Raw genomic sequence first — 56,175 nt, 5'->3', positions numbered from 1 at the left:
GTTGAGCGTGATCCACTGCTCCACCCGGTCCCCGAGCCGCTCCGCCACCCGGGCCGCGTGATCCGCGAACCGGTACGCGGTGTCCCGCTCCAGCCAGTCCAGCGAGGCGGGCAGATCCCAGTGGAACAGCGTCGGCACCGGCCGCACGCCCGCCGCGCACAGCGCGTCCACCAGTCGGTCGTAGAAGTCCAGTCCGCCCGGGGACTCGACGCGCGGCCAGGAGACGGAGAACCGGTACGCGTCCACGCCGAGGTCCGCGAGCAGCGCCACGTCCTCCGGCCAGCGGTGATAGTGGTCGCAGGCCACCGCCGCCGTCGACCCGTCCTTCACCCGCCCCGGCTCGGCCGTGAACACGTCCCACACCGACGGCTCCCGCAGCCCGGCCGCCCCCTCGATCTGATGCGCCGAGGTGGACACCCCCCACAGAAACCCGTCGGGAAACCCGGGCACAGGACCGCGCGCGTCAGTCGCCATGCGGGGATCATCCGTACCGCCCACCCGTCAAGTCAACGCCCGCGCACGGGAGTTCACCGCGCCAGCGCCGCCGCGAGACGATCGCGTGCCTCGGTCTGGGCTGCGATGCGCGCCTCCAGGACGGCGAGCCGCTCCCGGGCGACCCGCAGGCCCTTCTCGGAGGGCCGTGCCGTGGGCAGGTCGCCGTCCAGGCACGGCAGGAAGACCCGTACGTCGTCCAGGGTGAGCCCGGCGGCCAGCAGATGGCGGATGTTGCGGACGCGGGTCACCGCCCGGGAGTCGTAGACGCGGTAACCGTTGGGCGCGCGCTCGGAGGAGATGAGCCCGGCCTGCTCGTAGTGGCGCAGCGCGCGGGCGGTCGTCCCGGTCTTCCCCGCCAGTTCACCGATCCGCACCCGCGTCACCTCCGGGCCCACTCCTACCATGCGACGCCCCGCGTGGCGACTCACGCCACGACCGCTCCGCCGTCCACGGGGAGGACCACCCCGGTGACGAACGAGGCGTCGGGGGAGGCGAGTCGGGCGATCACCCAGGCCACCTCCTCCGGACGTCCGACACGGCCCAGCGGGGTGTGGGCGAGCTGCCACTCCCGTACGGCGGCCATCCGCTCCGGAGTGAGTCCCTGGTGCACCCCGATGGGGGTGTCGATCGCGCCCGGGGCGACCGCGACCACCCGCACCCCGTGCGGCGCCAGCTCCACCGCCCAGCTTCGGGTGAGGGTCTCCAGGGCGGTCTTGGTCGCGGCGTACACCGAGTTCCCGGGCCACGCCCGCTGACCGACCGACGTGCTGACGTTGACGACCACCCCGCGCGCCTCCTCCAGCGCGGGCAGCGCGGCCTGGGTGAGACGGACGGGGGCGGTGAGGTTGGTGGCGAGCTGGGCGGCGACCGCGTCCGGCGTGAGCGTGCCGAGGGCGCCGCCGCGCACGACGGCCGCGTTGTTCACCAGCACATCCAGTCGCCCATGTGCTTCGAGGACGGCCCGGACGATCCGCTCGGGTCCGCCCTCGGAGGTGATGTCGACGGGCAGCGGGGTGATCCGGGCGTCCCCGGCGGCGGTCTCGCCGAGCGGCCCGGGCCGCCGCCCCACGGCGATCACCCGGGCGTCCTCGGCGGCGAAGGCGCGGGCCGTGGCGCGCCCGATCCCGGTACCGGCCCCGGTGACGACGACGATCCTGTGACGTGTGGTGTCCCTCATGCCGCACATCGTCCGACCCTGCCGCCAACGACAAGGTCAAGCGACGCCGATCCGCCTTCTCACGCGCCCTCCTTCAGCACCCGCGACACCAACTCCCGCTGCGCCTGGGACAGTCGGGGATCGGCGGCGTGGATCGTGCGGCCGTCCACCGTGATCTCGTAGTGGAAGCCGTCCGGTACACCGGGCGGCGGGGTGGAGGGCGCGGAGGCGAGGGCCCGTTCGGCCAGGGTGTGCAGTTCCGCCGCGTCGGGGCGGCCCGAGGTGTCGACCTCGGCCCGCCGCTCGATGCCCGCGAAGCCGCCCGTGCGCCGTACTTGGATACGCATGAGGACCTGTCTAGTACGGAACTAGAGCGTGTGCACCCCGACCTCCTCCCACGCCTTCTCCACGGCCTGGAGTTCCGCCCCCGCGCCGAACCGCTCGCGGGCCGCCTTCACGGTGAGGGTGGCGAAGTCGCCGAACTGGGCGTCCTGTTCGAGGGCGCCGCCGGTCAGCACGTCGTACCAGATCTGTCCGGCCTTCTCCCAGGCGTAGCCGCCGATGGCGGAGGCGACCAGGTAGAACGCGCGGTTGGGGATGCCGGAGTTGATGTGCACGCCGCCGTTGTCCCGGCCGGTGTGGACGTAGTGCTCCATGTCGGCGGGCTGGGGGTCCTTGCCGAGGACGTCGTCGTCGTAGGCGGTGCCCGGTTCCTTCATGGAGCGCAGCGCCTTGCCGGTGACGCGCGGAGCGAGCAGGCCCGCGCCGATCAGCCAGTCGGCGTCGGCGGCGGTCTGGCCGAGCGTGTACTGCTTGATCAGCGAGCCGAAGACATCGGAGAGCGACTCGTTGAGCGCGCCGGACTGGCCGAAGTAGGCGAGGTTCGCGGTGTACTGCGTGACGCCGTGGGTGAGTTCGTGGCCGATGACGTCCACCGGGATGGTGAAGTCGAGGAAGATCTCGCCGTCCCCGTCGCCGAACACCATCTGCTCGCCGTTCCAGAAGGCGTTGTCGTAGTCCTTGTCGAAGTGCACGGTCGCCTTCAGCGGCAGCCCGCCGTCGTCGATGGAGTGGCGGCCGTACGCCTTCAGATACAGCTCGAAGGTGGCGCCGAGCCCCGCGTACGCGCGGTTGACGGTGGCGTCGGAGCCCGGCTCGGAGCCCTCCGCGCGGACCCGGTGCCCGGGCAGGTTCTGGGTGTGCCGGGCGTCGTAGATCGTGCGGTGCGGCTTGTCGGCGGCGGCGCCGTGCGGTTCGACGGCGGTCGCGCCGACGACGGTGGTCAGCCGGCGGCGGGTGCGCTCGAACGCGTCGTGCTCCAGGGAGCGGCGGGCCGGGCCCGACACGCTCGGGTCGGAGTCCTGGGCGAGCTTGTCGAGAAGGTGCGGCGGGATGATCGTGCAGAAGACGGGCTCGAAGTCCCCGTGGGTGCTCATACCTGGAAATGCTTGCACTGCGTGACATCAAAGTCACTAGTTGCCACCGTGATGGATGAAATGCGGTGATGTAAGTCGTCACTCCGCGTCACGAAGTGGTATGGACGTCGATATGGCCGCCTCGATGGCCGCTCCCCGCTCCGGTTCCGCATGCTGATACGCCCCGGCACGTCCGGAACGGCTCGGCTAGGCTGCCCAGCATCATGCGATTCGGGCTGCTTCTCCTTAGCTGCCGCGGCGAGGGCCTGTAGACAAGGCCGACCCCCTCCCCGCGGTGCTCTGGCGTTGCGTCGTCGGCCGTCCGTCCGGACTTTTCCGAGGAGCCCACGCGATCATGGCGAACCGCCAGCAGCCCAGCCCCATGCCGACCCACAAGTACGGCCGGTACGACCAGGTCGACCTCCCCGACCGCACCTGGCCGCAGAAGCGGATCACCACCGCCCCCCGCTGGCTCTCCACCGACCTGCGCGACGGCAACCAGGCGCTGATCGACCCGATGTCCCCCGAGCGCAAGCGCCGCATGTTCGACCAGCTGGTCAGGATGGGGTACAAGGAGATCGAGGTCGGCTTCCCGGCCTCCGGCCAGACCGACTTCGACTTCGTGCGCTCCATCATCGAGGAAGAGGGCGCGATCCCCGAGGACGTGACGATCTCCGTCCTGACCCAGGCCCGCGAGGACCTGATCGAGCGGACCGTGGAGTCCCTGAAGGGCGCCCGCCGCGCGACCGTCCACCTGTACAACGCGACGGCCCCCGTCTTCCGCCGGGTCGTCTTCCGCGGCTCCAAGGACGACATCAAGCAGATCGCCGTGGACGGCACCCGCCTGGTGATGGAGTACGCGGAGAAGCTGCTGGGCCCCGAGACCGAGTTCGGCTACCAGTACAGCCCGGAGATCTTCACCGACACCGAGCTGGACTTCGCGCTGGAGGTCTGCGAGGCGGTGATGGACGTCTACCAGCCGGGTCCGGGCCGCGAGATCATCCTCAACCTGCCCGCCACGGTGGAGCGTTCGACCCCGTCCACGCACGCCGACCGCTTCGAGTGGATGGGCCGCGAGCTCTCCCGCCGCGAGCACGTCGTCCTGTCCGTGCACCCGCACAACGACCGGGGCACCGCGGTCGCGGCGGCCGAACTGGCGCTGATGGCCGGCGCCGACCGCGTCGAGGGCTGTCTGTTCGGGCAGGGCGAGCGCACCGGCAACGTCGACCTGGTCACCCTGGGCATGAACCTGTTCTCGCAGGGCGTCGACCCGCAGATCGACTTCTCCGACATCGACGAGATCCGTCGTACGTGGGAGTACTGCAACCAGATGGAGGTCCACCCGCGCCACCCGTACGTGGGCGACCTGGTCTACACGTCCTTCTCCGGCTCCCACCAGGACGCCATCAAGAAGGGCTTCGACGCCATGGAGGCCGACGCCAAGGCCAAGGGCGTCACGGTCGACGACATCGAGTGGGCGGTGCCGTACCTGCCCATCGACCCCAAGGACGTGGGCCGCTCCTACGAGGCCGTGATCCGGGTCAACTCGCAGTCCGGCAAGGGCGGTGTGTCGTACGTCCTGAAGAACGACCACAAGCTGGAACTGCCGCGCCGGATGCAGATCGAGTTCTCGAAGATCATCCAGGCGAAGACGGACGCCGAGGGCGGGGAGATCACGCCGCGCGACATCTGGGCGGTCTTCCAGGACGAGTACCTGCCGAACCCGGAGAACCCGTGGGGCCGCGTCCAGGTGCGCACGGGCCAGTCGACCACGGACACCGACGGCGTGGACACGCTGACCGTCGAGGCGACCGTGGACGGCGCGGACACGGTCCTGACCGGCTCGGGCAACGGTCCGATCTCGGCCTTCTTCGACGCGCTGCAGTCCGTCGGCGTGGACGTACGCCTGCTGGACTACCAGGAGCACACCATGAGCGAGGGCGCCTCCGCGCAGGCGGCCTCCTACATCGAGTGCGCGATCGGCGACAAGGTTCTGTGGGGAATCGGCATCGACGCGAACACGACACGTGCGTCGCTGAAGGCGGTCGTCTCCGCGGTGAACCGCGCGACCCGCTGACCCACCGCTGACCGGGCCTTTCGGCGCCCGGGCCGTCGTATACGACCTGTGTACGACGGCCAGGGCGCCCTCGTTTATCAGCCGTACCTCACGCGGCGTAATGGGCCGGTCTCGTTCGAGGTACTGACTCGGGCTCCGCAGTGTGGCTAACATCACGCCAGCGCGGCGATGTTGCCGCGTCGTTACGCGCGGAGGTGCGACGTGCTGCCAGTACGGGGACGAGACGGCCGTGCCGCCAGGGCTGCGCGCATCCTGGGCACCCGCACCACCTGGACTCCGGCCGGGGATGGCGAGTTCTTCTGCCCCGGCTGCGGGGGCGACCGCAACTACCAGCGGATGACGGGCCGGGTCCGGCTGACCCTCCTCGGCGTCCCCGTCCTCTCGCGCGGCGAGACCGGCCCGGTGGTGGAGTGCGCGGCCTGCCAGCACCACTACGGCCTCGACGCCCTCGACCATCCCACCTCGCGCCGGCTGTCCGTGATGCTGCGGGACGCGGTCCACACGGTCGCCCTCGCGGTCCTGGTCGCCGGCGGCACGGCCTCCCGCGCTCCCGTCGCCAAGGCGGTCGCCACCGTCCGCGCGGGCGGCGTCGAGGACTGCGCGGAGGAGGAACTGGCCGCCCTGGCCGACGCGGCCGGCCCCTACGGCGCGGGCCTCGCCCTCGAACTCCACACCACCCTCGACCCCCTGGCCCCCCACCTCGCCGCCCCCGGCCGCGAGGCCCTCCTCCTGGACGCGGCCCGCATCGCCCTCGCGGACGGCCCCTACACCCCGGCGGAACGCGGCGCCCTGACCGCGATCGGCGCGGCCCTGCTGCTGGACGCGGGGGAGACGGGGCGGCTGCTGGAGGAGGCGCGGCAGCGGTTCTGAGGTGGCGGGGCGCCGCGTGGTCACCGCCGCCGGGGCCGGGCCCGCTTCGGCAGTTGGGTGAAGCATCCGCCGCCGGTTCTCCGTGTCGGGGCATCCGGCGTGCCGTCTCCGACGGGCCCAGCGGGGAAGGGAGCGGGGCCGTGCGGCTCACCGTGACAGCTCGCCCGGCGACGCCTCCAGCGGAGCGCGCGGCGCGACGGCGGCGGAGAGGAGTGACGCGGCGGTGAGGCTGCCCCGGAGGGCGGCGGGCAGCGCGGTGATGACGGCCGACGAGGACAGCGAGGTCGTCGCCGACGTGGTGCTGCTGTGGTGGCGCGAGAGTGACGGTGACGTCGCGGACGCCCTCTCCGACGCGCTGAGCCGGCTCGCGGACGGCGGCGCCATCGGGCTCCTCACCCCGAAGACGGGCCGCGACGGTCATCTGGAGCCGGGCGACATCACCGAGGGCGCGGTGACCGCGGGAGCCGTCCAGCGCGCGGCCGTCCCGGCGGCCGGCGACTGGAACGGCACCCGCCTGGAGGTACCGGGCGCCCGCCGCTGACGCGCGGCGTACGTGGGGACTTTGGCCGTCACCGGGGCTCCGGGAGCGGGTCGCCCCGGAGAAACGCCTGGTAGGCGGCCGCTGCGTCGGGCTCCACGGTCGGTGCGTCCGGCCCGTACCGGGTGTCGGTGCGGTCGCGCTTCGGGCCCGAGAGCCAGAAGGTGTCGTCCGTGTCGACGTCGTAGAAGTTCGCGTCGGCCAGACCGAGACCGGTGCCCCGCCGCAGGGTCCGCCCTTGGAAGTACGCCGTCCTCCAGGTCTTCGAGAACTCCACCCAGCCGATCCACGACGGCCCGCGGTCGGTGTCGTAACCCGTCTTGAGCTGCACGAACATGAGTCTGCGAGGCATGGCACCAGCTTGGCGGGGCGGGAGTGTGCCGTAAAGCGGATTAGGGCGGCCCGGTGGCTGCGGGTGGGGTGATCACTGGATCGGGACAAGATCACGGAAGGGCCCGGTCCACGACCACCACCGCGCAGGACGTCATCACCGTCAAGCCGGAGCGCTCGTTCGACGCCCTCGACGCCGACCGCGACGGCTGCCTGGAGTGGGCGGACTACCAGACGTGGACGCGGACCGGCTGACGAAGGACCAGTTCATCGCGGCCAACCGGCTCGCGGCCATCGACACCAGCCGGCTCGACGTGACGGACGGCGGCGGCCATGTCGTCTTCGACGTCACCGACAGGGACGGCGTGATCTCCCGTCAGGAGTTCATCCGCACGATCCGCGAGCACCTCCTCTCGAACGACCCGGACGCGCCGGGCAGCCTGTTCTTCGGCCGCGTCTGAGCCGATGGGGGCCGGGGTGCGGGTGCCGTTTCGCGCCCCCGTTGACCAGGGAGGACGGCGTGGGGTGCCGGGTAAGATCGCGGTAAGAGGCGGAGCCGTGAGGGCACTGGCGGCCTCCATGTTCCGAGTCCCCGGAGAGCCCTGATGCGCCGTCCCCTGCTGCTCGCCGCCGCCACCGCGTTGCTGTGCGCGGGCTGTGCCGCTTCCGGGGACGGGGGCAAGTCGGGTGCCGGGAAGGCCACTTCACAGCCCGGCGCCCCCGTGCGCGCCGCCACCGCCGCCCTCGGCAAGGACACCGCCCGGGTCGACCAGGAGATAGAGATATCCGGCGGCGGCGAGGCCTACGTCATCTCCGTCTCCGGCGGCTTCGACTTCGCCGGGGACAAGGGCCGGCTCGCCGTAGACTTCCCCGAAGGCGGCGTCGCCCACGCCGACGAGGTCTTCGCGGACGGCAGGATCTACTTCAACGGCGCCCCCGACCTCCGGGAAGACTCCTGGGCGGCCATCCCGCGCGACAAGGCCGAGGCCCACTATCTGCTGCGCGCCCCGCTCAACGACCCCGAGCACGTGCTGCGCCAGATCGCCGCGATGCGCCAGGTCTCCCGCGAGGGCGAGGAGAAGATCCACGGCGTCCGCACCGTCCACTACCGGGGCACACTGGACAACGCCACGCTCATGCTGCGCGCGGCCAAGGACATCCGCGAGCAGGTGAACCAGGCCCGCGACATCCTCGGCGAGGACCTCCCCGTCTTCGCGGACGCGTGGATCGACGGCCACGGCCGCCTCGTCCGCACCCGCCTGACCGTCGTCCTGGCGGGCGCCAAGATGACCGCCACCATGAACCTCTCCGGCTTCGGCGAGCCGGTCCATGTCACCGCCCCCAAGCCGGCGGACACCGTGCCGGTCGGCGGGACCAGCGGCGTGCTGACCGGCTGAGCCGCCCGGCCGCTCCGGTGGTGTCGGCACCCGCTCCACGCCTCCGCCGAAATAATCACGGGCATGAGTGACGACCCGTCGACACCTCCCTGGAACGAGGACGCGCCCGGCGTGCTCCGGCTGCCCTCCGGACGCCTGGTACGCGGCCGGGGCCTGCGCAGACCGCTGGACCCCGCCGCACCCCCGCCCACCTACGGCGTCTACCTCCTCGGCAAGCGACCACCCCCGGTCTCCTGGGAGTTCCAGTGGCTGCGCTGGCCCGACTTCCGCCTCCCCGCCGACCACGTGGCCGCCCGCGCGGTCCTCACCGACGCGTGGGAGCGGACGGCCGCCGACCGCGTGGAGTTCGCCTGCGGAGGCGGCCGCGGCCGCACCGGCACGGCGCTGGCCTGCGTGGCCGTCCTGGACGGCGTACCGCCGGAAGAGGCCGTGGAGTTCGTACGGCGCCACTACGACCGGCACGCGGTGGAGACGCCGTGGCAGCGGCGGTACGTACGCCGCTTCGCGCGGGGCTGAGCCGCGGGGACGACGCGTCGGCGGCTGAGCCCGGCAGCAGTCAGCTCGCAGTGGAAGAGCGTCCGTGCGGCGGTGTCCGTCGTGCGGGCGTCGAGCAGGACACCGGTGGCCGGGTCGATCGTGAGATGGCAGAGGAGGTCTTCCTCGGGAGCCCAGGCGCTCAGCGGGAAGGCCCGCATCGGGCGCACGGTGGACCGGAGGGACGTCGGGCGGGTCGTGACGGCACGCGTGAGTGGGAGACGATGCGGGACGGTGAGAGGAGTTCGGCGAGCCGGGCCGCGGCGGGGGAGGCGCGGTCGCTCCGGTAGTCGCCGCTGATGCCGGCGGTCACGGTGCCACCGGGGCTGTGGACGGTGACGGTCCACCGGCGCCGCGACGGCAGCGGTGCCGCGTTCAGAGGCTCGCCGACACCTGGTTCGGCATCGATCTCGGCCCGCAGGCGCACCGGTTCGAGCAGGCTGGTCGCCATCCGCGCGAGCACGGCACCGGCTTCCGTCGTCGACCAGGGACAAGTCCACCTCACCGCGTTTCGCGGCCTCCGCGTTCAGGCCTTCCAGCAAGGTCTCGAAGACCCAGGGCCAAGATCCGCACCGATCGCCTGCCCCGCACCAGGGCCTCCCCGCGAAACCTCGCCGTCGGCGTCCACCGCCAGAACGGCCGGGCCAACATGGCCGGCCGCCCTCCGCCGAGCCGCCCGCGACTACCGCCACCCCTTGATCGCCCTCGGCCTCACCTGACGAACTCGGACAAGATCACTTCACGCGATGACCCTGGCGTCACGCCACTGCCGGAAGCGGTTGTGGACGGTCGACCAGGCATCGAATCCTGTCGGCATCTCCCGCCAGCGCCCGCCCGTTTTGAACCGCCGCCAGATCACGTCCTCGAACTGCTGCTGCCGCAGTCGTTCGGGGTGGGGTCCGTACTCGCCGATCGGCGGGTACGGTTCGATGAAATCCCAGACGGTCAACCAGGTCGAGCCATAGCCTGGCCTCCGGACTGTCGGATCAATCCCGCTGACGCGTGTGTAAGTGGCGGGCTCGTGAAGAACGGTCCCGCCACATATGCCATATGCGCCTGTGCCCGGGCTCGAACAACGAACCGCCCTGCTTATCGTCCGGGCCGGGATTATGGCCAGGGCTGGAACTTGGACGGTCGCTACCCCGGAAGCGGTTAGTCGTGGTCGAGTGCGTCAGGAGATGCAGGTCTGATCGCGCCAGTCACGGCGTCCACCGTGATCACCGAGATGGTTGGCGCGGTGGTGGCCGCCGCAGGAATGCCGTCCTGTACGACGCCGTCCTGGGAAGAGCCGGAGGTGGCGCCGGGAGGGCCGAAGCTCAGCATCCAGTAGGGGCGCCAGCGGTTGTTGTCATCAGTGCGTGCCAACAGTTCAGCGGAGATGACGACATTTCCGGGGTATTTGTGTTCCACGAGAGCCTGAGCCTGCCGATGATCAATGTGAACCGACGGCAGCGTGGGGTCGGGAACATGGCGCGCGGTGAAGGAGATGACTTTACGGTCGGGCCCGACGAGGACGTCCATCCGCATGGGCATCAACACGCCGTTCTTGCGGGAACGCCAAGAGACCAGCCGGGAGGCGTCATGGGGGCCGGCCGCGCTTACAGTCGTGTGGCCGGCGAGTGCCCATGGAAAGTGGTCGCGTGCGAAGGCGGAGGCGATTTCTGTGGCGTCGCTGTCGCTGAGGCGCGGGGTGTCGGGTCCAACGAGTGGGCTGGTGGGCTGGAGCAGGCCAGACGACACTTCCAGGGAAGGCCAGCTGAGGTCGAGAACACCGTGGTCGGTGTTGGCTGAAATCGACCCGGAACCTTTGACCTGACCAGGGAAGAACTGTACTTGGGTGAGGTGAACTTGCTTACCGAGGAACTCCGAGACGGCTGCCTTGGCGGCCTTCTGCTGTTCAGGCGAAGCGGCGTTCGCCCACGCCACCTCTGTCATCACGAAGGTAACGGTGAAAGCTGCGGTCAGACCGATCGCGGTCATCCCCGCGGAGAATCCGATGAGTGAGCGGCGGATTTGACGTTCGCTGATGAGGAAAGTGGCAGCACTTCTGCGACGGGACGCATTCCAGCGCAGCGCAGCGGTGCCTGCGAGAGTGCCGATCAGTGTGCCGACACTGTTGGTCCACAGGTCGGTGCTGTCACAGGATCGACCCATACCAGGAGTGAGCGCCTGAGCGACCTCGGTGGCGGCCGATAGGGCGACGCAAGCCAGGGCGGCCGGCACGGGGCGGCGAGTCAGCCAGGTAGCCGAAGCGGCCAGGGGTACGAAAAGGAGAACGTTTAGCAGCCCTTGGGTGGTGAATGTTCCCGTAATGATATTGCGTTCGATGAAACAGGTGGCCGAAGCGGGCGCATTGGGGGAAATCGGGTACAGCGTGGCGGTCATTTCGACCGCAAGGGATATGCCCGCCAGTGCGTACGACATCCCGGGCTTCCTGAGCCTGCGCCCCAAGAAAAAGAACAGCAGGGCTGCAATCAGGGAAGAGCTGATAAGGGTAGTTATCAACCCCTGGTTGCCATTAAGGATGGCGTAAATCATGAGGTCGCTTCCTGGGCTTGGGCGAGAAGGTGGTGCGGGTGCGGGGCCCGCTCGCGCGGGCCCCGCACCCAAGACTTCAGCAGTTGGTGACCGGCGCGTTGTTGAAGGTCTGCTGGCCGGAGACCTCCATCCAGCCGATGACGGAGTTGCAGTTGGTGATGCTGTAGTTGGACCACTTTGCGCTCTTGGTGGTGCCGCCCGCCTGGGTGAACCACGACCCGGTGTGCTTGGTGCCATTCCAGGTCCAGCCGAAACGAGCGGTGATGGTGCCGGTGCCGGAGTCCTTGACGTACGAGTCCGTGACGTTCGTGGTGTTGGAGGGGGATCCCATGGTCAGCTGGGTGTAGAGGTAGCCGTTGGAGAGCTTCGTGCGAGACGTGCCGTAGTCGAAGTTACCGCCGGCCATGGCGGCCGGGGTGGCTATGCCCACACCGATGAGAGTGGCAGTTGCGACCGCGGCAATACGTCGAACTCGCGTCATTTTCTAATCCTTTTCCTTCAAGCGGGAATCATGAAGATGATCTTCACTGGATGTGGAGAAGGTAAGGGATCCATGGAGAGGTGGCAATATCATTTGAGGGTGATTTGAGGTTCCTTCTGGTGTAGTTCCGTGTGCTCCGGATTTGTCAATGGGGTGATGAGGGTGGAATATGATGATTTAGCAGCTCCGGGATGCGGAGCAGGTCTGGCCGCTGGTGGCCATGTGAGCGTCGAGTCCGTACGGGCGTCGGGTGAGGCCACCCCCGCATGCCGTCACGCCTGCGACGACTTGGGAGATCCCTCCCGCTCCGTCTCGTCTGCATCGTCGCTGACCTGCGGAGGTGTCTCGTCGAAGGACCGGACTCCCGCGCCGGTGGCGGTATCCGTCACCCTCGGGCCGCGCTGCTTGTCGCCGCGGCCGTCGCTGTTCCGGCCGGCGCCGGCGCCTGCTCCGTCACGGTGATCGGTGAGTGGGTTGCCGACGCCCCGCAGTACGCCGTGGCCCTGCTCGGCTTTATCTCGGCCCGCTGACCGGCTTGTTCGGCCCATCCCACGCCCATGCCCCTCCGCGTTGCCCTCGAAAGGCGCGCCCAGTCTCTTCAGAGGCCGGCTGCTCCGACCGCGTTGATGGTCCAGGCGGGGGTGCCGACGACTACGGCGCCGTCCTGGACCTTGCTGTCCCGTAAGGGGATGACGCCGGGGGCTCCGTCGGCCACCTCGACGCGGCTGCCGCCCTCACTGTTGCTGTAGGTGCTCTTGTACCGGCGGGCGTGGGTCAGGTCGTACTCGCGCATCGCCTGAAGTCCGTCGCCGCAGACGTGATCAGGGTCAGGGACGCCTCCGGCGACAGCGCGACGACCCTGAGCAGATCGTAGGCGCGCTGGGCTCGCTTCACCACGGTCGGCACGTCCGCCGGCGTCCCGGAGAACGAGGTCTCTGTATGGGCGAGCGGGGGTGCGTCATCGAACTCCATGAGCTGGAGCATTCCGCCCATCGCAGCGAGTGCTCCCGCTGAGAAAGGAAGCACCGTCACTATGTCCGTGCGGTCCCGCATCAGGCAGGCGACGTACTCCAGTTGGGTCGCCATGACCTCGGGGCCACGCACGGCGACGCGCAGTACCCCTTCGTGCGGAGCCACCCAATACTCGGGCCCTGTAGCCCCGGCATCACCGTCGGGGTGAACTCGCAGATCCGCGTGGCCAGGCGCTCCAGGCCCACCACTCCGGTGAAGTGATCCGCGTACCCCGGATCATCGATCAGCTGCTTGCACAGTCGCTCGAAGATGCCGTCCGTCTCCAGGGCTTCGTCGATCCGCTTCGCCACGTCCAGTCGAGGCTTCCGGATCGCCTGCTCGAACTGGCCGATGTAGCCGCCGGAGACGAACACGCGCACACTCGGCTCCGATTGAGGCAGTCCCGCGTTCTCCCTCCGCCTCTTCAGCTCTGTACCGAAGAAATCGAAGGGATGCGAACAGTGGGATCACAGCACGCGGCGGACTGTGTCGAGGGAGCGGAGCGGACCCTCGCCGAATTGCGCGACGCACTCACGAAGGCCGGGATCAAACTCCCCTCGCTCGGGATCGACCCGAACTCGGTGGCGCGCGAGGCCCCGTGCCCGCTGGTCGAGTCGGGGCGGTGCTCGGTGGAGACGGCGGCCCGGCTCGGCGCGGCGCTGCGGTGAGCGCGAGCCGGCCACCGCTGGGCTCGTATGCGATGGACACGGGGACGGGGAGGGCCGGCGTCGTGATGGCTCGCGAAGGCCCGTAGGTACAGCTGCGCCCCCTCGGCGGCGGCCGCGAGTGGGACTGCCCGCCGTACCGCCTCCGTGCGGCCACCGCCGCGGAGCGCCCCCGCGCGGCGACGGCGCGGGCCAACGCCCGCAGCGAGGTTCTGTGACCCCGCGCGGGTGCGGCTTCGTCAGAACACGAGCCGCATCCGCTGCCTCGGCTCGCCCGGGCCGAAGTACTCCGGGTGCGGCGCGCCGGACGGCGTGAAGCCGAGGTGGCGATACAAGGTCACGGCGGAGTCGTTCGCGGGGTCGACCGTGAGCAGGACCTCGCCCGCCCCCTCCTCGCGCAGCCGCCCCAGCATCGCGGTCATCAGCTCGCGCCCCAGGCCGTTGCCGCGCAGCGCCGGGCTGACGACGAGGCTGAGGATCCAGCTGGAGGCGTGGAGCGGCGGGGTCGCCAGGATGTAGCCGTGGAGCGTGGTGCCGTCGTCCACGACCAGCAGATGGTCGCCGAGGGCGTCGTGGAACTGGCGGAGCGCGAAGTAGGGATAGGGGTCGTCCGGGAAGGTCTCGCGGTCGAGCCGCAGCACGTCGGGGAGATCCGCTTCCGTGATTTTTCGCAGGAAGCGGTCTCCATGAAGAGGAATCATTCCGTCCCCTTTCCGGTCCCGCGAAATTCGTGCGATATCCGCATTGATGCGACAGTATGCAGCCGCGCCCGGGGTGTGATCGGCGCGGCTTCTCCCATGGTTACCCGCTGTTTTTCGGTCATCCAAGTAGAGATCCGGACCAAATGTGGTTGACTGTGTCACGCGAACGAAATCGCGCGCAGTTCCGATATTGATCTTACCTCGCCCGTTGATGAATCTTGCGTGGCGTGGGTTTCGTTGTGCTCTCATGCTGCTACGCTGAGTTAATGACCTCGGGATCGCCTGCTGGCGTGAAGAAGCTGAACGGTGATGTCGCGTGGGAAGATTTCGACCCCCAGGCGTACATCGAGCACAATTACCGCGTCCTGCATCCGGACGACGAGGCGATCATCACCGTCGTCCGAGATCATTTCAGCGGTCATTTCGGCGGCTCGGGATCGGTGGCCTCCGGAATCGACGCCGGTGCGGGCCCCAACATCTATCCGGCGCTCAGCATGCTCCCCTGGTGCGACAAGATCACGCTCCTGGAGCGCTCGCCGGCGAACGTGCAGTATCTGAACTCCCAGGTCGAGTCGTACGGCCCCCAGTGGGACCAGTTCTGGGACGTGCTGTGCCGCGACCGGGCGTACCCCGAGCGGGTCGAGGACCCCCGCGCGCGGTTCGCGCAGACCGTCCAGCCCCGCCAGGGCAACCTCTTCGACCTCGCCCGGGGCGACGAGCGCTGGGCGATGGGCACGATGTTCTTCGTCGCCGAGTCGATGACCACCTCCGCCGAGGAGTTCCGGCAGGCCGTCGGCTGTTTCATGACCGCTCTGGAACCGGGCGCCCCGTTCGCCGCCGCGTTCATGGAGCACTCCCGGGGATACCGGGTGGGAGAGAGTGATTTCCCCGCGTTCGACGTCGACGAACAGGGAGTCCGCGAGACACTCGACATTCACGCGTCGAATGTCCAGACGCACCGGCTGGGAAAGCCGGGGGGCTTGCTGCGCGAGGGATACACGGGAATGATCGTCGCCACGGGTCATCGGAGCGACCGGTAAATGCGGAGATCCATTCGCCGTCTTCACCGTCGGGATGACATACCTGTGTGAGGGGCATGGGGATGCAGATCCAACCCAGACAGAATTTGCTGTCGATCTGGCAGGCCGTAGCACGTCAGTGTTTCCCCGGTGGAGCCTGGGATTGGGGAGAAGGGGGCGGACAGAGCAGCGTCGCCGACGCCGAGCGGCTGCTCTGCCTGCTGTATCCCGCGACCGAGGCGCCCGCATTCCGGCTCGACGCGCCCGACACCACCCAGCCCGACGTGGAGAAATCCCTGCGTCTGGTCGGTGACGCCACGGAGATCCCGGAAACGATCGTCCGGATTCTCACCGAATTCATGGAGCGCCACCGCGCCGGTGACACCCCCACCTTCTCGGGCGGGAGCTACTTCTCCGCCCTCGACGCCGAGGAGGAGCTGTCCAAGGAGCAGCGGGCCCTCGGCGTGGTCGACGCCTACAGCCTCTCCGTCACCCTGTGCCTGGCCACCCTGGGCTTTCTGAAGGTCTACCAGACCAAGACCGAGCGGCCGGGCACCCTCCAGCTGATCGAGTCCCTGCGCGAGGCGACCAGCGACCGGCTCACCGCCGCCATGGTCAACCTGCTGCGCGCCTTCACCGTCGACGTGTACACGGTCGACTCCCCGCAGGGCCAGGCGCTGTGCCGGCTCCTCGGCCAGGGCCGCATCCCGGACCGTCTGGTTCTCCAGCGGTTCCAGGAACGCTTCCGCGCCCTGCGCGCCGTCATCCGCGAGAGCGTCGTCCTCGGCGTCGACGTCGAGGAACAGCTCGGCAACGAGAACCGCCTCTTCGAATGCGGCTGGGCCTGGAGCGTCGTACGGGGCGCACCCCTGGTGGAGACCTCCGAGTCCATCGGCGAACAGCCCACCGGCATCGCCCGCGCCGTGCCGTACCTCTACTTCACCGTCGTCGCCCTCGACGGCATCCAGGACCTGTTCTCCGACCGCACCCTCGTCCTCGGACTGCTCAACCAGGAACAGCAGAAACTCGCCGACGCGCTCCGCCTGCGCTGGACCATCACCCAGCAGTACTGGTCCGGCATCGCCCGCTTCGACGACGACCGCTGGCCCCTGGAGGACATCCCCTGGCGCACCACCGGACAGCGCATGGAGTCCGAGTACTTCTCCCTGTGCGTCGCCTCCATCCTCGTCCACGACCTGGTCCGCCGCCGCGCCACCGAGGACGACCTCAACCGCACCGTCGGCATCATGGAGCGCCTCGCCGAGCGCGGACGCGTCACCGCGAGCACCACCCGCGAGGACAACGCCGTCCTGCTGCACAACCCGGGACTCGCCCTGCCGCTGGCCTCCGACCATCCCCTCGGGCCACCCATGCGGTGGACCATGACCGACTTCTCGGCCCAACTCCTCAAACGCACCATCCAGTTGTGCGCCCTCTCGCGCAACGTCGCCTCCCACACCCGGCTGCTCCAGCTCGCCGAGCGCACCATGGACCACCTGTGGCTGCGGCGCATCACCGACAACGACGGCGTCGGCCTGTGGGACAACGTGCACGCCGCGTTCCCCGACTCCGCCGACCGGCAGAACCAGCCGTCCTGGACCATCACCGAACGCGTCACCGAGTGCATGGTCGCCGCCCAGCAGCTCTACAACCAGTCGCCCATCCGCAGCGCCGAACCCACCGCGCTCGCCCACGCCCTCCTCAGCGAGGCCACCCACCTCCTCGGCACCGAGCAGCTGGAACAGCCCGCGCCCATCGCCAAGAGCCAGGAAGGGGCGGAACTCAAGGGCATCGAAGCCGACCTGCGCCGCGCCCGCTCCCTGCTCGACACCCAGCCCGGCACGTCCTGCGCGCTCGCCCTGAACGTGCTCAGCCGGCTCGACGACCTCGCCCGCGCCCGCGCGGCCGGATCCCAGGGGGTATGAGCCGTGCTCGTCTTCGCCGCCTCCGACAAGGGAGGCACCGGACGCTCCGTCACCAGTGCCAACCTCGCCTACCGACGCGCCCTCGACGGCGACGACGTCTGCTACCTCGACTTCGACTTCGGCTCGCCCACCGCCACCGCCGTCTTCGACACCCCGAACGTCATGGAGGAGGCCGAGGGCCGCGGCCTGCACGCCTACCTCAAGGGCAAGACCGGCGAACCGCTGCGCATCGACGTGTGGAGCCGCACCGAACACCCCGTCCTCAGCGACCGCCCCAGCGGCTCCGGACGCCTCGTCCTCTTCCCCGGCGACCGGGGCGGCGGCGAGTTCGTCACCGACGAGGACAACCTGCACCGCTGCGTCGACCTCTTCCTGCGCCTGCACCGCGAGTTCGACCTCGTCGTGGTCGACCTCAGCGCCGGACGCAGCTACGCCATGGACCTCGCCCTGACCGCCACCGCCCGCGAGGAACTGCGGAACATCCGCTTCCGCTGGCTCCTCTACCACCGCTGGACCCGGCAGCACGTCATGGCCGCCGCCGAACTCCTCTCCGGCCGCCAGGGCCTCCTCGGCTCCGGCATCGCCATGGGCCACGACCGCACCGCGCTCCTCGGCTCCGTCCGCGTCGTGCGCGCCGCCGTACCCGATCTGGAGTCCCCGCAGTGGGCCCAGATGCCCGCCGCGCAGTACGCCTGGATGCGCCAGTGCGACAAGCGCCTCGAAGAACTCGCCGCCTCCCTCGGCATCGGCAAGACCCGCGCCCTCGCCTCGATCCCGCTGGAACCCGTGCTCCAGATGCGCGAACAGCTCATCACCGACGAGGACGTGCTCGACAGCAAGATCGCCAACTTCAGCACCCGGCAGGCCCTGGTGGAACTGGCCGAGCGGCTCACCGACGACAAGTTCTGGGGGCAACTGTGACGGAGGCCGCCGCCGTCTTCCGGGAGACCAGCGCCGACCCGGTCACCGAATCCGTGCCGTACTCCCATCTCTCCCTGGAACTCGGCCACTTGTACATGGAGGACTTCGCCGAGGGCGCCGACCGGCTGGTGCGCCACTTCACCGCCGTACGCCCCTGGGCCGACACCGCCCGCGCCTGGGCGGCCACCGCGCTCCCCGCCGGAAAACGGCCCCGGATCAGCACCTGCTTCCTCATCGACGACTACTTCAGCCGCCTTTCCACCCCGGCCAAGCTCGTCCCCACCCTGCTGGAGGCCGCCGAGCGGGCCGGGCTCACCATCGACTACCTCGCCCGCGAGTCCGGCTGCGCGCTCGCCGACCCGGCCCGCCCCGACCGGGCCGGACTCGCCGAGTCCGTGATGCACCGCCTGGTCGAGTCACCCCCGCCCGGCAGCAACGGCTTCCGCCCGCCCGTCAGCCGTACCGGCTGGCTCACCAACGGCCGCCGCGCCCCCGCCCGGCGCACCTCCGCCGCCCTCGACGCCGACAGCGCCTGGCAGCCGCCCGCCGAGACCGAGGCGCGCGGCCACTCCGTCTTCGTCGACGTCGAACTCTGGGACGACAACGGCCCCCACCGCACCTGGTCCTGCGCCTTCCTCGCCGCCGTCTGGCAGCTCGCCCGGCTCGGCCTCCTGCGCGACGACGGCCGCGCCGTCCTCACCCCGACCCCATGGGAACGGAACCTCCCCTTCCCCGACGACTGGGACGCGCTGCCGCCCCTGCTCCGGCTCAACCCGGCCGCGCCGCCCTTCACCGCGTACTACACGTGCAGCGCGCTCCCGGTCCGCTTCCTGCCCGTCGAACACGCCGTACGCGTCATCCTCGGCCAGGTCCACGTCGACGCCGACGCGGTCGGACAGGCCGTGGAGCGGGCCCGCCAGGAGAAGGTCGCGCTGCCCGAGGGCGTCGTGGAGCGCACCTCCTACCTCTTCCCGCCGGGACTCTGACATGGCTGCCGCCCCCGCCCTGATGTGCGGCGAGGTCCGCACCTGTCTGCTGCCCACCCGCGACGCGGTGAGCGAGCGCACCGCCGCACGGCTGCTGCGGCTGCGCCCCGACGAACGTGTCCGCCTCTCCCGGCGCCCGCACCCGCACGCCCTCTCACCGGACGTGCTCACCGGCGTGGACTGCCGGCTGCCCGCCGCCAACGGCGCCCGGGCCCGTGCCATCGGCACCCTCGCCGCCCGCGCCAGCCTCACCGAGGGCCGGGTGCTCCAGGCCACCGCCCACTTCGCCGCCCCCGCGAGCGGGCCCGACCGGCGCCGGCCCTGGGGGGAGTACCTCGTCCACCCCGGCGTGCTCGTCCCGCTCGGCAAGCTCCCGGTCCGCGCGGTCGCCGACGGCTTCCTGCGCGAGGCACACGCCCCCGACCTGCTCGACACCGGCTCCGTCGCCGAGGGCATGCTGGCCCGGATCTCCCGCAACCACCGCCTCCTCGACCACGACACCCCGCTGCGCACCCCCACCACCCGGCTCAGGTGGGCCGCCCTGCCCGCCCCGGCCGGGACACCGGCCCGGCTCGTGAGCCTCACCGTCGACGACACCGACGGGCTGCGCACCATGGAACTGAGCGTCCCCGAGGACCTGCCGGCCGCCGCCGTCGCCGGGTTCTGCGAGGACCTGGCCCTGCACGACTGGCTGCTGACCACCGTGAGCGGCAAGCTCGACGGGCTGCCGCTCGCCCGCGCCGACGGCGCCGCCGCCCTCAAGGTGCTGCGCCCGCTCGTCGACCACCTGCTCCACCTCTGGATGCCCATGGCCCGCGTCGACCCGGCGCTCGGCCCGCTCTGGCAGACCCTGGAGCAGCACCCCGGCTTCAGCCGCCAGTGGCACAACCTCGTACAGCGCGTCCGCGACCAGATGGCCCTGCGGGCCCTGCTGCCCCGGGAGGCCGCCGCCCTGGCCGCCTCCTGAACCGATCGCCTGAATTCATGGGTGAGCCCACATGATCCCAACGGGGGGAGAAGCGGGATGACAGGAACGATCACCACGGGCGGCCACCACCGCCACCATGTCTCCGACACCGGGGGCCGGGAGGACGCCGGCCGCCGGTTACTGCAGAAACTGCTGGTCACGGTCGTGGCGGGCGGTGTGGTGTACGTCCTGACCACGGTGCTCGCGCCCACCGCCGAGGACGTCTGGCAGCTGGTCCTGTCGGTGCTGTGCGGGGGCGCGGTCCTGATCGTGCAGTTCATGGTGACCTTCGCGCACCAGCTCAACGACCTCAAGAGCTCCGTCGACAAACGCTTCGTGGACATCGGCCGGGCCACCAAGCTCTTCAACGAGGTCGAGAAGCTGCGCGGCGACGCGGTGCCCCGGCTCGCCGAGAGCGCCACCCTGGTCGTCTCCACCGGCCCCGAGATCCTGCACGACTTTGCGCACGAGGAGATCAACCGGCTCGCCCTCCAGATGGACGACCTGACCAACCTCACCGCCGAGTGCCCCGGCGAGAACCACGACTGGCTGCTCAGCCTCACCAAGTGCGCCCAGCGGAGCATCGACGCGATCAGCACCTCCGTCGACCAGAACTTCTGGAGCACCGAGCCCGCCGGACGCTATCTGGAGGCGCAGCGCGAGGCGATCGACGCGCGCGGGATCAAGGTCAGGCGGCTGTTCGTGGTCCGGGCTCCGGAGGACATCCCGCGTCTGGCCGACGTCTTCAAGGAACAGCGCGACGTGCGCATCGAGGTCCGCGTGGTGGCCCTCTCCTCGCTCCCGCTGCACGTCCGGCGCGGCAAGATGATCGACTTCATCATCTTCGACGGCGCCCTGTCCTACGAGATCGGCGCCGACCAGCTCAGCGTGAACTCCTGGACGACCGTGAACGCCCGCGTGGACGACGTACAGCAGCGGATCAGGCGCTTCAACGAGCTGTGGAACGCCGGGGAGGGCGGGGAGGGAGGCACACCGGAGCCCGCCGCCTCCTGAAGCGTCCCGAACCACCGGGACCGGGCCTGCGCACCGCACGCGTGCGCGAGAATGGCCCCATGAGTCTGTTCCGCGACGACGGCATCGTGCTGCGCACCCAGAAGCTCGGCGAGGCGGACCGGATCATCACGCTGCTCACCCGCGGGCACGGACGGGTACGGGCCGTGGCCCGGGGCGTGCGGCGCACGAAGTCGAAGTTCGGGGCGCGCCTGGAGCCGTTCTCGCACGTGGACGTGCAGTTCTTCGCGCGCGGCAGCGAGCTGATCGGCCGCGGCCTCCCGCTGTGCACCCAGAGCGAGACCATCGCGCCGTACGGCGGCGGGATCGTCACCGACTACGCCCGCTACACCGCCGGCACGGCCATGCTGGAGACGGCCGAGCGGTTCACCGACCACGAGGGCGAACCGGCCGTGCAGCAGTATCTGCTCCTCGTCGGCGCCCTGCGCACCCTCGCGCGCGGCGAGCACGCCCCGCATCTCGTCCTCGACGCGTTCCTGCTCCGCTCGCTCGCGGTGAACGGCTACGCGCCCAGCTTCGGGGACTGCGCGCGCTGCGGGATGCCCGGGCCGAACCGGTTCTTCTCGGTCGCCTCGGGCGGCTCGGTCTGCGTGGACTGCCGGGTCGCGGGCAGTGTCGTACCGTCCCCGCAGACCCTGGTGCTGCTCGCCGCGCTGCTTACGGGAGACTGGGAGACGGCGGACGCGGCCGAGGCGCGGCACGTCCGCGAGGGGAGCGGCCTGGTGTCCGCCTATCTGCACTGGCATCTGGAGCGCGGGCTGCGCTCCCTTCGGTACGTAGAGAAGTAAGCAGCGAAGTAAGCGGCTAGCACGGCTGAGGAGACGAGAAGCACATGGTCGTACGCGGATTTCTGGGGCGGCGGCAGCGCGAGTACAAGGCGCCCGAGCCGCACCCCTCGGGCGCGCGTGCGCCGAAGCTTCCCGGTGAGCTGATCCCCGAGCACGTCGCGATCGTCATGGACGGCAACGGGCGCTGGGCCAAGGAGCGCGGGCTGCCGCGCACCGAGGGGCACAAGGTGGGCGCCGAGCGGGTGCTCGACGTGCTCCAGGGCTCCATCGAGGTCGGTGTGCGCAACATCTCCCTCTACGCCTTCTCCACCGAGAACTGGAAGCGCTCGCCCGACGAGGTGCGCTTCCTCATGAACTTCAACCGCGACTTCATCCGCAAGACCCGCGACCAGCTCGACGAGCTGGGCATCCGGGTGCGGTGGGTGGGCCGTATGCCCAAGCTGTGGAAGTCGGTCGCCAAGGAGCTCCAGATCGCACAGGAGCAGACCAAGGACAACGACCTGCTCACCCTGTACTTCTGCATGAACTACGGCGGCCGCGCCGAGATCGCGGACGCGGCGCAGGCCATCGCGGAGGACGTGAAGGCGGGCCGCCTCGACCCGTCCAAGGTCACCGAGAAGACGCTCCAGAAGTACATGTACTACCCGGACATGCCGGACGTCGACCTCTTCCTGCGCCCCAGCGGCGAGCAGCGCACCTCCAACTACCTTCTCTGGCAGAGCGCCTACGCCGAGATGGTCTTCCAGGACGTGCTGTGGCCCGACTTCGACCGGCGTGACCTGTGGCGCGCCTGCGTCGAGTTCGCCTCCCGCGACCGCCGCTTCGGCGGTGCCGTACCGAACGAGGAGCTGCTCGCGATGGAGGAGGCGATGAAGGGCGACGATTCGGCCGGCGCCTGACCGTCCGCTTTCTCGCTTTTCCGCGGTTCCTTTGCGCGATTCCGCCCCTGGCCGGTGATCACCGGCCAGGGGCGGAGCCGTTGCGGGGCGGATGTAACCGTAAAGGGCTCGTTCAGAAGATCATCTGGTCTTACGATCCCCTCGCACGATCGTGCACAGGGTGAGGGGTGGGGCCGTGGAGCGGGAACCGGAGGCCGTCGAGGAGACGGCCGGGGATGTCGTGGAGCTGACGTACCGGCTGGAGGCCGCGGACCTCACGTCCGCGTTGCGGGCCCGGCTGCGGGTGAGCCGCACGGGGTGGGTGTTCTTCTGGGCACCCGGCGTGGTGCTCGGCGTCTTCGTGATACAGGTCGCGTTGTACGTCGCCGGATTCCACCAGCACATCTCGCTCGGCTCGATGATCACGATGCTGATCCTCACCGGGGTGCTCCCGCTCTCCCCCTGGCTGACGGGCCGCCGCCTCGCGCGCTACACCGGGCGGCAGGGCGTCTTCCGGGCCACCGTGACGGACGCCGGGGTCACGCTGGTGACCGACACCACCACCGCGACGGTCACCTGGCAGGCCCAGCCCCGCTACCGCGAGACGCCCCGGGCGTTCGTCCTGTTCAGCGGCGACGCGAACGCCACGGGCTTCACCCTGCTCCCCAAGCAGGGCCTGCCCGACCGCGCGGACGCGGACCGCCTGCGGGCGATCCTGGACCGCCACCTCGTGCGCTGCTGAGTCCTGGAGGGGAAATGGCTGGGGATGCGGTGGAGTTGACGTACCGGCCGACGCGCGAGGACTGCGCGTCGGCCGTGAGGGCCCGGATGCGGATGACCTGGATGCGGTGGGGGCGGGCCCTGCTGGTCGTCGCCGCGGGGCTCGCGCTGGCGGTGGAGGCCGCGCTGCCGGCCGGCGGGCACGGTGGGCTGCCGCCCGGGGAACTCGCGGCCGTGGTGGTGGGCGCGGTACTGCTGCTGGGGATGCCCTGGGCGACGAGCCGGAATCTCCACAGCGCTCTTGAGCGGGAGGGGGCGTTCCGGGTCACGGTGACGGAGGCCGGGCTCACACTGGTGACCGACCTGTCGGCGGAGCCGGTGACGGTGACCTGGGAGGAGCGGCCGCGCTACACGGAGACGGAACGCGTCTTCGTCCTGGCGAGCGCCGACCGCAACGCGAGCGCCTTCACCGTGCTCCCCAAGCAGGGCCTGCCCGACCGTGCGGACACGGACCGCCTGCGGGCGATCCTGGACCGCCATCTGACGCGCTGCTGAGTTCGGAGTGGACATGGAGAACGTGGAGAAGGAGACGGTGGACGACGCGGGCGTGGCGGGGGACGCGGGCGTGGTGGGTGACGTGGTGGAGCTGACGTACCGGCCGGTGGCCGCGGACTTCAGCTCGGCGCTGCGGGCACGGATGCGGATGCGCAGACAGTGGCGGCTGCAGCGGTGGCTTGTCGTCTTCGGCGGGTTCCTGCTCGTCCTGGAGGCCGTGCTGCTGGCTCTCGGGCAGCCGGGCCTGCCGCTGTTCCTGCTGGCGCTGAGCACGGCCGGTCTCGCGCTGGACCTGCTGTCCCCCTGGCTGCTGGGCCGCCGGCTCCAGCGCCTGGCCGAACGGCAGGGCGAGTGGCGGGTCACCGTGACGGAGACCGGGATCTCGGTGGCGACCGACACCACCACGACCTCCCTCACCTGGCAGGCCCAGCCCCGCTACCGCGAAACGCCCCGCGTGTTCGCCCTGTTCAGCGACGACGCGAACGCCACGGGCTTCACCCTGCTCCCCAAGCACGGCCTGCCCGCCAGCACGGACACGGACCGCCTACGGGCCCTGCTGAACCGCCACGTGACGCGCTGCTGAGTCCGCCCGGCCGGCGAAACGGCTGGAAGCCGGCCACCGACCCGCGCGAAACCCCTGCGGGGCCTTGCGGGGCCCTGCGGATGCGGGGATGCTCCGGTGACGTACGCCTGCTCGCGCTGTTGACCCGAGTCGGCCCCGCAGGTGCGGGGACGGCCCCATGTGCCGGACGTAACCGGTGCCGGCCGGGAAGTGCTCCCCGCATCCGGCGGGGATGGCCCCCCGTTCCTGGCCGAAGGCGGCCTCGGCGCCGAGTGCTCCCCGCGCGGGGATGGTCCCGAGCGCATGTACAACAGCGACGTCGGCGGCCGCTGCTCCCTGCCCGCGCGGGGATGGTCCGCACGTCGCCCTCTACGCGGGCGCCGGCCAAGTCTGCTCCCCGCCCCGGGCGGGGATGGTCCTGACCTCGTCCCCGCACCCGGGCAGCTCAACCTCTGATCCCGGCCCGCTCGGGGAGGGTCCAGGAGGGCGGAAGCCGGTGTGGAACGGGGATCGCGACCGCAGCTCGTCCCGCAGGGAGGGCCCGCAGCCGCAGGTATCAGAGGGGGGGCCGGGGTCACCCCGGTTGCCCGGATCCGCGGCTCAGCCGGAGGCGCAATCCGCGCAGGTGCCGAAGATCTCCACCGTGTGGGCCACGTTCACATACCCGTGTTCCGAGGCGATCGCCTCCGCCCACTTCTCCACCGCCGGGCCCGCCACCTCGACCGCCTTGCCGCAGGTGCGGCAGACGAGGTGGTGGTGATGCTCGCCGGTGGAGCAGCGGCGGTAGACGGACTCGCCGTCGGAGGTGCGCAGGACGTCGACCTCGCCGGCCTCGGCGAGGGACTGAAGCGTGCGGTACACGGTGGTGAGCCCCACCGAGTCGCCCTTGTGCTTGAGCATGTCGTGCAAGTCCTGCGCGCTGCGGAACTCGTCGACCTCGTCCAGGGCCGCCGCCACCGCTGCGCGCTGCCGGGTCGCGCGGCCCTTCACGGGCGGTCCAGCGGTCGTCACCGGGTGCCTCCTCATGTCTGCGCCTCTGACCGGGCCATTGTGCCAGCCCGGACCCCACCGGGTCAGACGCCGACCTCGTCCCCGGCCGCCCGCGTGGCCGGAATCGCGCACTCCGCCGGGTCCCCGGGCCCCGGTGCCGTACGGGCGCGTCGGCGGCCCACGGGCGCCGCCAGCACGGCCAGCACCGCGAACGCGGCGATGGTGAGCAGCACGATCGTGGCCCCGGGCGGGACGTTGACATAGAACGAGGTGACCGTGCCGCCGAGCGAGACCACCACCCCGATCGCCACCGCGAGGCCGAGCGTCGTCACGAAGCCCCGGGTGAGCTGCTGCGCGGCCGCCACGGGGACGACCATCAGCGCGGAGACCAGGATCAGCCCCACCACCCGCATCGCCACGGTGACCGTGACCGCCGCGGTGACGGCGGTGAGCAGGTTCAGCGCCCGCACCGGCAGCCCGGTGACCCGCGCGAACTCCTCGTCCTGGCTGACGGCGAACAGCTGCCGCCGCAGCCCCAGCGTCACCGCGATGACCAGCGCGGCCAGCACCACGATCGCGGTCACGTCGGAGGGTGCGACCGTGGCGAGGGAGCCGAAGAGGTACGTGGAGAGGTTGGCGGTGGAACCCCCCGGCGCGAGGTTCACCAGCATCACACCGCCCGCCATGCCGCCGTAGAAGAGCATGGCCAGCGCGATGTCGCCGCGTGCGCGGCCGTACCAGCGGATCAGCTCCATGAGCACCGAGCCCGCGACCGAGACCAGCGTGGCCATCCACACCGGCGAGGAGTGCAGCAGGAAGCCGAGGCCGACGCCGGTCATCGCGACGTGCCCGATGCCGTCGCCCATGAGCGGCTGGCGGCGCTGGACGAGGTGGATGCCGATCGCGGGCGCGGTGATGCCGACCAGGACGGCCGCGAGGAGCGCCCGCTGCATGAAGGCGTAGTTCAGGAGGTCCATCAGCTCAGCAGTCCCATGCGGATCGGTGCGGCGCCCTCGGGGGCGTGCGGATCAAGGCAGTGGTGCGAAGCACCTCCGCCAAGGGCGGTGGTGGGCGACGGGTGGGCATGGTCGTGGCCCGGGAGCGCGTGCTGGCCGACGGCCTTCGGGGGCGGGCCGTCGTGCAGCACGCAGCCGTCGCGCAGGACGATCGCGCGGTCGATCAGCGGCTCCAGCGGGCCCAGCTCGTGCAGGACGAGCAGCACGCTCGCCCCGCCCGCGACCTGCTCGCGCAACGTCGTGGCCAGCACCTCCTGGCTGGCGAGGTCCACGCCCGCCATCGGCTCGTCCATGATCAGCAGCTCGGGATCGGAGGCCAGCGCCCGCGCGATCAGCACCCGCTGGTGCTGCCCGCCGGAGAGCGCGGTCACCGAGTCCCCGGCGCGGTCCGTCATGCCGACCAGTTCGATAGCCCGGCGCACCGCCTCCCGGTCCGCCTTGCGGAAGGGGCCGAAGCGGGTCCGGGACAGCCGCCCGGAGGAGACGACCTCGGTCACGGTGACGGGCACGCCCCCGGCCGCGCTGGTGCGCTGCGGTACGTACCCCACGCGCGCCCACTGGCGGAAGGACTTCAGCGGCGTGCCGAACAGCTCCACCGAGCCGGATACGGCCGGCACCTGTCCGATGGCGGTGCGTACGGCGGTGGACTTGCCGGAGCCGTTGGCGCCGAGCAGCGCGACGACCTCGCCGCGCCCCACGGTCACGTCGACGCCGCGCAGGACGGGACGGCCGCCGAGTTCGGCGCGGATGCCGCGCAGTTCCAGTACGTAATCGGTGCCGGCCGTGGTCATTTCGCCCCCAGTGCCTTCTGCAGGGCCTTGAGGTTGGCCTCCTGGACGGCGAAGTAGTCCCGGCCGCGCGACTTCCCGGTGATGCCCTCGATGGGGTCGAGCACGTCCGTCTTCAGACGGCCGTCCCCGGCGATGGTCTTCGCGGTCTTGTCGCTGACCAGCGTCTCGTAGAAGACGGTGGTGACGCCGTCGGCCTTCGCGAGCTTCTGGAGGTCCCGCACGTGCGCCGCGCTCGGCTCCGACTCGGGGTCGAGGCCGCTGATGGCCTCCTCGGTGAGGCCGTAGCGCTCGGCGAGGTAGCCGAAGGCGGCGTGGGTGGTGATGAAGACCTTCGTCCTGGTGTGCGCGAGGCCGTCCTTGTACTGGGTGTTCAGCTCGTCGAGCCGCTTGACCAGGGCGTCGGTGTTCTTCGCGTAGGCGGCCTTGTGCTTCGGGTCGGCCTTCTCGAAGGCGCGGCCGACACCCTTGGCGACCTGGGCGTAGCGCACCGGGTCGAGCCAGATGTGCGGGTCCTTGCCCGTCTCCTCGTCGTCGTGGCCGCCCTCGGCGTGCTCGGCGGCATGGCCGCCCACCTCGGTGCCGTGCTCCTCCAGCGTGGTCAGCGTCGCCGCGTCGACCTTGGTCTTGACCGGCGAATCGGCCACCGCCCGGTCGACCGACGGCTGGAGCCCCTTCAGATAGAGGACCGCGTCGGAGTCCTGGAGCCCGGCTATCTGCTGCGGGCTGATCTCCAGGTCGTGCGGCTCCTGGCCGGGGGTGGTCAGCGTCGTCACGTGGACGTGGGAGCCGCCTATCTCGTTCGCCAGGAAGGCCATCGGATAGAAGGAGGCGACGACGTCCAGCTTGTCCGTGCTCCCCGCCGCGCTCGCACCACCCGAGCAGCCGGTGAGCGCGCCGAGGCCCAGCGCGGTGGCGGCCGCGAGCGCGGACCCGGATATGAGGCGTCGTCGTACGTTCATGACAGTCATTTTCAACAAAGATGGAAACCGTTGTCAACAAGCTGTCCGGCGTCTTGCGATGCGGGCGCCCGCGAGAGAAGTTTGGGAAGGGCTTGGGTGGCCTTGGGTGATCTTGCGCAGGCCCTGGGCGCTCACGGACGGGGGCCGATTTGGCCGAGGGGGAGCCTGCGCCGGTAACCTGAATCATTCGCTGGAAGCATCTCGCTTCAACGCCCGTCGTCGTAATGAAGAGAGCACCGTGGCCGCCGACAAGATCGACACCATCGTCAGCCTGAGCAAGCGCCGTGGCTTCGTTTTCCCCTGCAGTGAGATCTACGGCGGACAGCGTGCCGCCTGGGACTACGGACCGCTGGGTGTCGAGCTCAAGGAGAACATCAAGCGTCAGTGGTGGCGCTACATGGTGACGTCGCGCGAGGACGTGGTCGGTCTCGACTCGTCCGTCATCCTGGCCCCCGAGGTCTGGGTCGCCTCCGGTCACGTCGCCACCTTCACGGACCCGCTGACCGAGTGCACCTCGTGTCACAAGCGGTTCCGCGCGGACCACCTGGAAGAGGCGTACGAGGAGAAGAAGGGCCACGCCCCGGCGAACGGCCTGGCGGACCTGAACTGCCCCAACTGCGGCAACAAGGGCACCTTCACCGAGCCCAAGCAGTTCTCCGGTCTGCTCTCCACCCACCTCGGCCCGACCCAGGACTCCGGCTCCGTCGCCTACCTGCGCCCCGAGACCGCCCAGGGCATCTTCACCAACTTCGCCCAGGTGCAGACCGCCTCGCGCAAGAAGCCGCCGTTCGGCATCGCGCAGATGGGCAAGTCCTTCCGCAACGAGATCACGCCCGGCAACTTCATCTTCCGGACCCGCGAGTTCGAGCAGATGGAGATGGAGTTCTTCGTCAAGCCGGGCGAGGACGAGGAGTGGCAGGAGTACTGGATGCAGCAGCGCTGGAACTGGTACACCGGGCTCGGCATGCGCGAGGAGAACATGCGCTGGTACGAGCACCCGAAGGAGAAGCTCTCCCACTACTCCAAGCGCACCGCCGACATCGAGTACCGCTTCTCGTTCGGCGGCTCGGAGTGGGGCGAGCTGGAGGGCGTCGCCAACCGGACCGACTACGACCTCGGCGCCCACTCCAAGGCCTCCGGCCAGGACCTCTCCTACTTCGACCAGGAGGCCGGCGAGCGCTGGACCCCCTACGTCATCGAGCCCGCCGCCGGTGTCGGCCGCACCATGCTGGCCTTCCTCCTCGACGCCTACACCGAGGACGAGGCGCCCAACGCCAAGGGCAAGATGGAGAAGCGCGTCGTGCTGCGCCTCGACCACCGCCTGGCCCCGGTCAAGGTCGCGGTGCTCCCGCTCTCCCGGAACCCCGAGCTGTCCCCGAAGGCCAAGGGCCTCGCCCAGGCGCTGCGCCAGAACTGGAACATCGAGTTCGACGACGCCGGCGCCATCGGCCGCCGCTACCGCCGTCAGGACGAGATCGGTACGCCGTTCTGTGTGACCGTCGACTTCGACACGCTCGAGGACAACGCGGTGACCGTGCGCGAGCGCGACACGATGAAGCAGGAGCGCGTCTCCCTCGACCAGATCGAGGGCTACCTCGCGGCCCGTCTCATCGGCGCCTGACCTTTTCATCTCCGCCCACCCTCCTGTCCGGTCCTCCGGGCCGGAGGGTGGGCTTTTTCGTGCCCGCTTCCGGTGTCCGAGGGGCTTCTACCCACGATCCGCTGACAAATAACAGATGACAGATATTGAATTCTGTCAGCCGTCGTGCCAGGCTGGACGCATGACGATCCCCACGCGAAATCTCGGAACCACCGGCCCTCAGGTCTCCGCCCTCGGCCTCGGCTGCATGGGCATGTCCGGTATGTACGGCGAGGCCGACCGCCCGGAGGCCATCGCCACCGTGCACGCCGCGCTGGAGGAGGGCGTCACCCTCCTCGACACCGGCGACTTCTACGGCATGGGGCACAACGAACTCCTGGTCGGCGAGGCCCTGCGCACCGCCCCGGCCCACCTGCGGGACAACGCGGTGCTGAGCGTGAAGTTCGGCGCCCTGCGCGACCCGGACGGCGCCTGGCTGGGCTTCGACGGCCGCCCCGCCGCGGTGAAGACCTTCGCCGCCTACTCCCTCCAGCGCCTCGGCGTGGACCACATCGACATCTACCGCCCCTCCCGCCTCGACCCGGACGTGCCGATCGAGGAGACGGTCGGCGCCGTCGCGGAACTGGTCGAGAAGGGCTGGGTCAGGCACATCGGCCTCAGCGAGGTCGGCCCCGACACCATCCGCCGGGCGGCGGCGACGGCCCCCATCAGCGACCTCCAGATCGAGTACGCGCTGATCTCCCGGGGCCCCGAGCGCGAGATCCTGCCCACCCTGCGTGAGCTGGGCATCGGCGTCACGGCGTACGGCGTCCTGTCGCGCGGACTGCTCTCCAACCACATCACCGCCGACCGCGGCTTCGCGGCCAACGACTTCCGCGCCTTCTCCCCCCGCTTCCAGGGCGAGAACTTCCAGCACAACCTGACCCTGGTCGATGCCCTGCGCAAGATCGCGGAGCAGAAGGGCGCGAGCGTCGCCCAGATCGCCATCGCCTGGGTGCTCTCCCGGGGCGACGACATCGTGCCGCTGGTCGGCGCCCGCACCCGTGAGCGGCTGTCGGAGGCGCTGGGCGCGCTCGACGTGACCCTGGACGCGGCCGACCTCGCGGCCATCGAGGAGGCCGTGCCGGCGGACGCGGCGGCGGGGGAGCGGTATGCCCCGGCCCAGATGGCGATGCTCGACAGCGAGCGGTGAGCCGGGGCCGCGGTGTCCGGCGCGGCGACTGGCGAGGTGACAGGCGCGGTGTCCGGCGAAAGGAGCCGTCTGCGCCGGTCACGGCCGCCTTCCCGCCAGGTACGGTCTAGGACATGGCAGCGACCGAGACCCTGACCGCCGAGCGCATCCTCGAAGCGACCGAGGAGGTGCTGCGCCGCCACGGCCCGGCCAAGGCCACCGTGGTCGACGTGGCCCGCGCGCTCGGTGTCAGCCACGGCAGCGTCTACCGCCACTTCCGCACCAAGGCGGCACTGCGCGAAGCGGTGACCAAGCGCTGGCTGGACCGGACCTCGCTCACGCTGGCCGGCATCGCCGGAGCACCCGGCCCTGCCGAGGAGCGGCTGCGCGACTGGCTGTCCGCCCTGTTCGAGGCCAAGCGGCACAAGGCGGGCGACGACCCCGAACTGTTCGCCACCTACAGCGTCCTCGCCGACGAGAGCGGCGCCACGGTCGGCGAGCACATCACCGACCTCACCACCCAGCTCACCGCCATCATCGAGGCCGGCGTCGACGCGGGCGCCTTCCGCCCGGCCGACCCCTCCGCCGAGGCCCGCGCCGTCTTCCAGGCCACGGCCCGCTTCCACGACCCCTGCCACGCGCGCGAGTGGCAGCGGCCGGAGATCGAGACGGACTTCGAAGCGGTGGTGGGGCTGCTGATACGGGGGTTGCGGGCGCCCGAGTAGGCCGCGGGCCGCTGCGCGGGTGCGGTGCGGTCGCTGCGGGGCTGGGTCGCCGGTCAGGCCGTGACCCGCCAGAAGTCGCGCATCGCCTCCGGTGGGGTGGGGCCGGTCATGACGACTGGGGTGAGCAGGACGGTGACCTTGCCGGTGGCCGGGACCAGGTGGGCCGCGGTGCCGGTGCCGCCGACCCAGCCGTAGCGGCCGGGGACGGTCCAGGGGTCGGTGCGGGCGACGTCCACCGAGCCGCCGTAGCCCCAGCCCTGGCCCTCCAGGAAGAGGGGGCTGGCCTCACGCTGGGCCGGGGTGAGGCGGTCGGTGGTCATCCGGGTCACGGAGTCCGGGGAGAGCACGCGGCGGCCCTCGGGGCTCTCGCCGCGTGCGAGGAGCATGCGGGCGAAGGCCAGCCAGTCGTCGGCGGTGGAGACCAGACCGCCGGCGCCGGAGGGGAAGTCGGGCATCCGGCGCCAGTCGTCCACGCGGTCGTCGTCGAACTCGGCGGTGCCGTCCTCACCCGGGCGGAAGGCCGAGGCGAGCCGCCCCCAGTCCCGTTCGGGCACGCGGAACCCGGTGTCCTTCATGCCGAGGGGCCCGAAGAGCCGCTCGGCCATGAAGTCCGGGAGCGTGCTGCCGGAGGCCCGCGCGATCAGGGCGCCCTGGAGGTCGGAGGCGGTGTTGTAGAGCCAGGTCTCGCCGGGCCGGCTCAGCATTGGCACCTTGGCGAGTTCGGCGAGCCAGGTGTCCAGGGGCGGGTAGGTGTGCGGGAAGCGGCCGTTCTGCACGGCGAACAGCGCGGTGACCGCGGGCAGCGAGAAGTCGGCGGGGAAGCCCCAGCCGGGACGGGAGCTGAGCAGATCCTCCACGGTGATGGACCGTTCGGCCGGGACCACGTCGTCCACCGGGCTCTCCGGCGTCCGCACCATCAGCGGCGCGGCCAGTTCCGGCAGCCACTGTTCCACCGGGTCCTCCAGCGCGACCCGGCCGTCCTCGACCAGCATCATCAGCGCGGCGGCGGTGAGGGGCTTGCTGACGGAGGCGATCCGGAACAGCGAGTCACGGGCCATCGGCACCTTCCGGCCCCCGTCCGCGTGCCCGACGGTCACCACCTCGACCTCGTCCCCGCGTGCGACCAGCGCGACCGCGCCGGGGAGGCGGCCGTCGTCGACGTAACGGCGCAGGGTGTCGTGCGGTGCGGTCATGGGGGTCGCCTTCCGGTCGGCGCGGGTCGCGGGTCGCGGGTCGCGGGCCGTCAGGGTGTACGACTCCCACGGCCGCGCCGAATCATCGCCGCGCGGGGTCGACGGTCGCCTGATGGGCCTCGGCGAGATGCGCCGCGGCCTTCTCCAGGTGCTCCCCGGCCCGGCCCCACGGCAGGAACCGCGTCCCCTCCCGCCAGCCGCAGGTCCCGCAGCTGATCACCCGCGAGAGCCCGCTCTGCCGTACCCCCACCTCGTGCACGCGCCCGTGCCGGTCCCATCGCCGCACACTTCCCGTACCCCTGCTCTCCATGGCGGGAGTGTGCAGCACGGGAGGCGGGGCGTGGGCGGGAACAGGGGGTGAGGCCCGTTACACCGGGCGGACATGTGGGGCCCACAGCGCGGACATGTGGCGGGCCCACATAGGGGCCCCGTATATGCCCCCTCGCCTGTGTCCGTTCACCTGTGGCCTCTCACCCCACCTCCCTCGGCAGCCGCAGGCTCAGCAGCCCCGTGACGAGGATGGCGCCCAGCTGGGTGGCGAGCGCGGCGAGCAGGGCGTCGCGCATCCCCAGCCGGGGGATCAGGCTCAGGAACAGCGCGCCCAGGGTGGCCACGCCGAGGGCGAGGGACGCCTGCTGGGTGGTCGTCAGGACACCGCCGCCCACGCCGGCGCGGGCGGACGGTACCTCCGCGAGGACGATGCGCATCAGGTTCGGCAGCTGGAGCGCCTGTCCGGCTCCGGCGACGGCCGCGCCCGGCAGTAGTGTGCCGAGGCCCAAGTGCGGCCAGTCGCCCCACACGGCCAGCGCGATGAGCAGGATGCCGAGGCCCTGCAGCACGGACCCGGTCGCGACCACCCGCGTGCCGAAGCGGGCGATCAGCCGCGGCCCGGCCAGCGAGACGAGCAGGAACGCCACCGCCATCGGCGCGAGCGCCAGCCCCGCCGCCACCGGCCCGAGCCCCGCCCCCTGCTGGAGGCTCAGCGCGATCACGAACATGAACCCGCTGAAGCCCAGCGAGAACGGCACGATGATCAGCAGCCCGCGCCGCAGCGACGGCGCCGCGAACAGGCTCGGCGGCAGCAGCGGGGTCTGCCCCCGCCGGTCCGCGCGGCGCTCGACGGCGTAGAACGCCCAGGCCGCGACCGGGCAGGCGGCCAGCGACAGCCAGGTCCACAGCGGCCAGCCGGTCGCGCGGCCCTCGGTCAGCGGGGCGAGCAGCGCGAGGAGGGCGACGGCGAGCAGGACGGTGCCGGGCACGTCCACCGGTTCGGGGTGCCGGGAGCGGGTGTCGGGGACGCGGCGGACGGCGAGCACCAGACCGAGGACGACCACGGGCACGTTGACGAGGAAGATCGACCGCCAGCCGGTGCCGGCGATGTCGGCGGCCACCAGGACGCCGCCCAGAATCTGCCCGATCACCATGGAGAGCCCCGCCGTCGCGCCGTACAGGCTCATCGCGCGGGCGCGGCGGCCGCCGGCCGTCGTGGCCTGGATGGTGGCGAGCACCTGCGGGAGCATCATCGCGGCCGCCGCGCCCTGCGCGGCCCGCGCCGCGACCAGGCTCCACGCGCCCGGCGCGAGTCCGCACGCCAGCGAGGTCAGGCCGAAGGCGGCCATTCCGGCGAGGAACAGCCGCCGCCGGCCGAAGAGGTCGCCGAGCCGGCCGCCGAGGACGAGCAGGACGGCGTAGGTGACGCCGTACCCGGCCACGACCAGCTCAAGGACGGCCTCGCTCGCGTGGAGGTCGGCGCCGATGGCGGGCAGGGCGACGTTGACGATGAAGAAGTCGACCAGCGGGAGTGCCGCGGCCAGCAGGACGGTCAGCAGGCCCGGCCCGGTGAGGGTGGGTGCCGCCGCCGGGGCGCGCACGGTGGGCGCGCCGGTGAGGGTCTCGGTCATGTCCCCGAGCCTGCGCCGTGGCGTAGACGGGTACCAGAGTGTTCTCATCCTGGTACCGGAACTACCCGCCCATCCCCTCCGTCCGGCCCGGCAGATCCGTCGACCTGGTACTGATTCCCGCTCATCCTGGTGGCAGAAGTACCTGGAAACGGGGTGGGCGCGGGCGCATTCTGGAACCATGTCGACCATGGCCCAGGACATCACCGCCCCCGTGACCCAGAGCGCGGAGATCCGGCGCCATGAGCTGGCCACGTTCCTGCGCAGCCGCCGTGAGCGCATCTCGCCCGAGCAGGTGGGGCTGCCCCGGGGAGCCCGGCGCCGTACGCCGGGACTGCGCCGGGAGGAGGTCGCGCACCTCTCCGCGGTGGGCGTCACCTGGTACACGTGGCTGGAGCAGGCCCGCAACATCCAGGTCTCGGTCCAGGTCCTCGACGCCCTCGCCCGTACCCTGCTGCTCGACCCCAGCGAACGGGCCCACCTCTTCCAGCTGGCCGGGGCCACCGACCCCACGCCCGCCGCGAGCTGCCCGAGCCTCACCCCGGCCCTGCGGGACGCGCTGCGCCAGATGGATCCGTACCCCGCCGCCGTGCAGAACAGCCGCTACGACATCCTGGCCTACAACCGCGCGTACGCCCGGCTGCTGTGCGACCTGGACGCCGTCCCGCCGGAGGACCGCAACTGCGTGCTCCTCGCCTACACCCACCCCGACTGGCGCTCCTCGATCGTCCACCTCGACGACGCCCTCCGCCTGATGGCCGCCCGCCTCCGCGCCTCCCTCGCCGGCCACCTCGGCGAACCGGCCTGGAAGGTCCTGCTGAAGCGCCTCCAGACCATCCCCGAGTTCCGCGAGAACTGGGAGCGGTACGAGGTCGTCGGCAACCGCTCCAAGACGAAGGAATTCCTCAACCGGTACGTGGGTCACCTGACGCTGGAACACACCGACCTCTGGCTCAGCCCCGACCCGGGTCCCCGGATGGTGATCTACACCCCGAAGAACGAGGAGACGCGGGTGCGGCTGGAGCGGCTTTACGAGCTGGCGTGCGCGGCGGGGTGAACGGGCGGGACCCCCTGCTGGCCGCGGAGCTGGAGCGGTACGACTGGTCCGCTCACCGCTCGTTCCTCGGCGGGGCGGAGCGCCTGCCGGAAGCCGTCGAGCGGCTCGCCTCGGCCGAGTCGGCGCGGGAGGCGGACGCCGCCTGGTCGGAGATCGACAGCATCGCGCTCGTACAGGGCCGCCTCTCGGAGTGCGCCCTGCCGCTGACCTCGTGCCTGATCGCGGGGCTGGAGAGTGCCGGGGCGGAGGGACACAGGCGCATGACCGACCTCCTCGCCACCATCGCCGGCGGCCACGACGATCACGTGGACACCGGCCTGGTGGGCCCGGTGTCGGTACGGGAGTGCGTGCGGCGGATGACGGACCGGCTCGGGCTGTTCGCCGCCGACCTGAAGGCGCACGGGAATCCGAGCTGCGTGGACGTGCTGCTCATGTGCGGGGTGTACGACGCGTCCGTCAGGGACCGCGTCTCCGGCGTCCTCCGGGAGGCCCTCGCACTGCGGTCCTGCGCGCGGATCACGGACCTGATCGAAGCCTCCCTGGCGGACCTGCACGAGTAGGCGGCCCCGCGTACGGGCGCCCGGATCAGGCCCGCCCCGCCCCCACCGTCTCCCGTACCTCCGGCGCCTCCAGCCGCTCCGCCGTGCGCGTGGCCGTACCCCGGGCCCAGCGGCCGCTCGTGACGTAGCCGAGGACCAGGACCGTCGCGCCGCAGGCCGTCAGGATCCACCAGCCGGGGCGGGCGGCGGAGACGAAGGTGTCGCGGTACGGGGAGTCGCCGATGCCGGAGGCCAGGACCGCGCCGACCACCGCGACGCCCAGGGTCTGGCCGAGCTGGCGGCTGGTGGAGGCCACCGCCGCAGCCACGCCCGCCTGGGCGCGCGGCATGCCGGAGACCGCCGTGTTGGTGATCGGGGCGTTGACGAAGCCGAAGCCGATGCCGAAGAGGACGTAGCCGGCGAGGAGCGTGAGGTTGGAGGTCTCCGCCTCGAAGGCGGCGAAGAGGACACCGCTCAGGGTCATCGCGGCGCCTGCCAGCAGGAGCGGGATGCGGGGACCCCGGCTGCCGACCAGCCGGCCGGAGAGCGGGGCGCACAGGAGGGTCGGGACTGCCATCGGGAGCATCCACAGGCCCGCGTGGAGCGCGTCCAGACCGCGTACGTTCTGGAGGTACAGCGTCGAGAGGAACAGGAAGCCGCCCAGCGCCGCGAAACCGCTCACCGCTATCACCGTCGCCCCGCTGAAGGGCGCCGAGCGGAAGAAGCGCAGGTCGATCAGGGGTTCCGCGCGGCGGGGCTCGTAGCGGAGCAGGGTGAGCAGCGCGGCCAGCGCCACCGCGCCGAAGGGCAGTACCGTCGCCGCGCCCGCGTCCGGCGCCTCGATGATCGCGTACGTCAGCGAGCCGAACAGGACGATCACCAGGAGCTGGCCGACCGGGTCCACGCGGCGCGGCTTCGGCGCGCGGGACTCGGGGACGAAGCGGAGCGTGAGGAGCAGGGCCGCCGCGCCCACCGGCAGGTTGACCCAGAAGATGGAGCGCCAGCCGACCGACTCCACCAGCAGCCCGCCGACCAGCGGGCCCGCCGCCATGGAGATGCCGACCACCGCGCCCCACGCGCCGATGGCCCGCGCCCGCTCGCGCGGGTCGGTGAAGGTGTTGGTGATGATCGACATCGCGACCGGGTTGAGCATCGAGCCGCCCACCGCCTGGATCATGCGGAAGACGACGAGCAGTTCGAGATTCGGCGCCAGTGAGCAGAGCAGGGAGCCGACGGTGAAGACCGTCAGGCCGGTCAGGAAGACCCGTTTGCGGCCGATCCGGTCGGCGGTCGAGCCCGCGAGCATCAGCAGCGAGGCGAGCGCCAGGGTGTAGGCGTCGATCGTCCACTGGAGGCCGGAGGTGGTCGCGTGCAGTTCGCGCTGCATCGAGGGGAGCGCGACATTCAGGGCGGTGTTGTCGAGGCTCACGATCAGCAGGCTCATGCAGCAGATCGCGAGCACGAGCAGCCGCCGCCGGTGGCTGAGCTCGGGCATGGGCTCCATCGTACGCCCATTTCAATAGTGCGGCTAACTAATTACCAATGCACGGATATCGGCGAAAGGGCGGGCACGCGAGGGACATGGGGGACAATGGACGACGGCCCACGCCCCACCGGCCACCGCCGCACGACCGGCACGGCCACCGCCGTACGCCCCCCATCCGACCCGGAGCCCCTGATGAACCAGCCCCTCTCCATCGGCCCGCACGCCGTGGCGCCGCCCGTCGTGCTCGCACCCATGGCGGGGATCACCAACGCGCCCTTCCGCACCCTGTGCCGGGAGTTCAGCGGGGGCAAGGGGCTGTTCGTCAGCGAGATGATCACCACCCGGGCGCTGGTCGAGCGCAACGACAAGACCATGCAGCTGATCAGGTTCGACGCGAGCGAGAAGCCGCGCTCGATCCAGCTGTACGGCGTCGACCCGGCCACCGTCGGCAAGGCCGTCCGCATGATCGCGGAGGAGGGCCTGGCCGACCACATCGACCTGAACTTCGGCTGCCCGGTCCCCAAGGTCACCCGCAAGGGCGGCGGCTCGGCGCTGCCGTACAAGCGGAACCTGCTGCGCGCCATCCTGCGCGAGGCCGTCTCCGGCGCCGGTGACCTGCCGGTCACCATGAAGATGCGCAAGGGCATCGACGACGACCACATCACCTACCTCGACGCCGGCCGCATCGCCGTCGAGGAGGGCGTCACCGCCATCGCGCTGCACGGCCGCACCACCGCCCAGCACTACGGCGGCACCGCCGACTGGGAGGCCATCGCCCGGCTCAAGGAGCACGTCCCGGAGATCCCGGTGCTCGGCAACGGCGACATCTGGTCCGCCGAGGACGCGCTGCGCATGGTCCGCGAGACCGGGTGCGACGGCGTGGTCGTCGGACGCGGCTGCCTCGGCCGGCCGTGGCTGTTCGCGGACCTGGTCGCCGCCTTCGAGGGGCGTACGGACGAGCTGGCGCGGCCGGGGCTGAAGGAGGTGGCCGACGTCATGGTCCGGCACGCCACCCTGCTCGGCGAGTGGCTCGGCGACGAGGCCAAGGGTGTGGTCGACTTCCGCAAGCACGTCGCCTGGTACCTCAAGGGCTTCGCGGTCGGCTCCGAGATGCGCAAGCGGCTCGCGATCACCTCGTCGCTGGAGGCGCTGCGCGCCGGGCTCGACGAGCTGGACCTCGACCAGCCCTGGCCCACCGGAGCGGACGGCCCGCGCGGGCGTACGTCCGGCAACAACCGGGTGGTGCTGCCGGACGGCTGGCTGAAGGACCCGTACGACTGCGCGGGCGTCGGTGAGGACGCGGAGCTGGACACGTCCGGCGGCTGAGCACAGCCCCGGAACGCCGTTCGGGAACGCGAAGAAGGGCTGAACCGCTCGGGGGTTCAGCCCTTCTTCATGTCCTTCGAGTCCGGGGGCTCGGGCGGGCTCAGCCCTTCTTCGGGTGCGGGGTGGAGCCGTACGCCGTCAGGAAGCGGTCGCGGAACGCGCTCATCTTCCACACCGGGGCGTCGTGCGCCGGGCGCAGGCCGTCCGACCAGCCCCAATTCGCGACCTTGTCGAGGACCTTCGGGTCCTTGGCGACGATGGAGATCGGCACGTCACGGCTGGCGTGGTTGCCGCTGACGCGGGCGATGGGCTGGTGGTCGCCGAGGAAGACCAGCACGGTGTCCTTGCTGCCGTAGCGGGTCAGCCACTCGGTGAGCGCGGTGACCGAGTACTGGATCGACTTGCCGTACTCCTGGCGGGACTTGGTGGTGTCCGCGATGACGTCCGCCGACTTGTTGCCCGCCGCCTCGATGCCCTTGAAGATCGAGCCGTCGCCCAGCTGGTCCCAGCCGACCATCTTCGGGATCGGGGCCCACGGCTGGTGGCTCGAGGTCAGGATGACCTCCGACATCAGGGACTTGCCGTCGGTGCGCTTCTTGCCGTGGACGCGCTTCTGGAACTGCTCCAGGGCGTACTGGTCGGGCATCGTGGACCAGCTGAACTTCGGTCCCTTGTAGCCGAGTTCGAAGGCGTTGTAGACCTTGTCGAGGCCGTAGTAGCTCTGCTCCGGCCAGGCCTTCTGGACGCCCGGCATGACGCCGACGGTGTCCCAGTCGCCGGTCTTCTTGAACACCTTGGTGAGGCTGAGGTGGTCGCTGGCCATCACCGTGCGGTAGCGCTGCTGGTTGCTGATCCACAGGCCGGACAGGGTGGTCGAGTGGCCGAGCCAGCTGCTGCCGCCGTACGTCGCGGAGGTCAGCCAGCCGCTCTTGGCGTGGTAACCGGCCTTCGCCAGCGCCTTGGTGCGCACGTCCAGGGTCTTGTCCACGCCGGGCGCCATGATCGGGTCCTCGATCGCGCTGCGGCCGTAGCTCTCGATGAACGTGAAGAGCATGTCCTTGCCGCGCAGGTCGGGCACGAGCTGGGCGGGGGGCGTGTTGCCGAAGGCGTCCACCTTCGCGACCTTCCCGAACTCCGCCTCGTCCCGCAGGCTGTCGGCCACCCGCTTGGCCTGGCTCTGCATGACCACGGCGGTGGTGTCCGAGGCGAACGGCAGGCCGCCCATCTCCAACCCGAGGGAGGAGCAGGTGATCCAGGCGACACCGGCGATCAACGTGGCGCGGGTGGCGGTGCTTTGGTGCCGGGCCACGAGGTTGCTCAGCCGTACGACCGAGAGGGCCAGCGCGACGAACATCAGCAGCACGACGACGATCAGGCCTGCCGTCGCCGCGAGCGTCGCCGTCCGGCCGAGGGAGTCCTCCAGGTACGACTGCGCGTCGCCGAGCAGGGTCCAGTCCAGGACCATGTTGAAGTTCCGGCCCAGGTACTGGTGGAAGCCCATGTCCAGCCAGTTCAGCACCGTCACCACGGCGAGTACGACACCGGAGACGGCGGCGAGGATCACCCTGGGCCGGCGCGGCAGCGCCAGCATCACCGCGGCCCCGACGATCGCCTCCCCGGGCAGCCGCAGGAACTTGGCGGGCCCGATCCCGACGACGCTACTGGGCATCACGAGCGCCATGACGACGAGGATCGCGGCGACGACGGTGAGCGCGAGGGAGAGCCCCTGGGCGGCACGGGGGTTGTTCGCCCGCCAACGGGCCGACCAGGAAGGGGACTTGGTGGGAGCGGTGGCAGTCCGGTTGCCGTCCTGCGCCGGGCTGTCGCCTGCGTCGGTGCCCGGAGCCTTGTCCGCACCGGAGGCCGAGCCCGTCACGTCCTGAACAGCCGCCGGACTCCCGCCCGGGGCCGCACCTTCAGGAATCTCCCCGATGGCGACCTTCGCCCCCTCCGAGGCGTCCGCGTCCCGCGAGGGGCCGGTCGCGCCGTCCCCGCCGGGGGAGTTGTCGCTCGCCGCCCGGGACGACTTTCCGTTCGCGCGGGGCGTGGGGGTTGCTTCGGTGGTGTCGTCCTGAGCGGTGTCCGTGTCCGTGCCTGCGGCGGGGGTGGCGGCTTCGGTCGTCGGGGTGTCCCCGGTGGGGGAGTTGTCGCTCGCCGCCCGGGGCGACTTTCCGTTCACGCGAGGCGCGATGGCCCCTTCGTCTGCGGCGGCTTCGGTCTTCGTGCTGTCCCCGGTGGGGGAGTCACCGCTCGTCTTCCGGCGGGGCTTCGCGGCCGGCCTCTTGGCCGGGGTCGCCTCAACAGCCTTGTCCTCAGCGGAATCTGCCTTCGCGCCCCGCGCCGGGGCGGTGGAAGCGCTCTTGGCCGAGGCGGTCTCCGCCGGGGCGGGCTTCCCGTCGACGCCCTCCGCAGGGGTGGCCGGTGCGGTCTTGGTGCCGCCCTCGGCGGCAGAGGCACTGCGCGGCTGCCCGTTCGGGCCCTTGGCCGGGGTCGTCTCGGCGGCGCTGTTCGGGGCGGAACCCACGCCCGACTCCCCGGCAGGGGTGGCCGGTTCGGCCTTCGTGCTGCCCCCGGCGGGAGATACCCCGCTTGCCTTCCGGCGCGGCTTCCCGGCCGCCCCCTTGACCGGGGTCGCCTCGGCGGAGGAGTCCGCGTCCCCCGAGGGAGCGGCCGCCACGCCTCCGCTCCCAGCCGAAGCGGACCTCTTCGAAGCGGCCCCCGCGTCAGCGGACCCCGCCGGGGCGGAGCCCGCGTTCTCCACGGAGGTGGCCGTCGCGCGGCCGGCCGGGCTGGACTTCGCCGGGGCCGCCCCTCCGTTCGTGCTCCCCGTAGGGGTAGGGGCCGTCCCCTCCGGGGCCGATCCCTCGCCCGCGCCCCTCGCAGGGGTGGCCGTCGTGCGGTCGGCCGGGGTGGGCTTCGCCGGGGTCGGCCCCCCATCCGTGCCCCCCGCAGGGGCTCCTGCAGGGACGGTGGCCGTCGCGCGGCTGGCCGAGGTGGACGCAGTCGGGGCGGGCCCCCCGTTCGTGCTCCCCGCAGGGGTGGTGGCCGTCGTGCGGCGGGCCGGGGTGGGCTTCGCCGGGGTCGGCCCCCCGTCCGTGCCCCCCGCAGGGGCGGTGGGCGTCGCGTGGTCGGTCGAGGTGGACGCAGTCGGGGTGGGCCCCCCGTTCATGCCCCCCGCAGGGGTCCCGGTTTTCCCCGCCGTGCTCGGTGGATGGCTCGTGTTCTTCTGCTGAGGCAACCCGGGGGTCCTTCCGTGCGCGGGCTGGGGCGGGGGAGGCGGCGGGCCGCGCTGGGGAGGCTGGGCGGGACCGGTCAGGGCCGGTCCGCCTGGCCCGCCGCCCTTCCGTACGGCCCGCCGCCGGGCCACGTTCAGGGCGCTCGGCAAATACCGGGCAAACGCCCGGTCAAGGTTGGTGTCACGCGCCCCCGACCGCCGTGAGCAGGGCGAGCGGGGCCGCGGCCGAGCGGGACTCCCGTACGCAGGCGTGCGGGTACGGTACCGGCTCCGGGTGCGTGTCGCGGTCGTACCCCGCCAGGACCTCGGGCAGCCGGTGCCCGCCCGCCGTAGCCGCGTCCACCAGGCCATGCGCGACCGCGCGGGCCTCGTCGTGGAGGCCGTAGCGCGCGAGGCCGAGGGCGATGAGCGCGTTGTCGTGCGGCCAGACCGAGCCCCGGTGGTAGGAGAGCGGGTGGTAGGCCGCCTGCCCGGAGGCGAGCGTGCGGACGCCCCAGCCGGAGAAGAAGTCCGGCTCAAGCAGGCGCCGGCCCACCATCTCCCCGTACTCCTTGTCCAGCAGCCCCGACCACAGCAGATGCCCCGCGTCGGAGGCGAGCGCGTCTATCCGGCGCCCCTCGCCGTCCAGCGCGAGCGCGGGGAAGGACCGTTCCCGCATCCAGAAGTCCCGCTGGAAACGGTCGCGGAGGTCGGCCGCCGCCTGCTCAAGCAGCGCGGCGTACGTCCCGTCGCCCCACACCGTCCGCGCCACCCACGCGGTACGGCGCAGCGCGTCGTAGGCGTACCCCTGCGCGCCCGCCGCCATCACCGCGCCGGTCGGCCGCGTGCCGTCGGCGCAGCAGATCGCGCCGGGGGAGTCCTTCCAGTTCTGGTTGGCGAGGCCGCCCTCGTCGGCGCGGTAGACGAGATAGCCGCGCGAGGTCAGCCCGCCGTGGTCCAGCATCCAGCCGATCGCCGCGCGGGCGTGCGGCTCCAGGCGCCGGGCGAGCACCGCGTCCCCCGTGCGCTCCACGTACGCGCCGAGCAGGACGAGGAAGAGCGGGGTGGCGTCGACCGAGCCGTAGTACCGCCCGTACGGCACCTGCCCGAAGTGGGCCAGCTCGCCGTGCCGCACCTCGTGCACGATCTTGCCGGGCTGGGCGAGCGGGGAACGGCCGGTGCCCGTGGCCTGGGTGGCGGCGAGGGCGGGCAGGGTCGCGGCGGCCAGCTGCGGCCGGTACGGCAGCGCGAACAGCGCGGTCAGCAGCGCGTCCCGGCCGAGCAGCGCGAGGAACCAGGGCGCCCCGCCCGCCGGCACGCGCAGCTCCTCCCCGTCAGGACCGGTCGCCGGAACCTGGAGCGAGGCCAGGTCGTCCAGGCCCCGCGCACAGGCCGCCGCCAGCTCGGGCCAGCCGGTCGGGAAGGCCACGCCCTCCACGAACCGCCCCTGGAGATCGGCGAGTTGTTCCCGCACCCCCGAAGGCGAGCGCGGCACCCGCACCGCGCGCCGGTCGCCGTGCGGCCGGGCCATCACCCGCAACAGCAGCTCCGCGCTGCCGTACGGCGGCAGTTCGAGCGTCCACACCAGCCGCCGCGCCCCCGTACCGGTCTCCTCCACCGCCTCCGGCGCCGGGTCGGCGGTGACGGCCGTACAGGAGCGCCACTCCCCGCGCCGATAGCCGAACTCGATGCCGTCGTCCAGGACTTGGCGGGTGCGGACGGCGCCGGTCTTGGCGTACGTACGGTGGTCCGAGCGCAGCTCGAACTGGTCGGCGAAGTCGGCGTCCACGGTGAGCGCGAGCCGCACGGTGGCCGTCACCGCGAGATTGCTGGTGACCTTCAGCGACTCCACGAACGCCCGGTCCCCGACGGCCTGTTCACGCCACAGGGTGTACGGCGGCGGCTCCTGCCGGCCCCCGCGCGGCACCAGGACACACCGCGCCGTGTCCCCGTCCGCGACCGGCGTCAGCACCTCCGGCACCGCGCCGTCCACGGTGAGCTGCCAGCGGCTGAGATGCCGGGCGTCCCGCACGAACACCCCGTCCGGTGAACCGCCGCCGCGCACCCCGCCGATGCCGCCCCCGTCGCCCACGACGGCGAACGTCGCCCCGCGCACGAACAGATGATGCCGCTCCGTCATCGGTCCCCTCCCTCGTCCGTCCTGCCGCCGCTGTGGCTCAGGAGCGTGTCGTGCGAATCGCCTTTTTCCGTACGCCCGTTGACCCCGGACTCCCCGTGCAGCAGATCGAGGGTGAGCGCCGCCGTCCAGCCGAACGCGGGCGCCCCGCAGGCCGCTCCGGTGTACGGGTCCACGTACTCCGCGAAGCCCGAGGAATCCGCCGTGCGCAGGAAGGCCGTACGCAGCCCGTCCGCCAACCGCCCCTCGCCATGGGCCCGCAGCCCCCGCTCGACCAGCCACGCGGTGTTGAACCACGCGGGGCCGCGCCAGTAGCGGTGCGGGTCGAACGCCTCTCCCAACAGGTCGTAACTGGGCACGAGTTGAGTGGCGGAGCCCAGCCCGAAGTGGGGCCCGCGCAGGGTGCGTACGAGAGTCGCGGCCACCTCGCGGGGCAGCCCCGGCAGCAGCAGCGGGACGAGGCCCGTCACGCCCCGCTCCCGCACCGGGCCGCCGCCGCGCAGGTCCCGGCAGAGGAACATGCCGTACGACGCGTCCCACAGCCGCTCCACCAGGGCCGATGTCAGCCGCTCGGCGCGCGCGTGGCGGGCGGTGCCGGGCGCGCCCAGCTCCCGCGCGATCTCGGCGAGCGCGTGCTCGGAGGCGATGAGGAGCGCGTTGAACGCCGGGTCCTCCACCGCGAACTCCCCGCCGCCGTCGGCGTATTCACCGTCCCGGTAGTCGGCCGCGAGCCGCACGTACCGCCCGTAGTCCAGGTCCGTCGGCCGGTCCTCGGGTGAGCCGTGGGCGAGGTCCGCGCGGCGGAAGGAACGGGCCGGGGCCGGCGAGACGCGGGCCAACGGGGCGTCCCAGCAAGGGCTGTTGTCCATGCCCTGCTCCCAGGGGTGCACCACGGACACCAGGCCGCCCCCGCCGAGGTCCCGCCGGTGCAGCAGATACCGGTGCCAGGCGGCCAGCCGGGGATAGAGGCGGGCGAGGAAGCCGCGCGCCCGCGACAGGCCCGGGTCGGCCCGGTGCACCAGCCACGCGGCCAGCGCGTGCACGGGTGGCTGCACGATGCCGGACGTCTGTACCGTGCGCGGGGCGCCCGCGGCGCGTCCGGCGGCCGAGGAGCGCCAGAAATCGGGGCTCGGGAAGTACGCGTCGAGCGGCACGGAGGGGTGGAAGACGATGTGCGGCACGCGCCCGTCGGCCCACTGCGCCGCCAGCAGCGTCTCCAGCTCGGTCTGGGCCCGCAGCGGCGAGAGATGGCGCAGCCCGATCGCGATGAACGCCGAGTCCCAGGACCACTGGTGCGGATACAGGCTCCGCGAGGGGACCGTCGAGGCGCCCGTCCAGTTCGTGTGCAATACGTGGGCGGCCCTGACGTGCAGTGACGCCGTGGGCGGCGGATCGTATGCGATCTCGCGCTCAGTGACACGGGCAGTGAGCTGGGCAGTGCGATCCACTCGGGGCTCCCCGATGACGTCCGGCCGGCCAGGTTTGGTTGTGTCTACCGCAGGGTTACGTCTATTTAACACGCAAAACTCAATATGTAATGCAAGCTTGAGGAACACAAGGGGGTGTGCATGACCGGACAGGCAGGCAGGACGGGAAAGGCCGGCAGGGGAGCGGCCCAGGCGAGCGCCGGGGACCTGCTCGAACTGGTGCGCAGCGGGCGCGCGGTCACGCGCGGCGCCCTCCAGCACGTCACCGGACTGTCCCGCGCGACCGTCGGCCAGCGCCTGGACCGGCTCTTCCGCGCGGGCTGGCTGCGCGAGGGCGCGGGCGGCCCGGTGGACTCCCCGCTCGGCGGACGCCCCGCCGTCACCCTGGAGTTCGACGGCTCCCACGCGGTGGTCCTCGCCGCCGACCTGGACACCCGGCACGCCCGCGCCGCCGTCCTCACCCTGACCGGCGACCTCCTCGCCGAGCACTCCGGCACCCTCGCCGTGGAGGACGGACCCGAGGCGGTCCTCGCCGAACTCGGGCGCTGGTTCGCCCGGTTGCTCACCGAGGCGGGCCACCGCCCCGAGGAGGTCTGCGGCATCGGGCTCGGCGTGCCGGGCCCCGTGGACAGCGAGACCGGCCGCGTGATCCAGCCCCCGATGATGACCGGCTGGGACGGCTACGACATAAGGGGCCGCCTCTCCCGCGCCTTCACCGAACACACCGGCGCCCCCGCCGTCCCGGTCCTCGTGGACAACGACGCCAACCTCATGGCCTACGGCGAGCAGCGCGCGGGTCACCCCGACTGCGGGGCGTTCGTCCTGGTCAAGGTGTCCACCGGCATCGGCGCCGGGGTCGTCGTGGACGGCGCGCTCTACCGGGGCATCGACGGCGGCGCGGGCGACATCGGGCACATCCGCGTCGGCGCCGACGCGCTGTGCCGGTGCGGGTCGTACGGCTGCCTCGCCGCCGTCGCCAGCGGGGGTGCCGTGGCCCGGCGGCTGACGGAGGCGGGGGTGCCGGCCGAGTCCGGCTCGGACGTACGGGAGCTGCTCGCGACGGGCGATCCGCGGGCGGCCGCCCTGGCCCGCGAGGCCGGACGCCAGGTCGGAGACGTCCTGGCCACCGTCGTCACCCTTCTCAACCCCGGCGTCCTGATGATCGCGGGCGACCTCGCCGGCACCCCCTTCGTGACCGGCGTCCGCGAACTCCTCTACCAACGCGCCCTGCCCCGCTCCACAGCCCACCTCGACGTCGTCACCGCGCGACTGGGGGAGCGGGCGGGGGTGATCGGGGCGGGGGCACTGGTGGTGGAGCATCTGTACGCGCCGGAGCGGGCGGAGGAGCGGTTGGCGGCGTTGGGGGTGTGAGGGGCGGTTCCGGGGGGAGCGGGTAGGGGGCTCGGGCGGGCTGGAGGTGCCGGGGGGCGCCGTATCCCGTGGGCGTAGGGGGCTGCTCCGCTTGTGGGTGGGGGCTCGTGAGGGGTGGTGCGGGGTTGGTCCCGGGGGAGTGGGGCTGGCTCCGGGAAGGTGGGGGTCGGCGAGTGGGGTTCGGGGCTGGCCCCAGGGATTGGGGGCCGGCGGCAGGGTGCGGGGCTGGTCGCTGGGAGCGGGATCTCGGAAGGGCGTGGGCCTGGTCGCGTGGAGGGCGGTCCCGGGAGGGCGCGGGATTGGTCCGTGGAGTGGGGTCCCGGAAGGGTGGGGGCTGGTCGTGGGGGATTGAGGGCTGGCGGCAGAGCGCGGAGCTGGTCTCGTGGAGTGGGGTCCCGGAAGGGTGGGGGGCTGGTCGCGGGGGATTGAGGGCTGGCGGCAGAGCGTGGAACTGGCCCCGAGGAGCGGGGTCCCGGGAGGGTGCCCGGCCCTGAGCGGGGCCCGGTCCCGCAGAGATGGTGGCGGTTCGGACTTAAGTGGGGGATGGGGTTTCCCGGAGGGGCGCCGAGCGCGGCCCGGGGGGTGGTGAGGTCCTCCCGAGCGAGGAGCTCTGGCCCTGCTTTGCGCGAATTGGTCGGGACTGCGAAGGGGCCGACCGGGCCGTACCCCAGGGGGCGGAGGCGCTGATCCTGGCCCGGGGCCGGGAGGATGACGGCGGCTCTGGCTGGGAGTGGTGGCGGCTCTCTGAAGGTGCTGGTCCTGAAGCGGGGCCGGGTCCCGCAGAGGCGGTGGCGGTTCGCCCTTGAGCGGGCGACGAGGTTTTCCCGGAAGGGGCGCCGAGCGCGGCCCGGGGAGTGGTGAGGTCCTCCCGAGCGAGGAGCTCTGGCCCCGCTTCGCGTGAATTGGCCGGGACTGCGAAGGGGCCGCGCCGGGCCGTTCCCCAGGAGGCGGAGGTGCTGATCCTGGCCGGGGGCCGGGAGGATGACGGCGGCCCTGGCCGGGAGTGGTGGCGGCTCCCTGAAGGGTGCTGGTCCTGAAGCGGGGCCCGGTCCCGCAGAGGCGGTGGCGGTTCGCCCTTGAGTGGGCGACGGGGTTTCCCGCAAGGGGCGCCGAGCGCGGCCCGGGGAGTGGTGAGGTCCTCCCGAGCGAGGAGCTCTGGCCCTGCTTCGCGCGATTGGCCGGGACTACGAAGAGGTCGATCGGGCCGTACCCCAGGGGGCGGGGCGCGGATTCTGGTCCGGTGGAAGGCGCCTGGAGGGCGATGCCGACCCTGGCCGGAGTGGTGAAGGCTCTCTGAAGGGTGCTGGTCCTGTTTCGGGCAGTACCGGAGGTGTCCCTCGGCGGGTCGCGGGTCCCAGCCCTGGGGCCGCCGATTCCGGCCCGAGGGAGAGACGCCCTGGAGGGTGACGCCGGCCCTGGAAGGGTGCTGGTCCTGCTCCGGGGAGTGCGAGGGTTCCGCGCGGCGGGTCGCGGGCCCCAGCCCAGGGACGTCACCCGGGGACGCCTGATCCCGGTCCGGGGGTGCTGATCCTCGCCGGGAGCGGTGAAGACTCCCCGAAGGGTGCTGGCCTGCTCTGGGTGAGTATCGGGGGCTCCCAGGGGCGGGTCGCGGCCCCGACTCAAAGGCCGATCCCGGTCCGGGTGCGCTGATCCTGGCCAGCGGGAGGGACGCCCGGGAGGGTGACGCCGGCCCGGCCGGGAGCGGTGAAGGCTTCCCGAGGGGCGCGGCCCTGCTCCGGGGGGAGTTCCGGGGCTTCCCGGAGGCGCGTCGCGGGCCCCGTCTCGCCTCACCCCGCTGATCACCCCAGGGCCGCCGGCCTCCCGCAAGGGGCGCGGGGCTCGTCCCGGAGGGTCGGAGGCGCCCGCCCCGCAAGGGGCACCGACCGTCTGCCGTAAAGGCGCCGAAGACCGCGCCCCCACACCATGTCGCCCGTGTTTCCGGCTCGCGTCGCCGTCCGCATGGTGAAAATCCGGGGCCTGTGGCAGCGTGATTCTCGCCACCCTTGATAAGGGCAGCGCTCAGATGAGCGGATTGTCGGCGGTTGCACTTCTCCAAGGAGTGGCACTCGGTGCCACCCCTCGGCCGTTCAATGATCGAAATCAAACGCGCCGAACTTCGCTCAAACGAGCGCACCGGCCCGCCCGAACGGAGGCTTGCGTTCAAGAGTTGAAAACACGAGTGGCCGTGCCGTTGCCCCGCCTTTGCTTTAGATCCTGTGGCAGACGGCTGGTTACAGGCTTATGACGCACTACTGGACGTACCCAGGTGCCTTCGATCTGGGTATGTTCCTCGCCGTCAGGGCAGCCACCGCGGCCTCAAGGAGTCGAGACCCGTGCCGGAAAACAAAGAGCCTCACGTAGCGAAGTTCGTCTACGACTTCACCGAGGGCAACAAGGACCTCAAGGACCTGCTCGGGGGCAAGGGCGCCAACCTCGCCGAGATGACCAACCTCGGACTGCCGGTCCCTCCCGGCTTCACCATCACCACCGAGGCCTGCAAGGTCTACCTCGACAGCGGGGAGGAGCCCGCGGCACTGCGTGACGAGGTGAGTGCGCACCTCGACGCGCTGGAGCAGCGCATGGGCAAGAAGCTCGGCCAGGCCGACGACCCGCTGCTGGTCTCCGTCCGCTCCGGCGCCAAGTTCTCCATGCCCGGCATGATGGACACCGTCCTGAACATCGGTCTGTCGGACAAGTCCGTGAAGGGCCTGACCAAGCAGGCCGGCGACGAGCGCTTCGCGTGGGACTCGTACCGCCGTCTGATCCAGATGTTCGGCAAGACCGTCCTCGGCGTCGACGGCGACCTCTTCGAGGAGGCGCTGGAGCAGGCCAAGGAGGCCAAGGGTGTCCAGGTCGACACCGAGCTGGACGCGGCCGACCTGAAGAAGCTGGTCACCGCCTTCAAGAAGATCGTCAAGACCGAGGCGGGCCGGGACTTCCCGCAGGACCCGCGCGAGCAGATGGACCTCGCGATCAAGGCCGTCTTCGAGTCCTGGAACGGCGACCGCGCCAAGCTCTACCGCCGCCAGGAGCGCATCCCGGGCGACCTCGGCACCGCCGTCAACGTGTGCTCCATGGTCTTCGGCAACCTCGGCCCCGACTCCGGCACCGGCGTCGCCTTCACCCGCGACCCCGCCTCGGGCCAGCAGGGCGTCTACGGCGACTACCTCCAGAACGCCCAGGGCGAGGACGTGGTCGCGGGCATCCGCAACACCGTCTCGCTGGCGGAGCTGGAGAACATCGACAAGGCGTCGTACGACCAGCTCATGCAGATCATGGAGACGCTGGAGAACCACTACCTGGACCTCTGCGACATCGAGTTCACCATCGAGCGCGGCAAGCTGTGGATGCTCCAGACCCGCGTCGGCAAGCGCACCGCGGGCGCGGCGTTCCGTATCGCCACCCAGTTGGTCGACCAGGGACTGATCGACGAGACCGAGGCGCTCCAGCGGGTCAACGGCGCCCAGCTCGCCCAGCTGATGTTCCCCCGCTTCGACGAGGACGCCAAGGCCGAGCAGGTCGGGCGGGGCATCGCGGCCTCGCCGGGCGCGGCGGTCGGCAAGGCGGTCTTCGACTCGTACACCGCCGTCAAGTGGTCCCGCTCGGGCGAGAAGGTCATCCTGGTCCGCCGGGAGACCAACCCCGACGACCTGGACGGCATGATCGCCGCCGAGGGCATCCTCACCTCGCGCGGCGGCAAGACCTCCCACGCGGCCGTGGTCGCGCGCGGCATGGGCAAGACCTGTGTCTGCGGCGCGGAGGAGCTGGAGGTCGACACCAAGCGGCGGCGGATGACCGTACCCGGCGGGCATGTGGTGGAGGAGGGCGACGTCATCTCCATCGACGGCTCCTCCGGCAAGGTGTACCTCGGTGAGGTCCCGGTCGTCCCGTCCCCCGTGGTGGAGTACTTCGAGGGCCGGATGCACCCGGGTGCCGACGACGCCGACGAACTGGTCGAGGCCGTGCACCGGATGATGGCCTTCGCGGACCGCAAGCGCCGGCTGCGGGTACGGGCCAACGCCGACAACGCCGAGGACGCGCTGCGCGCCCGCCGCTTCGGGGCGCAGGGCATCGGGCTGTGCCGTACGGAGCACATGTTCCTCGGGGACCGGCGTGAGCTGGTCGAGCGGCTGATCCTGGCCGACACGGAGACGGAGCGCGAGGAGTCGCTGAAGCAGCTTCTCCCGCTGCAGAAGCGGGACTTCGTCGAGCTGTTCGAGGCGATGGACGGGCTGCCGGTGACGGTACGGCTGCTCGACCCGCCGCTGCACGAGTTCCTGCCCGACATCACCGAGCTGTCGGTCCGCGTGGCCCTCGCCGAGTCCCGGCAGGAGCCGCACGAGAACGAACTCCGCCTCCTCCAGGCGGTCCATCGCCTCCACGAGCAGAACCCGATGCTGGGCCTGCGCGGCGTACGCCTCGGTCTGGTCATCCCCGGCCTGTTCACCATGCAGGTCCGCGCCATCGCGGAGGCCGCCGCCGAGCGCAAGTCCGCCAAGGGCGACCCCCGCGCCGAGATCATGATCCCGCTCGTCGGCACCGTCCAGGAGCTGGAGATCGTCCGCGAGGAGGCCGACCAGGTCATCGCGGAGGTGGAGGCGGCGACGGGTACGCGGCTGAAGCTGGCGATCGGCACGATGATCGAGCTTCCTCGCGCCGCGCTGACCGCCGGCCAGATCGCCGAGGCGGCCGAGTTCTTCTCCTTCGGCACGAACGACCTCACCCAGACGGTGTGGGGCTTCAGCCGGGACGACGTGGAGGCTTCCTTCTTCACGGCGTACCTGGAGAAGGGCATCTTCGGCGTCTCCCCGTTCGAGACGATCGACAAGGACGGGGTGGGTTCCCTGGTCAAGTCGGCGGCCAAGGCAGGCCGTTCAACCCGCCCCGACCTGAAACTCGGCGTCTGCGGCGAACACGGCGGCGACCCGGAGTCCGTCCACTTCTTCCACGAGGTCGGCCTCGACTACGTCTCCTGCTCCCCGTTCCGCATCCCGGTAGCCCGCCTGGAAGCCGGCCGCGCGGCCACGGAATCCAAGGGCAGCGACCACCGCTGACCCCTCCGGGGGCGGCGCCCCAACCATCGCCGCCCCCCTCCGAACCCCGGACCCCGTCGTCGGTCCCCGACCCTCACCACCGATCGACGACGGGCTCCGGCGCCACAAAGAGGGGGCGGCATCCTGTGCGGGGATGCCGCCCCTTCGCGTACGTATGCGCGCGGTCCTTACTCGGACAGCCGCAGGAGCACGTCTCGCCGGTTCGCCGGTGTCGAGGCGATGTGGTCGACCACGAGTGACCAGACGTCGGGGCGTGCGAGCTGTCGGACGATCGTCTCCGGAGACATGGCGTCGGCCTGATTCGGGATGGGTCTGCCGCCGATCGCCTTGCGGTACTCGGCAGCCGTGATGCGGGTGCGCTTCGCGGCCAGAGCCGAGTCGATCATCGTCCGCAGTGCATCCCATCGCTGATGGCCGGGCATCCCGGAGCGCGAGTAGTCGAAAGCGGCCTCACGCAGAACCGAGTACGAGATGCTGACCGGGCCGAAGACGAGGTCACGCATCGGAGCGCTGAGCCAGTTCGCCAACGCGACGCACTCCCGCCCCACTTGAGCCGACACCCCCAAGCGGGCGGCTGCCCGCTTGAAGGCGGGGGATCGTCTGCCGGGTTCGTCAGGGAAATCGCGGAACAGCCGGTCGCCGAGGGCGACGCGCGAACGCGCGCTGAGATCCCGGGCCGGGCCTTGCGGTTGATCGATTGCGAAGAGAACACTCACCGGCAACGTAGTACCAAATGGTTGGGCCAGGTGGGCGACTTATGTCTGGGTGTTCACCCCTTGGGGTGAGGGGCGCCCCGTTGCGTCCCCCACTCGCTCCTCGACGAACAGATCCTCCGCGTTCCTCGCGTGGACGGCTCGCTGGAACCAGGTGTCCAACTGGTCCGGGTCCTCGCAGGAGTTGACCCGGTCGCGGATGTCGTCGGGGACGGAGAGGGCTCGGCATTCGAGGGCGCGGAGGATCAGCTCGCGCCGGCTCTGGACACGCCCCTCCTCGCGTCCTTCCTCGCGCACCTGTTCGGCCAGCGGGTGGCGCCAGAAGTACTGGATGGCTGTCATCAGGTCCCTCCACGTCTGCTTCGCCTGGGGGTCGGCCAGGCATGAGTCGATGAACTGCACGAAGACCGCGGCGTTTTCGGGGTCGATGGTCCGCAGGGCGGATGCCAGGGATTTCAGTATGGCGGCGGACTGGGGGCCGCGCCCGTGTGTCATCGCCGAAAGCACCGCAAGGGGTACGTCCCGTTCGGCCTGGCGCTCGTCCGCGATGACGGGAACGTTGTCCGGGCCCAGGACGAGCGGCCGCACCGTCAGCGAGTGCCAGCCGGGGAAGCCGAGCCGGATCGGGCGTGCCGCCCACTTCGCGGTGGCGCTGCTCTGTGTGGTGACGATGAGGATCGGCTCGCAACGGTACTTCTCGTACAGAAATGACAAGTAGTACGGCCAGCTGCCCCGTTTGCGTTCGTCCACCTTCCCCTGGGACTCGACCACGAGCAGATACGTGCCGTCGTCCGTCTCGGCCCGCAGCAGCGTGTCCACGCGCCGCTCGACCGGTTCGCTCTCGGTGAGGTCCACGTTCAGCGCGGCGATCTCGCGTGGCTCGGGAAACGGCACGTGCAGTACCTGCTGCAGCGCCCGGGTCAACAGTGCCGGGTCCTTCTGGAAGATCCGGTGCAGTGCCTCGTGCGACGAGCCGACCATCAGCTCCCCCTTTCGTACGACGTGGTCAACGAGCCATGGCGTAGTGAGGTCCTGCCGGTGGGGGAGCGCGTGGAGGTGTGGGCCGGGGTGTGACACACCGTCGCACCCCCGGAACGGGGGTTCAGGCCTTGCGGCTTGCCGTCAGGTGGGCGAACACCACCACGTTCCCCTGGTAGCCCGTCGACTTGGAGTAGCCGCCGCCGCAGGTGATGACGCGGAGCTCCGGGCGTGTGGCCGCGCCGTAGACCTTTGCGTCGGGGAAGTTCTTCGCGGAGTAGACCTCGACGGCGTCGACCGCGAAGACGGCGATCGTGGCGTCCTCGCGGTCGATCTCGATCGTGGCGCCGCGTTTGAGGGCGCCGAGGTCGTAGAAGACGGCGGGGCCCTCGGTGTTGTCGACGTGGCCGGCGACGATGGCGGTGCCGGTGGAGCCGGGGGCGGTGCCGGCCTCGTACCAGCCCGCCAGGTTCTTCTCGGCCGGGGGCGGGACGTCGAGGCTGCCGGAGGGGGTGAGGGAGAGGCCCATCAGGGGGGCGTCCACGTGGATCGCGGGGATACGGACGCGGGTCGGCGGGGACGGGTCGAGGGCGGGGGCCGCGCTGTGTTCGGCGCCCGGTTCGGGGCGGCCCTCGGCGGCGGAGGGCTGCGGCGGGGCGTGCGGGCCCGGGCCGCTGCCCAGCAGCCAGACACCGGAAGCCAGCGCCACCACCGTCACCGCGGCTATCGCGGCGTCACCCAGTCTGCGCATGTGAACCCCCTTCCCGTGCACACGCTTCCCACGAGGCCAAGCCCCCGTCCCCCTCCGGGCCGCGAGGGGCATCGGACCCGGAGGGGGCGGGACGTGCGGTACCGGCCGACGGACAGCGGAGGGTGTCCGTCAGATCCCGTCGCCTCTCGCCCGGCGATGCAGGAGCCAGGTACCGCCCGCGGCGGCGACGGCCAGCGCCGCCACTCCCGCCGCGGTCTGTGAGGGGCCGGGGCCCGGTGCCCCGCCGACCCCGGTCTTCAGGCTGCCGCGCGGCTGCGTCTGCGGCCCCGCCGCGCTCAGCGCCACCTTCAGGTCGCCCCGCACCTGCCGGTCGCCCTCGGCACACCGCGCGACGATCTCGTACGTCCCCGGCTGCGCGCCCTCCGGCACCCGGAACTGGCCGATCGCCTCGCCCTCGTGCGTACTCGGCGCCAGCGGGAACGTCCCGGCCCCCACCGCACCCGCGTCGCCGAGCGCGCTGCCCTGCCCGCCGCAGGCGGCCGTGTTCACCGTGACCTGGCTGCCGGGCGTGGTCGTGGACGGGTACACCTGGAGGCTTCCGGCCGACGTGGCCGACGTGGCCGACATGGCCGACATGGCCGACATGGCAGAGATGGCAGAGATGGCGGAGACGGCCACAACGGCCGGCCGCAGCCGGGCCGCGTGCGCCGCGTCCACATGTGCCGCGCCCATATGTGCCGCGCCCACATGTGCCGCGCCCACGCGGACCGCGTCCGCCTGGGCCGCCGGCGCCGTGGCGAGCCCCGCCGCGGCCACGGCGAGCGCGGTACCGGTCAGCAGACGGGCGGTGCGACGCATGGCGGTGCTCCCAGGGCTTGTCCGGCGCGACTCGTCGCTGTCCGACGCGACTCGTCCAGGGGCGAGCGCCCCTGCCCTACCGAGGTAAAGCCCAGCGCGGCCGCTCCGCCTCCCGGGAGCGGGCCCGCACTGCGGAGAACGGGTGGCGCACCCCGCCCCCCACACGGGCTAGCGGCGGCGCGTCGGCGCAGGTCAGGGGCGGGTACGGGGCGACAGAGGAAGAGCACACGAATGGAGGGCCGCCCGGAGGGGAACGGGAGCGCCCCTAGGGGGTGTCTCGTCGATCAGGCCGGGCTCACGGCGTCTGGCACCGCACCTCGCCGCGTTGTCGTCGGTCGCCGATGCTCCGCATCGACTCCCTCCTCCGCCTTGCGACGCACGGCACCAGACGCCGCTCCC

Annotated in this window: 52 protein-coding genes and 3 pseudogenes (1 of these 55 only partly in view); 28 read left to right on the top strand and 27 right to left on the bottom strand. The window is 71.4% G+C overall.

From position 1 onward, the window contains the following. The 5 genes in view from AB0898_RS25060 to AB0898_RS25040 are tightly spaced (at most 59 nt apart) and all read right to left on the bottom strand, a layout consistent with a single transcriptional unit that may run on beyond the window. Window positions 1-474, bottom strand: partial view of a GH1 family beta-glucosidase gene (locus tag AB0898_RS25060; RefSeq protein ID WP_366805219.1) — the 5' end (the start) only. It extends 843 nt beyond the left edge of the window; the window shows 474 of its 1,317 coding nt (coding positions 1-474); its start codon is at window positions 472-474; the stop codon falls past the left edge of the window. A gap of 53 nt (window positions 475-527) precedes the next feature. Further along, window positions 528-869, bottom strand: coding sequence for a MerR family transcriptional regulator (locus AB0898_RS25055; RefSeq protein ID WP_366805281.1), 342 nt, complete (start codon window positions 867-869; stop codon window positions 528-530). 50 nt (window positions 870-919) lie between these two features. Beyond that, window positions 920-1,672: an SDR family oxidoreductase gene (locus tag AB0898_RS25050; protein ID WP_366805218.1), complete on the bottom strand. Its 753-nt coding sequence runs from the start codon at window positions 1,670-1,672 to the stop codon at window positions 920-922. A 59-nt stretch (window positions 1,673-1,731) separates the two neighbouring features. Continuing rightward, window positions 1,732-1,998 carry a protealysin inhibitor emfourin gene (locus AB0898_RS25045; RefSeq protein ID WP_366805217.1) on the bottom strand — a complete coding sequence of 89 codons (267 nt, stop codon included), beginning with the start codon at window positions 1,996-1,998 and terminating at the stop codon, window positions 1,732-1,734. A 21-nt stretch (window positions 1,999-2,019) separates the two neighbouring features. Then, the gene (locus AB0898_RS25040) at window positions 2,020-3,087 is read right to left on the bottom strand and encodes a M4 family metallopeptidase (protein ID WP_366805215.1); all 1,068 of its coding nucleotides are present in this window, start codon (window positions 3,085-3,087) and stop codon (window positions 2,020-2,022) included. A gap of 334 nt (window positions 3,088-3,421) precedes the next feature. On the opposite strand from AB0898_RS25040, the gene leuA reads away from it, so the two are divergent. The 3 genes from leuA to AB0898_RS25025 all read left to right on the top strand — a co-directional run bounded on the left by leuA (window position 3,422) and on the right by AB0898_RS25025 (window position 6,554). Further along, a complete protein-coding gene (gene leuA, locus AB0898_RS25035; RefSeq protein WP_366805214.1) occupies window positions 3,422-5,143 on the top strand; it encodes a 2-isopropylmalate synthase in 1,722 nt (573 codons plus the stop codon). A gap of 201 nt (window positions 5,144-5,344) precedes the next feature. Continuing rightward, a complete protein-coding gene (locus AB0898_RS25030) occupies window positions 5,345-6,013 on the top strand; it encodes a TerB family tellurite resistance protein (RefSeq protein ID WP_366805213.1) in 669 nt (222 codons plus the stop codon). Window positions 6,014-6,236: 223 nt separating this feature from the next. Further along, a complete protein-coding gene (locus AB0898_RS25025) occupies window positions 6,237-6,554 on the top strand; it encodes a DUF3052 family protein (protein ID WP_366805212.1) in 318 nt (105 codons plus the stop codon). A 28-nt stretch (window positions 6,555-6,582) separates the two neighbouring features. On the opposite strand, the gene AB0898_RS25020 is transcribed toward AB0898_RS25025, so the two are convergent. Beyond that, window positions 6,583-6,903: a hypothetical protein gene (locus AB0898_RS25020; protein WP_366805211.1), complete on the bottom strand. Its 321-nt coding sequence runs from the start codon at window positions 6,901-6,903 to the stop codon at window positions 6,583-6,585. Between the two features lie 68 nt (window positions 6,904-6,971). Here AB0898_RS25020 and AB0898_RS25015 point away from each other — a divergent pair, with 68 nt between their 5' ends. From AB0898_RS25015 to AB0898_RS25000, 4 genes are all read left to right on the top strand, one after another. After that, window positions 6,972-7,136, top strand: coding sequence for a hypothetical protein (locus AB0898_RS25015; RefSeq protein WP_366805210.1), 165 nt, complete (start codon window positions 6,972-6,974; stop codon window positions 7,134-7,136). Further along, entirely contained in the window at window positions 7,118-7,342 is a 225-nt protein-coding gene (locus AB0898_RS25010; protein ID WP_366805209.1) for a hypothetical protein, read from the top strand. Before AB0898_RS25015 ends, AB0898_RS25010 begins: the two co-directional genes overlap by 19 nt. Before the next feature lie 144 nt (window positions 7,343-7,486). Further along, window positions 7,487-8,278, top strand: a complete 792-nt coding sequence (locus AB0898_RS25005) for an LppX_LprAFG lipoprotein (RefSeq protein WP_366805208.1) — start codon at window positions 7,487-7,489, stop codon at window positions 8,276-8,278. Between the two features lie 63 nt (window positions 8,279-8,341). Then, complete coding sequence (locus AB0898_RS25000) at window positions 8,342-8,794, top strand: protein phosphatase (RefSeq protein ID WP_366805207.1); 453 nt, start codon at window positions 8,342-8,344, stop codon at window positions 8,792-8,794. A gap of 766 nt (window positions 8,795-9,560) precedes the next feature. Here AB0898_RS25000 and AB0898_RS24995 read toward each other — a convergent pair. From AB0898_RS24995 to AB0898_RS24975, 5 genes and pseudogenes are all read right to left on the bottom strand, one after another. Continuing rightward, window positions 9,561-9,761, bottom strand: a pseudogene (locus AB0898_RS24995) (transposase); the annotation flags it as partial. 203 nt (window positions 9,762-9,964) lie between these two features. After that, window positions 9,965-11,350 (bottom strand): VanZ family protein, encoded by a 1,386-nt coding sequence (locus AB0898_RS24990; RefSeq protein WP_366805206.1) that lies wholly within the window; start codon window positions 11,348-11,350, stop codon window positions 9,965-9,967. Window positions 11,351-11,426: 76 nt separating this feature from the next. Continuing rightward, window positions 11,427-11,780, bottom strand: a complete 354-nt coding sequence (locus tag AB0898_RS24985) for a hypothetical protein (RefSeq protein WP_366805205.1) — start codon at window positions 11,778-11,780, stop codon at window positions 11,427-11,429. A gap of 649 nt (window positions 11,781-12,429) precedes the next feature. Beyond that, complete coding sequence (locus tag AB0898_RS24980) at window positions 12,430-12,624, bottom strand: DUF397 domain-containing protein (RefSeq protein ID WP_366805204.1); 195 nt, start codon at window positions 12,622-12,624, stop codon at window positions 12,430-12,432. Further along, window positions 12,606-13,270 (bottom strand): annotated as a pseudogene (locus tag AB0898_RS24975) (helix-turn-helix transcriptional regulator). The gene AB0898_RS24980 and the pseudogene AB0898_RS24975 overlap by 19 nt, the downstream one beginning before the upstream one ends. Before the next feature lie 33 nt (window positions 13,271-13,303). On the opposite strand from AB0898_RS24975, the gene AB0898_RS24970 reads away from it, so the two are divergent. Continuing rightward, entirely contained in the window at window positions 13,304-13,510 is a 207-nt protein-coding gene (locus AB0898_RS24970) for a hypothetical protein (protein WP_366805203.1), read from the top strand. 32 nt (window positions 13,511-13,542) lie between these two features. Beyond that, a pseudogene (locus tag AB0898_RS24965) lies at window positions 13,543-13,725 on the top strand (hypothetical protein). A gap of 21 nt (window positions 13,726-13,746) precedes the next feature. Here the strand turns inward: AB0898_RS24965 and AB0898_RS24960 are convergent. Next, window positions 13,747-14,208: a GNAT family N-acetyltransferase gene (locus AB0898_RS24960; protein ID WP_366805202.1), complete on the bottom strand. Its 462-nt coding sequence runs from the start codon at window positions 14,206-14,208 to the stop codon at window positions 13,747-13,749. A 290-nt stretch (window positions 14,209-14,498) separates the two neighbouring features. Here AB0898_RS24960 and AB0898_RS24955 point away from each other — a divergent pair, with 290 nt between their 5' ends. From AB0898_RS24955 to AB0898_RS24905, 11 genes are all read left to right on the top strand, one after another. Then, window positions 14,499-15,248: an SCO2525 family SAM-dependent methyltransferase gene (locus AB0898_RS24955; RefSeq protein WP_366805201.1), complete on the top strand. Its 750-nt coding sequence runs from the start codon at window positions 14,499-14,501 to the stop codon at window positions 15,246-15,248. Window positions 15,249-15,310: 62 nt separating this feature from the next. Next, complete coding sequence (locus AB0898_RS24950) at window positions 15,311-17,152, top strand: SCO2524 family protein (RefSeq protein ID WP_366805200.1); 1,842 nt, start codon at window positions 15,311-15,313, stop codon at window positions 17,150-17,152. Window positions 17,153-17,155: 3 nt separating this feature from the next. Continuing rightward, entirely contained in the window at window positions 17,156-18,073 is a 918-nt protein-coding gene (locus AB0898_RS24945; protein ID WP_366805199.1) for an SCO2523 family variant P-loop protein, read from the top strand. Next, window positions 18,070-19,059 carry an SCO2522 family protein gene (locus AB0898_RS24940; RefSeq protein ID WP_366805198.1) on the top strand — a complete coding sequence of 330 codons (990 nt, stop codon included), beginning with the start codon at window positions 18,070-18,072 and terminating at the stop codon, window positions 19,057-19,059. The genes AB0898_RS24945 and AB0898_RS24940 overlap by 4 nt, the downstream gene beginning before the upstream one ends. A 1-nt stretch (window position 19,060) precedes the next feature. Further along, window positions 19,061-20,026 carry an SCO2521 family protein gene (locus AB0898_RS24935; RefSeq protein ID WP_366805197.1) on the top strand — a complete coding sequence of 322 codons (966 nt, stop codon included), beginning with the start codon at window positions 19,061-19,063 and terminating at the stop codon, window positions 20,024-20,026. Window positions 20,027-20,083: 57 nt separating this feature from the next. After that, window positions 20,084-21,040 carry a hypothetical protein gene (locus tag AB0898_RS24930; RefSeq protein WP_366805196.1) on the top strand — a complete coding sequence of 319 codons (957 nt, stop codon included), beginning with the start codon at window positions 20,084-20,086 and terminating at the stop codon, window positions 21,038-21,040. A 59-nt stretch (window positions 21,041-21,099) separates the two neighbouring features. After that, window positions 21,100-21,846, top strand: coding sequence for a DNA repair protein RecO (gene recO, locus AB0898_RS24925; RefSeq protein ID WP_356096972.1), 747 nt, complete (start codon window positions 21,100-21,102; stop codon window positions 21,844-21,846). Between the two features lie 44 nt (window positions 21,847-21,890). Continuing rightward, window positions 21,891-22,745 carry an isoprenyl transferase gene (locus tag AB0898_RS24920; RefSeq protein WP_366805195.1) on the top strand — a complete coding sequence of 285 codons (855 nt, stop codon included), beginning with the start codon at window positions 21,891-21,893 and terminating at the stop codon, window positions 22,743-22,745. 175 nt (window positions 22,746-22,920) lie between these two features. Continuing rightward, complete coding sequence (locus tag AB0898_RS24915) at window positions 22,921-23,466, top strand: YcxB family protein (RefSeq protein WP_366805194.1); 546 nt, start codon at window positions 22,921-22,923, stop codon at window positions 23,464-23,466. A gap of 14 nt (window positions 23,467-23,480) precedes the next feature. After that, the gene (locus tag AB0898_RS24910) at window positions 23,481-23,999 is read left to right on the top strand and encodes a YcxB family protein (RefSeq protein WP_366805193.1); all 519 of its coding nucleotides are present in this window, start codon (window positions 23,481-23,483) and stop codon (window positions 23,997-23,999) included. A 13-nt stretch (window positions 24,000-24,012) separates the two neighbouring features. Further along, window positions 24,013-24,582: a YcxB family protein gene (locus AB0898_RS24905; RefSeq protein ID WP_366805192.1), complete on the top strand. Its 570-nt coding sequence runs from the start codon at window positions 24,013-24,015 to the stop codon at window positions 24,580-24,582. A 579-nt stretch (window positions 24,583-25,161) separates the two neighbouring features. Here AB0898_RS24905 and AB0898_RS24900 read toward each other — a convergent pair. The 4 genes from AB0898_RS24900 to AB0898_RS24885 form a co-directional block, all read right to left on the bottom strand. Next, on the bottom strand, window positions 25,162-25,572 hold the full coding sequence (locus AB0898_RS24900) for a transcriptional repressor (RefSeq protein WP_366805190.1): 411 nt from the start codon (window positions 25,570-25,572) through the stop codon (window positions 25,162-25,164). A 62-nt stretch (window positions 25,573-25,634) separates the two neighbouring features. Next, the gene (locus AB0898_RS24895) at window positions 25,635-26,528 is read right to left on the bottom strand and encodes a metal ABC transporter permease (protein ID WP_366805189.1); all 894 of its coding nucleotides are present in this window, start codon (window positions 26,526-26,528) and stop codon (window positions 25,635-25,637) included. After that, entirely contained in the window at window positions 26,528-27,358 is an 831-nt protein-coding gene (locus AB0898_RS24890) for an ATP-binding cassette domain-containing protein (RefSeq protein ID WP_366805187.1), read from the bottom strand. Before AB0898_RS24890 ends, AB0898_RS24895 begins: the two co-directional genes overlap by 1 nt. Then, window positions 27,355-28,317, bottom strand: a complete 963-nt coding sequence (locus AB0898_RS24885) for a metal ABC transporter substrate-binding protein (protein ID WP_366805186.1) — start codon at window positions 28,315-28,317, stop codon at window positions 27,355-27,357. Before AB0898_RS24885 ends, AB0898_RS24890 begins: the two co-directional genes overlap by 4 nt. 238 nt (window positions 28,318-28,555) lie before the next feature. Here AB0898_RS24885 and AB0898_RS24880 point away from each other — a divergent pair, with 238 nt between their 5' ends. From AB0898_RS24880 to AB0898_RS24870, 3 genes are all read left to right on the top strand, one after another. Next, window positions 28,556-29,938 (top strand): glycine--tRNA ligase, encoded by a 1,383-nt coding sequence (locus AB0898_RS24880; RefSeq protein WP_366805184.1) that lies wholly within the window; start codon window positions 28,556-28,558, stop codon window positions 29,936-29,938. Between the two features lie 160 nt (window positions 29,939-30,098). Beyond that, on the top strand, window positions 30,099-31,109 hold the full coding sequence (locus AB0898_RS24875; RefSeq protein WP_366805183.1) for an aldo/keto reductase: 1,011 nt from the start codon (window positions 30,099-30,101) through the stop codon (window positions 31,107-31,109). A gap of 113 nt (window positions 31,110-31,222) precedes the next feature. Further along, on the top strand, window positions 31,223-31,813 hold the full coding sequence (locus tag AB0898_RS24870; RefSeq protein ID WP_366805182.1) for a TetR family transcriptional regulator: 591 nt from the start codon (window positions 31,223-31,225) through the stop codon (window positions 31,811-31,813). A 53-nt stretch (window positions 31,814-31,866) separates the two neighbouring features. Here AB0898_RS24870 and AB0898_RS24865 read toward each other — a convergent pair whose 3' ends face one another. The 3 genes from AB0898_RS24865 to AB0898_RS24855 all read right to left on the bottom strand — a co-directional run bounded on the left by AB0898_RS24865 (window position 31,867) and on the right by AB0898_RS24855 (window position 34,907). Then, window positions 31,867-33,006 carry a serine hydrolase domain-containing protein gene (locus AB0898_RS24865; protein WP_366805181.1) on the bottom strand — a complete coding sequence of 380 codons (1,140 nt, stop codon included), beginning with the start codon at window positions 33,004-33,006 and terminating at the stop codon, window positions 31,867-31,869. A gap of 82 nt (window positions 33,007-33,088) precedes the next feature. Further along, entirely contained in the window at window positions 33,089-33,316 is a 228-nt protein-coding gene (locus tag AB0898_RS24860) for a hypothetical protein (RefSeq protein ID WP_366805180.1), read from the bottom strand. Between the two features lie 160 nt (window positions 33,317-33,476). Beyond that, complete coding sequence (locus AB0898_RS24855) at window positions 33,477-34,907, bottom strand: MFS transporter (protein WP_366805179.1); 1,431 nt, start codon at window positions 34,905-34,907, stop codon at window positions 33,477-33,479. A 178-nt stretch (window positions 34,908-35,085) separates the two neighbouring features. On the opposite strand from AB0898_RS24855, the gene AB0898_RS24850 reads away from it, so the two are divergent. Then, on the top strand, window positions 35,086-35,961 hold the full coding sequence (locus AB0898_RS24850) for a helix-turn-helix transcriptional regulator (RefSeq protein ID WP_366805178.1): 876 nt from the start codon (window positions 35,086-35,088) through the stop codon (window positions 35,959-35,961). Then, complete coding sequence (locus AB0898_RS24845; protein WP_366805177.1) at window positions 35,946-36,521, top strand: hypothetical protein; 576 nt, start codon at window positions 35,946-35,948, stop codon at window positions 36,519-36,521. Before AB0898_RS24850 ends, AB0898_RS24845 begins: the two co-directional genes overlap by 16 nt. A 25-nt stretch (window positions 36,522-36,546) precedes the next feature. Here the strand turns inward: AB0898_RS24845 and AB0898_RS24840 are convergent, their stop codons facing one another. After that, a complete protein-coding gene (locus AB0898_RS24840) occupies window positions 36,547-37,995 on the bottom strand; it encodes an MFS transporter (RefSeq protein WP_366805176.1) in 1,449 nt (482 codons plus the stop codon). Between the two features lie 183 nt (window positions 37,996-38,178). On the opposite strand from AB0898_RS24840, the gene dusB reads away from it, so the two are divergent. After that, window positions 38,179-39,312 carry a tRNA dihydrouridine synthase DusB gene (gene dusB / locus AB0898_RS24835; protein WP_366805175.1) on the top strand — a complete coding sequence of 378 codons (1,134 nt, stop codon included), beginning with the start codon at window positions 38,179-38,181 and terminating at the stop codon, window positions 39,310-39,312. A gap of 100 nt (window positions 39,313-39,412) precedes the next feature. Here the strand turns inward: dusB and AB0898_RS24830 are convergent, their stop codons facing one another. The 3 genes from AB0898_RS24830 to AB0898_RS24820 all read right to left on the bottom strand — a co-directional run bounded on the left by AB0898_RS24830 (window position 39,413) and on the right by AB0898_RS24820 (window position 46,111). Next, window positions 39,413-41,836 (bottom strand): CDP-alcohol phosphatidyltransferase, encoded by a 2,424-nt coding sequence (locus AB0898_RS24830; protein WP_366805174.1) that lies wholly within the window; start codon window positions 41,834-41,836, stop codon window positions 39,413-39,415. An 892-nt stretch (window positions 41,837-42,728) separates the two neighbouring features. Further along, complete coding sequence (locus AB0898_RS24825) at window positions 42,729-44,666, bottom strand: glycogen debranching N-terminal domain-containing protein (RefSeq protein ID WP_366805173.1); 1,938 nt, start codon at window positions 44,664-44,666, stop codon at window positions 42,729-42,731. After that, window positions 44,663-46,111 carry an MGH1-like glycoside hydrolase domain-containing protein gene (locus AB0898_RS24820; protein WP_366805172.1) on the bottom strand — a complete coding sequence of 483 codons (1,449 nt, stop codon included), beginning with the start codon at window positions 46,109-46,111 and terminating at the stop codon, window positions 44,663-44,665. Before AB0898_RS24820 ends, AB0898_RS24825 begins: the two co-directional genes overlap by 4 nt. Before the next feature lie 120 nt (window positions 46,112-46,231). On the opposite strand from AB0898_RS24820, the gene AB0898_RS24815 reads away from it, so the two are divergent. Both AB0898_RS24815 and ppdK read left to right on the top strand, forming a co-directional pair. Next, the gene (locus AB0898_RS24815; RefSeq protein WP_366805171.1) at window positions 46,232-47,461 is read left to right on the top strand and encodes an ROK family protein; all 1,230 of its coding nucleotides are present in this window, start codon (window positions 46,232-46,234) and stop codon (window positions 47,459-47,461) included. Window positions 47,462-49,794: 2,333 nt separating this feature from the next. Next, complete coding sequence (gene ppdK, locus AB0898_RS24810; RefSeq protein WP_366805170.1) at window positions 49,795-52,515, top strand: pyruvate, phosphate dikinase; 2,721 nt, start codon at window positions 49,795-49,797, stop codon at window positions 52,513-52,515. A gap of 167 nt (window positions 52,516-52,682) precedes the next feature. Here ppdK and AB0898_RS24805 read toward each other — a convergent pair whose 3' ends face one another. The 4 genes from AB0898_RS24805 to AB0898_RS24790 all read right to left on the bottom strand — a co-directional run bounded on the left by AB0898_RS24805 (window position 52,683) and on the right by AB0898_RS24790 (window position 55,563). After that, window positions 52,683-53,231 (bottom strand): hypothetical protein, encoded by a 549-nt coding sequence (locus AB0898_RS24805; RefSeq protein ID WP_366805168.1) that lies wholly within the window; start codon window positions 53,229-53,231, stop codon window positions 52,683-52,685. A 39-nt stretch (window positions 53,232-53,270) separates the two neighbouring features. Continuing rightward, window positions 53,271-54,209 carry a hypothetical protein gene (locus tag AB0898_RS24800; RefSeq protein WP_366805167.1) on the bottom strand — a complete coding sequence of 313 codons (939 nt, stop codon included), beginning with the start codon at window positions 54,207-54,209 and terminating at the stop codon, window positions 53,271-53,273. A gap of 121 nt (window positions 54,210-54,330) precedes the next feature. Further along, the gene (locus tag AB0898_RS24795) at window positions 54,331-54,957 is read right to left on the bottom strand and encodes a class F sortase (RefSeq protein ID WP_366805166.1); all 627 of its coding nucleotides are present in this window, start codon (window positions 54,955-54,957) and stop codon (window positions 54,331-54,333) included. Between the two features lie 129 nt (window positions 54,958-55,086). Next, complete coding sequence (locus AB0898_RS24790; RefSeq protein WP_366805280.1) at window positions 55,087-55,563, bottom strand: hypothetical protein; 477 nt, start codon at window positions 55,561-55,563, stop codon at window positions 55,087-55,089. Window positions 55,564-56,175 lie beyond the last annotated feature (612 nt).

Origin of the sequence: Streptomyces sp. NPDC005435 (assembly GCF_040703155.1) — a bacterium.
Taxonomy (GTDB): Bacteria; Actinomycetota; Actinomycetes; order Streptomycetales; family Streptomycetaceae; genus Streptomyces.
Note: the sequence above shows the minus strand (reverse complement) of the source record. Positions and strands in the feature narration are given on the sequence as shown.

Bases quoted from the DNA above. Each gene is read 5' to 3' on its own strand.
- AB0898_RS25050 (WP_366805218.1), bottom strand. From the start codon at position 1,672: ATGAGGGACACCACACGTCACAGGATCGTCGTCGTCACCGGGGCCGGT.
- AB0898_RS25045 (WP_366805217.1), bottom strand. From the start codon at position 1,998: ATGCGTATCCAAGTACGGCGCACGGGCGGCTTCGCGGGCATCGAGCGG.
- AB0898_RS25040 (WP_366805215.1), bottom strand. From the start codon at position 3,087: ATGAGCACCCACGGGGACTTCGAGCCCGTCTTCTGCACGATCATCCCG.
- leuA (WP_366805214.1), top strand. From the start codon at position 3,422: ATGGCGAACCGCCAGCAGCCCAGCCCCATGCCGACCCACAAGTACGGC.
- AB0898_RS25020 (WP_366805211.1), bottom strand. From the start codon at position 6,903: ATGCCTCGCAGACTCATGTTCGTGCAGCTCAAGACGGGTTACGACACC.
- AB0898_RS25005 (WP_366805208.1), top strand. From the start codon at position 7,487: ATGCGCCGTCCCCTGCTGCTCGCCGCCGCCACCGCGTTGCTGTGCGCG.
- AB0898_RS25000 (WP_366805207.1), top strand. From the start codon at position 8,342: ATGAGTGACGACCCGTCGACACCTCCCTGGAACGAGGACGCGCCCGGC.
- AB0898_RS24990 (WP_366805206.1), bottom strand. From the start codon at position 11,350: ATGATTTACGCCATCCTTAATGGCAACCAGGGGTTGATAACTACCCTT.
- AB0898_RS24980 (WP_366805204.1), bottom strand. From the start codon at position 12,624: ATGCGCGAGTACGACCTGACCCACGCCCGCCGGTACAAGAGCACCTAC.
- AB0898_RS24960 (WP_366805202.1), bottom strand. From the start codon at position 14,208: ATGATTCCTCTTCATGGAGACCGCTTCCTGCGAAAAATCACGGAAGCG.
- AB0898_RS24950 (WP_366805200.1), top strand. From the start codon at position 15,311: ATGCAGATCCAACCCAGACAGAATTTGCTGTCGATCTGGCAGGCCGTA.
- AB0898_RS24935 (WP_366805197.1), top strand. From the start codon at position 19,061: ATGGCTGCCGCCCCCGCCCTGATGTGCGGCGAGGTCCGCACCTGTCTG.
- AB0898_RS24930 (WP_366805196.1), top strand. From the start codon at position 20,084: ATGACAGGAACGATCACCACGGGCGGCCACCACCGCCACCATGTCTCC.
- recO (WP_356096972.1), top strand. From the start codon at position 21,100: ATGAGTCTGTTCCGCGACGACGGCATCGTGCTGCGCACCCAGAAGCTC.
- AB0898_RS24920 (WP_366805195.1), top strand. From the start codon at position 21,891: ATGGTCGTACGCGGATTTCTGGGGCGGCGGCAGCGCGAGTACAAGGCG.
- AB0898_RS24910 (WP_366805193.1), top strand. From the start codon at position 23,481: ATGGCTGGGGATGCGGTGGAGTTGACGTACCGGCCGACGCGCGAGGAC.
- AB0898_RS24905 (WP_366805192.1), top strand. From the start codon at position 24,013: ATGGAGAACGTGGAGAAGGAGACGGTGGACGACGCGGGCGTGGCGGGG.
- AB0898_RS24895 (WP_366805189.1), bottom strand. From the start codon at position 26,528: ATGGACCTCCTGAACTACGCCTTCATGCAGCGGGCGCTCCTCGCGGCC.
- AB0898_RS24890 (WP_366805187.1), bottom strand. From the start codon at position 27,358: ATGACCACGGCCGGCACCGATTACGTACTGGAACTGCGCGGCATCCGC.
- AB0898_RS24885 (WP_366805186.1), bottom strand. From the start codon at position 28,317: ATGAACGTACGACGACGCCTCATATCCGGGTCCGCGCTCGCGGCCGCC.
- AB0898_RS24875 (WP_366805183.1), top strand. From the start codon at position 30,099: ATGACGATCCCCACGCGAAATCTCGGAACCACCGGCCCTCAGGTCTCC.
- AB0898_RS24870 (WP_366805182.1), top strand. From the start codon at position 31,223: ATGGCAGCGACCGAGACCCTGACCGCCGAGCGCATCCTCGAAGCGACC.
- AB0898_RS24865 (WP_366805181.1), bottom strand. From the start codon at position 33,006: ATGACCGCACCGCACGACACCCTGCGCCGTTACGTCGACGACGGCCGC.
- AB0898_RS24860 (WP_366805180.1), bottom strand. From the start codon at position 33,316: ATGGAGAGCAGGGGTACGGGAAGTGTGCGGCGATGGGACCGGCACGGG.
- AB0898_RS24855 (WP_366805179.1), bottom strand. From the start codon at position 34,907: ATGACCGAGACCCTCACCGGCGCGCCCACCGTGCGCGCCCCGGCGGCG.
- AB0898_RS24850 (WP_366805178.1), top strand. From the start codon at position 35,086: ATGTCGACCATGGCCCAGGACATCACCGCCCCCGTGACCCAGAGCGCG.
- AB0898_RS24840 (WP_366805176.1), bottom strand. From the start codon at position 37,995: ATGCCCGAGCTCAGCCACCGGCGGCGGCTGCTCGTGCTCGCGATCTGC.
- dusB (WP_366805175.1), top strand. From the start codon at position 38,179: ATGAACCAGCCCCTCTCCATCGGCCCGCACGCCGTGGCGCCGCCCGTC.
- AB0898_RS24825 (WP_366805173.1), bottom strand. From the start codon at position 44,666: ATGACGGAGCGGCATCATCTGTTCGTGCGCGGGGCGACGTTCGCCGTC.
- AB0898_RS24815 (WP_366805171.1), top strand. From the start codon at position 46,232: ATGACCGGACAGGCAGGCAGGACGGGAAAGGCCGGCAGGGGAGCGGCC.
- AB0898_RS24800 (WP_366805167.1), bottom strand. From the start codon at position 54,209: ATGGTCGGCTCGTCGCACGAGGCACTGCACCGGATCTTCCAGAAGGAC.
- AB0898_RS24795 (WP_366805166.1), bottom strand. From the start codon at position 54,957: ATGCGCAGACTGGGTGACGCCGCGATAGCCGCGGTGACGGTGGTGGCG.
- AB0898_RS24790 (WP_366805280.1), bottom strand. From the start codon at position 55,563: ATGTCGGCCATGTCGGCCATGTCGGCCACGTCGGCCACGTCGGCCGGA.